Here is a 55206-nt window from a genome sequence, read left to right as displayed (position 1 = left end):
GGTAGCGGACCACGAACTTGTAGCCGGCCGACGTCATCGCACCGGTGGAGGGATGCGGGGTCCAGGCGTAGTCCAGTCCGGTCGCGATCGGGACCGGGACCTGGACGGGCAGGTCCTGAGCACGACGCGCCAGCGGTACGACAGCCCCAGCCCCAGTCGCCGCCGACGCCGGCCGCACCCCCGCCACGCCCGCCAACGTCACCGCGCCGGCGGAGGTCAGCAGCCGACGCCGTGACACAGGGCTCGAGCTCGAGTTCATCACGGAGACTATTTCATCCCCATGACCCCCGATAACCGATGATTTCGTCGCGCGTCGTCAGATCTCCAACGCCTTCATGAACGCCTCCGCGATCAGCGCGTGCCCCGCCAGGTTCGGGTGGATCCGGTCGTCCGCCCAGTCCCGCGACGTGGTGCTGAGCAGCGCGCTGTCGAACACCTGCTGGGTCGGGATGTGCACCGCGTCGAACTCCTCGGCCAGCCCGGCGACCACGGTCACGAACTTGTCGCTGGCCGCGCGCTGCGGCTCGTCGCGGTCCGGCTCGATGATGTACGGGTCGGCCAGGATCAGCCGGCAGCCGGTCTCCTCCACGGCCCGGCGCAGCAGCGTGCGCAGGGTGTCGGTGTACTCGTCGAGCGGGACGGCGTTCTCCGGGTCGCCGTCGAAGGCCCGCCAGACGTCGTTGATCCCGATCATCACCGACAACCAGTCCGGCCGCGGCGCCAGCGCGTCGGCCTCCCAGCGCCCGGCCAGGTGGCGCGTGGTGTTGCCGCTGATACCGCGGTTTGTCCAGGTCAGCCGGGCGTCCGGGTGCCGGGCCGTGGTGAACGCCCGCAGCAGGCTGACATACCCCCGGCCGTAGGGGGCGTCGTCCTCGCGACGCCCGCAGTCGGTGATGCTGTCGCCGATGAGCAGGATGTGCTGGCCGTCCTTGAAATACACGGATCTCGCCTTCCGATGCGCACTGCGGATGGGGAACATCCGATCATGCCCCGGCCGGGCCCGATCAGGCGAGGGTGTCGATCCACTCTTCGAGACGCCGCCCCTGCCGGGTCATCACCTCCGGCTCGCGCAACGCGTTGGCCAGCACCGACATCCCCTGATACGCCGCGACGAGTTCGACCGCGAGGTCCGGCGCGTCGGCCCGGTCCAGCTGCCGGAACTGCCCCTCGGCCCAGTCGATCAGCCCCCGCAGCACCCCGGCGGCCGCCTGGTCCAGACCGTCCTCGCGCTTGTCGAGTTCGGCGGCCAGGGTGCCGAACGGACAGCCGTAGCGGGCCGCGATCTCGCGCTGCTCGACCCAGCCGACGATCAGGGCCTTGAGCCGGGTCGCCGGGTCGGGGAGCTGGTCCAGACGCCCGGTGATGTCGGACAGCCGGTCCCGATGCGCGCCGAGGGCGGCCTCGACCAGCTGGTCCTTGGTCTTGAAGTAGTAGTAGACGTTGCCCAGCGGGACGTCCGCCGCCTGCGCGATGTCGCTGAGCGTGGTGCGCTCCACACCTTGGTGGTGGAACACCTCCGCGGCCGCTGACGCCAGCCGCTCGCGCTTGCCGCCGCCTCGGGGCTTCGCAGCTTCTGAGTCAGTCACCTAACTGAGCATAGACAACCACCTCGGCGATCCGCTAGCGTCGGTCTCAGTTAGCCAACTAACTCATACTCTGAGCTGGGGAGAATCATGATCGTTGTGACCGGAGCGACCGGGAACGTGGGCCGGGCCCTGGTGCGGACGCTGGCCGCCGACGGGCATGCGGTGACCGCCGTGGCCCGACACATCCAGAACTCCGACGTCCCAGCCGGCGTCCCGACCGGCGTCCCGACCGGCGTGCGCGCCGTCGCGGCCGACCTCGGCGTGCCGACCACCCTGGACGCCGCACTGACCGGTGCGAAATCCCTGTTCCTGCTGGTCGCGGGCGACGACCCGGCCGGGGTCCTGGCCCGGGCGAAGGCCGCCGGGGTCACGAAGGTGATGCTGGTCTCCTCGCAAGGCGTCGGCACCCGGCCCGGCGGCGCCTATGCCCACGCCGCGCGCTTCGAGCAAGCGGTCGCCGCCTCAGGACTCGAATACACGATCCTGCGCTCGGGCGGCCTGGACTCCAACGCCTTCGCCTGGGCCGAACCGATCCGCGCGCAGCGGCTGGCCCCGGCGCCGTTCGCCGAGGTCGGGCTCCCGTTCGTGGACCCGGACGACGTGGCCGCCGTGGCCGCGGCGGTGCTCGCCGAGGACGGCCACGACGGCGCGACCTACGTGCTCACCGGCCCGGCGCCGACCACACCCCGGCAGCGGGCGGCGGCCATCGGGAAGGCGATCGGAGCGCCGGTGACCTTCGTCGAGATGACGCGGGAGGAGGCGCGGGCCCAGATGTCCCGGTTCATGCCACCGGAAGTCGTCGAGGGCACGCTGACGATCCTCGGCGAGCCGACGCCCGAGGAGCAGATGGTGAGCCCTGACATCGAGCGGGTGCTGGGCCGGCCGGCACAGCCGTTCAGCGCGTGGGCCCAGCGGAACGCCGCGGCGTTCCGCTGAGCAGGACCGCACCTCGGTTCGCGGTGGGGTGGGCGTGGTGAGCGCTCAGGCGCGCTTGCCGCTCGTGGCCCGGACGATGAACAGGAACGCGACCAGCCCGGTCCCGACCAGTACGAAGCCCGCGCTCGCCAACGATCCGAACGTCCCGAGCACCGCCACGCCGAGCGCCGAGCCGCCCTGCCGCACCCCGTTCAGCGCCCCCTGACCGGTCGCGGCCAGGTCGGCGGGCGCGGCGACGGCCATCTCGGCCGCGGCGCCGGGGATGGCCAGCGTCCCGGTCGCCGCCAGCGCCAACTCCGCGGCGATCAGCAGCGGCAGCGGCACGTGGTGGCCGGCGGTGACGGCCAGCAGCACCCCGGCGAGGACGGACGCCGCCATCCCGGTCAGCAGGACCGGACGCGCGCCGCGCCGGGCGACCAGCCGCCCGGTGAAGAACGGCATGACGCAGACCGGGAACGTCAGCGGCAGCGCCGCCAGACCGGCCGCGAAGGGCGAGAGGTGGTCGGCGTGCTGCAACCAGATGTCCAGCAGGTACATCCCGCCGAAGAAGGCGAAGCAGGACTGCGCGGCGGCCACGAAGGACGCCCGGACCCGCGGCAGCGCGACCAGGCTCGGCGGCAGGACCGGCGCGGCCACCCGGCGTTCGACCGCGGCCAGCGTCCCGAAGGCGGCCACCGCGGCGAGCATCGGCACCAGCGCCACGGCCGAGGTCCAGCCGCGGCTCCCGGCCTCGACCAGTCCGAACGTCAGCAGCCCCAGGCCCGCGGTGGCCAGCACCAGCCCGGACCGGTCCAGCGCGCGCCGGGCCCGCGCCGGCGACGGATTCGGCAGCAGGCGCGCCGCCAGCAGCGTGAGCACGGCGATCGGCGGATTCACCAGGAACACCAGCCGCCACCCGTCGAGCTCGACCAGCGCGCCCCCGAGCACCGGCCCGGCCGCCGCGCCGAGCCCGCTGAGCGCGACCCACGCCCCGACCGCCCGCTGCCGTCGCGCCGGATCCGGATACAGCCCGATCAGCAGCGCCATCGACGCCGGCACCAGCCCGGCCCCGGCCGCGCCGAGCAACGCCCGGCCGCCGATCAGCACACTGACGTCAGGCGCGGCGGCGCAGAGCGCGGACAGCACGGCGAACGACGCCAGCGCGCCGAGGTAGACGCGCCTGGCGCCCCACCGATCGGCGAACACCCCGGCCGCGAGCAGCAGCCCGGCGAAGACGACGGTGTAGGCGTCCACAGCCCAGGGCAGCGCGGCGGCTGAGGGATGGAGCGTGCGCTGGACGTCGGGGACGGCGACGTTGAGGATCGAGGTGTCGAGCAGGACCAGCAGGTTGCCGGTGGCGATCGCGGCGAAGGCCAGGCGCTGGCGGCCGGTGGTGGCGCGCGCCGGCTCGGCGCGGTCGGCCGGGCGATCGGCCGACTGCTCGGCGGGCTGCCCGGCCGGTTGCTCAGTCGACTGCTCAGTCGGCTGGTCGGCCGACTGCTCGGTCGAGCCGGCGATGTCCGCGGCGGGCGGCGCGGCTATCGAGCCGGCCGCGTCCGGGGCGGGAGGCGTGGTCATCAAACCGGCGGCGGCCGGGCCCGCGTCCGGCTCGGGTCGGCATTCAGTGGTGGAAGCCGTGGTCATGGCAGGCTCCTGAGGGGCTAGCAGTGATCAGATCGGTGTGCTTCCACTTCACCGCGATCCGCCTCCGCGACCCAGAGGCATCCTGAGCCGGCAGCGATCACCGATCGAGATCGATCACCGCCCGGCAAGCCGCCACCAACGCCCCCAACCGCTCCCGATCGGCGATCCGCACCGCGAGCGCCGCCGGTATCGACAGCCCGCCGACCACCGGCAGAAACGCCAGCCGCCCGGTGGCCAGCTGCTCCGCCTGTGCCGCGTACACGACCGTCCAGCCGGGCCCGCCCGCGCTCAGCGCCGCCAGCTTGTCCTGCAACGACCCGGCCCCCGGCCCCGGCACCGGCTCGAACCCGGCCTCCCGGCACGCCTGGAGCACCAGGTCCACCAGCGGCGGATTGAGCCGCCGCGCCACCAGCGACAGCGGCGAGCCGGCCAGCCGCGTCATCTCGATCTCCGCCTGGCCGGCCAGCGGGTGCCGCTTCGACACCGCGACCAGCAGCTCGTCCTGCCACACCGGAAGCAGCCGCAGCCCGTCCGGCACGGCGACGTCCCCGCGCACGAACGCCGCGTCCCACTCCCGCTCGGCGACCCGCCGCAGCCGGTCCTCCAGCGGCGCCGAAAAGAGTTCGACCACTGTCTCCGGCGAGCGCGACGCCAACGCCTCGAGCACCCGCTCCAGACGCGTCCCCATCCCGGCGCTCGTCCCGAGCCGCAGCACCGTCCCGCGCTCCACCCGGAACGCGGCGATCGTGTCCAGCGCCCGCTGCTCGGCCGCCACCACGTCCCGCGCCACCGGCACGAACGCCGCCCCGGCCGCGGTCAGCCGCACCCGGCGCGGCGTCCGGTCCAGCAGTTCCACCCGCAGCTCGCGCTCCAGCCGCAGAATCTGCTGGCTGACCGCGGACTGCACGATCGACAGCCGCTCGGCGGCCCGGCCGAAGTGCAGTTCCTCGGCGACCGCGAGGAAGTACTTGAGTTGGCGCAGTTCCACAGTTCCGAGAGCGTACGCGGTGGCCGGCGGTGACCGGTCGACAAGAAACCGGCGGGCCGGTATTTTCCTGACCGCCGCATCGGGCGCACCCGGCGCACCCGACGCGGCACCGTCTTACGAGCAGTGGTCCGCGCTGGTCGCCGACGTGCGGCCGATGCACGACCACGTCCTGGACCTGCTCGGCGCGGTGTTCACTCGACCGGCGGTGCAGATCCGCGAGGACCCGATCATCCGCGCGACCGTGCGGCTCCAGACCGGGCGGTCGCAGATCGCTGAGCCGCTGCACCTGCCCTATGTCGACTGGATCGAGACCTCGACCGGTCTGCTCCACACGGCCGCGGACGGCGGTGAGCTGCGCCCGGGCGCCGATCCCGCGGCCCTGGCCCGGGTCTGCGTCGCCGGGTTCCAGGGCGTCCAGCACGTGTCCGGCAGCTTGTCAGGCCACGCCGACGGCACCGAGCGCGTCGCCGAGTGGTGGGCCGAGTGGTGGGCCGTGACGCGGGCCGGGCTAGCAGCCGGTCCCGGCGATCACGACTCGTGATCGCAGCCAGTCCGATCATCACCTTGCTCAACATCCCATCCCCGAGTGGAGTAGACCCATGTCCGTCATCCCCGAATCCCACACCGATCTGCTCGAGCGGCCGGTCTTCTGCCACCTGGCGACGATCCGCGCCGACGGCACCCCGCACGTGAACCCCATGTGGTTCCTCTGGGACGGTGAGTTCCTGTCCTTCACCACCTCGACGAAGCGCGCGAAGTACAAGGAGCTCAGCGAGCGCCCGAGCGCCGCGGTCTCCATCAACGACCCCGACGCGCCGTACCGGTATCTGGAGTTGCGCGGCACCGTGGAGCGCATCGAACCGGACCCGGAGGGTGACTTCTTCGCCGTCCTCGCCGACCGGTACGCCCTGGCGATGGACGGTCCCGTGGGCGACGCGCCGACCCGCGTGCGGATCTACCTGCGGCCCACGCACGCGACCTTTCAGTAGCCCTCTGACATACAGCATGTTGATTGGGATTTCACGGCCGCCACAAGATATGGTGTCTGACGCAGCTGGTTCGGCCGCCGCCTGAGGCAAGGGCGGGGGCCGAGGCAAGAGGGAACCCGGTGTGATTCCGGGACTGCCCCGCAGCGGTGAGTGGGAACGACAGCCGTCGTGCACACTGGGCCGACGGCGCCTTCGGGCGCCGGCCTGGGAAGTGACGGCCAGTAGGTTCGCGGGGCCCGATCCGGGTTCCGCCGGGCGCCCACGAGTCCGAAGACCTGCCAGCGGTGCCGTGCCCGGACGTGGGGCGCGGCTGGTCCGAGGCCGCGTGGGACGGCTGACGGCGGAGTGCGTCGCGGCCCGGCCGCCCGCCTCGCTGTCTGCTCGCCATCGGTCCGGACCGGACCTACGACTGGCGAGGAGAAGGTTGTGACGGTCACCCAGGTCGATACCGGGACCACGGAGACAACGGGGCGCGCGGGAGCGCACACGCTGTCGGCCGCGGTGCCGGCCGAGACGGTCGTGGCGGCGCCGCGCCCCACGACCGATCAGCACCCGGCCACGACCCCCGAGCAGCAGCTCCTGCTCGACATCGCCGCCTGGTCCGCCGACCTGCCGGACGTCGACCCGTCCCGCGTCGCCCGCAAGACCGTCGCCGGCCTGCCGCCCGCCGCCACCGCGGAGCATATCGCGGAGCTCGCGGTGCAGAGCGCGGCGGAGCTGATCGGCGAGGAGCCGCAGTACTCGAAGCTCGCCGCCCGCCTGCTCTCCGCGGTCATCGCCCGCGAGGCGGCCGGGCAGGGCTCGGCCACGTTCAGCGCGTCCATCGCCGTCGGGCATCGGGAGGGCCTGATCGGCGAGGTGACCCTGGACCTGGTCAGCACGCACGCCGCGCAGTTCGACGCGGCCATCGACCCCGACGGCGACCGGCGCTTCGAGTACTTCGGCCTGCGCACCGTCTACGACCGCTACCTACTCCGGCACCCGGTGACCCGCCGCGTCATCGAGACGCCGCAGCACTTCCTGCTGCGGGTCGCGGCCGGACTGTCGCAGGACCCGCAGGAGGCGATCGGCTTCTACCGCCTGATGTCCTCGCTGGCCTACCTGCCCAGCTCCCCCACGCTGTTCAACTCCGGCACCCGGCACACCCAGATGTCGTCCTGCTACCTCGTGGACTCCCCGCGGGACGAGCTGGACTCCATCTACGCCCGCTACCACCAGGTCGCGCGGCTGTCGAAGTTCGCCGGCGGCATCGGCATCGGCTTCTCCCGCGTCCGCTCGCGCGGCGCCCTGATCCGCAGCACCAACGGCCGCTCCAACGGCATCGTCCCGTTCCTGCGCACGCTCGACTCCTCGGTCGCGGCGGTCAACCAGGGCGGCCGGCGCAAGGGCGCGGCGTGTGTCTACCTGGAGCCGTGGCACCCGGACATCGAGGAGTTCCTGCAACTGCGGGACAACACCGGTGAGGACGCGCGCCGCACCCACAACCTGAACCTGGCCAACTGGATCCCCGACGAGTTCATGCGCCGGGTCGAGGCCGACGGCCCCTGGTCGCTGATGGACCCCGACCAGGTGCCGGAGCTGCCGGACCTGTGGGGCGCGGAGTTCGACGCGGCCTATCGGGCAGCCGAGGCCGAGGGCCGCTTCGTCCGCCAGGTCCCGGCGCGCGACCTCTACGGCAAGATGATGCGCACGCTGGCCCAGACCGGCAACGGCTGGATGACGTTCAAAGACGCCTCCAACAAGCTGTGCAACCAGACCGGCCTGCCCGGCAACACCGTGCACCTGTCGAATCTGTGCACTGAGATCATCGAGGTCTCCTCCGACGCCGAGACCGCGGTGTGCAACCTGGGCTCGATCAACCTGGCCGCGCACCTGACGCCGGCCCGCGACGCCGTGGACTGGGACCGGCTGCGGGCCACGGTCCGCACCGCGGTGGTCTTCCTGGACCGCGTCATCGACATCAACTACTACCCGAGCGAGCAGACCGCGGCGTCGAACCCGCGCTGGCGGCCGGTCGGGCTGGGCCTGATGGGGCTGCAGGACGTGTTCTTCGCGCTGCGGCTGCCGTTCGACGACGCGCGGGCGCGCGAGCTGTCGACCCAGATCTCCGAGGAGATCTACCTGACGGCGCTGGAGACGTCGGCCGGACTGGCCGAGCAGTTCGGCGCGCACCCGGCGTTCGCCGAGACCCGCGCGGCCCGGGGAGCGCTCCAGCCGGACCTGTGGAACGTCGCCACCGCGCCGGAACTGGCCTCGCGGTGGGGTGCGGTGCGCGAGCGGATCACGGCCACCGGCCTGCGCAACTCGCTGCTCGTGGCGATCGCCCCGACCGCGACCATCGCCTCCATCGCCGGCTGCTACGAGTGCATCGAGCCGCAGGTGTCGAACCTGTTCAAGCGCGAGACGCTGTCCGGGGAGTTCCTGCAGATCAACTCGGCGCTGGTCGGCGAGCTGAAGGCGCTGGGGCTGTGGACCCCGGCGGTGCGCGAGGCGATCAAGCGGGCCGAGGGCTCGGTGCAGGGCGTCGAGGCGCTGCCGGCGGAGATCAGGGCCCTGTATCGGACGGCGTGGGAGCTGCCGCAGCGCGCGCTGATCGAGCTGGCCGCCGCCCGCGGGCCGTTCATCGACCAGTCGCAGTCGCTGAACCTGTTCCTGGCCGCGCCGACGATCGGGAAGCTGTCGTCGATGTACATGTACGCCTGGAAGGCCGGCCTGAAGTCCACGTATTACCTGCGCTCGCGGCCCGCGACGCGGATCCAGCAGGCGACGGTCGCCGCGACGACCTCCCCCGCCGACCTGCCGGTGGTCGCCGACGACGAGGCGATCGCCTGCTCGCTGGAGAACCCCGAAGCCTGCGAAGCCTGCCAGTAAAGGAAAGAACCTTCATGCTGCTCGACCCGGGTCTGGATCTGACCCTGCGCCCCATGCGCTACCCGCGTTTCTTCGACCGCTTCCGCGACGCCATCAAGAACACCTGGACCGTGGAGGAGGTGGACCTGCACAGCGACCTGACCGACCTGGACCGGCTCTCGGCCGCCGAGCGCCACCTGGTCTCACGCCTGGTCGCGTTCTTCGCCACCGGCGACACGATCGTCGCCAACAACCTGGTGCTGAACCTGTATCAGCACGTGAACAGCCCCGAGGGCCGGCTCTACCTGTCCCGGCAGCTGTTCGAGGAGGCCGTGCACGTCCAGTTCTACCTGAACCTGCTCGACACCTACGTGCCGGACGAGGACGAGCGCACGGAAGCGTTCGCGGCGGTGGAGAACATCCCCTCGATCCGGCGCAAGGCAGAGTTCTGCTTCCGCTGGATCGACTCGCTCGGCGACCTGAAACAACTGGAAACCCGCGAGGACCGCCGGACCTTCCTGCTGAACCTGATCTGCTTCGCGGCGTGCATCGAGGGCCTGTTCTTCTACGGCGCCTTCGCCTACGTCTACTTCCTGCGCTCGCGCGGCCTCCTGCACGGCCTGGCCTCCGGCACCAACTGGGTGTTCCGCGACGAGTCGATGCACATGGCGTTCGCGTTCGACGTCGTGGAGACGGTCCGCGCCGAGGAGCCGGACCTGTTCGACGACAAGATGGCGCAGCAGGTGCGCGACATGCTGGCCGAGGCGGTGGAGTGCGAGACACAGTTCGCCGAGGACCTGCTCGGCGGCGGCGTGTCGGGACTGCCGGTGGCGGACATGCGGGCGTACCTGGAGCACGTCGCCGACCGGCGACTGGAGCAGCTGGGGCTGGAGCCGGTCTACGGGACCGCGAACCCGTTGGGGTTCATGGAACTCCAGGACGTGCAGGAGCTGTCGAACTTCTTCGAGCGGCGGGTCTCGGCGTACCAGGTGGCGGTCGGCGGTAGCGTCTCCTTCGACGACGAGTTCTGATACCGGAAAGGCTCCCTGATGCAGGTGGTGTCCCTGGTTCCGTCGCTCACCGAGGCGATCGCCGCGACGGCGCCGGGGCTGCTGGTCGGGGCCACCGCCTGGTGCACGCATCCCGCCGGTCTTGACGTCGAACGGATCGGCGGGACGAAGAACCCTGACGTCGCGCGGATCGTCTCGCTGGCACCGGATCTGGTGGTGGCGAACGAGGAGGAGAACCGGGCGGCCGATCTCGACGCTTTGCGTGAGGCCGGGGTGTCTGTGCTGGTCACCGAAGTCCGGACCGTGGACCAGGCCTTCCGGGAACTGGACCGGATGCTGACGGTCGGTTGCGGCCTGGCGCGGCCGGACTGGCTCGATCGGGCGGAGGCGGCTTGGGCGTCGCAGAGTCCTGATTCGGTCGTCCCCGCTGTCGTCCCCATCTGGCGGCGGCCGTGGATGGTGCTGGGCCGCGACACATTCGCAGGGGACGTGCTCGCTCGGCTCGGCGTGCGCAACGTGTACGCCGACCACGCCGAGCGCTACCCGAAGATTCCCCTGCCCGAACTGCTGGACAGCGGCGCCGAGCTCGTCGTGCTGCCCGACGAGCCCTACGCCTTCAGCGCCTCCGACGGCCCCGAGGCGTTCCCCGGCCTGCGGTCCGCGCTGGTCTCCGGGCGTCATCTCACCTGGTACGGGCCCTCGCTCATCGGGGCCCCCGACCTGCTGCGTCGCCAACTTCGCGCGGTTTGACCACGCCATCTGACCAGCGGTTACTGGTCAGGGCGGAAACCCGCCGGATCGCTCCGCCCCCGCGAGCTGTACTGGATCAAGACGTTCTGTCTTCCAGCTCAGTCGGGGAGAACCACCGTGTCCGTATCCGTATCCGCCGCCGACGAAGTAGGCACCGAACCCGTCATCTCTGCCCGCTGGGGCGGCGTGACCTGTCTAGCCCTGGGCATCTTCGTCATCGTCACCAGCGAGATCCTGCCGGTCGGGCTGTTGGACCCGATGGCGTCCGGGTTCCACGTCTCGGCCGGGACCGGCGGGCTGCTGATGACGCTGCCGGGGCTGACCGCCGCGGTGTGCGCGCCGCTGGCGACGGTCGCGACCGCGCGCTTCGACCGCCGGGCCGTGCTCGCGGTGTTCATGGCGGTCTTGGCCCTGGCGAACCTTACGGTCGCGGTGGCGCCCGCTTTCTGGCTCGTGCTGGTCGGACGGACGCTGACCGGGCTGGTGATCGGCGGATACTGGTCCATCGGCGTGGGGCTGTCGCCGCGGCTGGTGCCGGGCGGGTCGCAGTCGAAGGCCACCGCGCTGGTCTTCTCGGCCGTGCCGGTCGGATCGGTGGTCGGGGTGCCGCTGGGGACGGTGCTGGGGCACGCGTTCGGCTGGCGGACACCTTTCGCAGTGCTCTGCGTCTGCTCCGGGCTCGTCTGCCTCGCCCTGCTCCGCACGCTGCCGCCGCTGCCGATGCTGCGGGCCACCAGCGGCGCGATGCTCGCCGGGCTGCTGCGCGGGCGGGGCACCGGGGTCCGCTCGGGGCTGCTGGTCACGACGCTCGTGGTGATCGCGCACTTCGGCGGGTACACGTACCTCGCGCCGTTTCTGCGCGCCACGACCGGAATCAGCGAGTCGAGTGTCAGTGTCTATCTGCTGATTTACGGCGCGGCGGGGATCCTGGGCACCGTCGTCGCCGGGCGCACGCTCAGCCGCAGCCTTCGCGGGACGTTCGCGGTCAGCGCCGCTCTGATCGCCGCCGCCACGCTCCTGCTGCCGCTGCTCGGTGCGAACCCCTTCGGCGCGCTGGCCCTGCTGGTCCTCTGGGGTCTGGCTTACGGCACCATCCCGGCGTGCTCGAAGACCTGGTTCTCGCAGGCGGCCCCGCACCTGCCCGAGGCGGCCGGCGTGCTGTTCACGGCTTCGTTCCAGGCGACCCTCGCGCTCGGCGCGCTGCTCGGCGGCCGGGTCGTCGACGCGTCCTCGCCCCGGGTGGTCATGGTGTGCGCCGGCGCACTCGCGCTGCTAACCGCCGTCGTGGTGGGCGCCGGCCTCGCGCGGACCCCGGACGCTGCTGTCAGCTGATCCGCCCACAGCAGCGTGGCGTTCGCAGCCGCCGTGCCCCGGGGCACGGTGGAGGCATGGCAGAAGAAGAAAAGACGCCCCAGTTCACCTGGCGCACCCGCGACCAGCTGTTCAGCCGGCGCATCGTGGTGCTGGACGGCGTGCTCGACGACGACAACGGCACCCTGCTGGCGACCCAGATCCTGTCCCTGGCCACCGAGGACCCGGACGCCGACATCTCGCTGTGGATCCACTCCCCCGGCGGCTCGGTGCCGGCGATGCTCGCGATCCGCGACGTGATGCGCCTGGTGCCGTGCGAGGTCTCGACGCTCGCCCTGGGCCTGGCCTGTAGCGCCGGGCAGTTCCTGCTCTCGGCCGGCAGCCGCGGCCGCCGCTTCGCCCTCCCGCACGCCAGGATCCTGATGCACCAGGGCTCGGCCGGCATCGGCGGCACCGCGGTGGACGTCGAGGTGCAGGCCGACGACCTGCGGCACACGGTCAACACCATCCTCACCCTGATCTCCGCGGACACCGGCCAGCCCTACGACCGCGTCTTCGAGGACTCGCTGCACGACCGCTGGTTCACCGCGCAGCAAGCGCGGGACTACGGCTTCATCGACCACATCGTGGACTCGTTCGGGCAGGTCGTGCCGGAACGCCGACGGATCGGGATCTCGACATGAGCAGCTACACCATCCCCTACGTGACCACCCAGAGCCCCCGGGGCGAGCGCGTCACCGACATCTACTCGCACCTGCTCACCGAGCGCATCATCTACCTGGGCAGCGCGATCGACGCCGGCGTCGCCAACGCCCTCATCGCCCAACTCCTGCACCTGGAATCCGACGGCCCCGACCGCGAGATCGGCCTCTACATCAACTGCGAAGGCGGCGACCTCTCGGCGATGCTGGCGGTCTACGACACCATGCAGCACATCAAGGCCCCGGTCCGCACCACCTGCGTCGGCCAGGCCATCGCGGTCGGCGCGGTCCTACTGGCCGCCGGCGCACCAGGCCTGCGCTCGGTCCTACCGCACGCCCGCGTGGTCCTGCACCAACCGGCGGCGCGCGGCCAGGGCGCCATCCCCGACCTGATCATCCAGGCCGACGAGCTGGTGCGCATGCGCAGCGAACTGGAGACGATCCTGACCGAGCACACCGGCCAGAGCGCGGAGCGCCTGCGCCAAGACACCGACCGCGACCGGGTGTTCACGGCCGAGGCGGCGGTGGAGTATGGGCTCGCTGATCGGGTGCTGGATCCGCGGGAGTAGGGGCGGGTTAGGTGCGCAGCTCGCTCGCAGCTCGCTCGGCAGCAAGTACGAGCTGCGCACGTAACCCCGGCTCACAACGCGATTGGACGGTAGGCCAACGCCTGGTCGACGACCTCTGGCGCGGTCGGTGCCGCGCCGGTGGGCCCGGTAGGCCCGGTAGGCCAGAAGATCAAATCGCTCAGGTAGCCGGAAGGGCATCCAAGAGCCCGGCCCAAGGCCTCCAGCAAGTCGCTGGCCTCGTCGTCGTCCTCATAATCGTCCGCATAGTCAGCGTCCATGACGCGCTGCACCAGTGCGACGGCCTCATCTCGCGTCACGAACCTCTCCCGTCAGACCGCACGCCCCGATCAGGCCGCCAGGGCCAGCGCCACCGGGCCGCTCGACCGGTACCGCGTCGCCAGGTCGCGGCGCGAGACCAAGTCCCGACGCGAGACCAGATCCTGGCGCACACCGAGCACCGCCGCCTCACGCCGCACCCGCAACTCCCCGGCCACCGATTCGGCCAGGCCGCCAAGCGTCGTCCCAAGCGCACCGGCAACCGCCGCGATCATCTCGCTCGACGGCTCCTTGAGGCCCCGCTCCACCTCCGACAGGTACTGCGGCGAGATCCCGGCGCGCGAAGCCGTCTCAGCCAGACTCTCCCGGTTACGCCGCCGCAGCTCACGCAGCTGGTCACCCAGCACCTCGCGCCACAGCGGCTCGGGCGTCGCCGGACGCGGTTCCGGGGCGTTGCAGCCGGGGATGAGCTGGCGTCTTGGAGCCTCAGTCATAGTTCGAGCGTACGGACAAGTGGCGGGCTCGGCCTCGCTTGTCTGCTGACAGCAGACAGCGCTGCACAGGATGGGTGCCTCGGGTTGCCGAGGCGCGGAGGCTCGCGGGCTGGGCGCGGTGCATAGCCTGGGCACAGCGCGCACGGCCTGGCGCAGCGCATAGCCTGGCTGCGGTGCTCGGGGTTCGGATCTTTTTTGGTGGTCTGGAGTCTGCGGGCCGGGTTGCGGTTGGTGTGTGGGTTTTAGAAGCTTTTTACGGCCTTCGGTCATGGTTGTGCCGGTTCGGGGTTCGGGGCGGCGAGTGTGCTTGTCGGCTGCCAGTTCCCGCGTTCACAACCCCGCCATGCCTCAGGCCTCTTCAACTCCGGCAAGTTGGAACCAGGGTCTAGATCAAGATCAAGAGCCCAAGCGAGATCAACAGCAAGAGCCCAAGCAAGATCAAGATCAAGATCAAGAGCTGTGATGAAGAGCCCGGCGCCTCCGGCGGGGGCTCTCGGCTCCCTCGGGGAACTGGCGCAATTCCATAGGGGGGCCGAGCCAGTCTCAGCGGCGGCGGTCCCTGAGGTGGCTACGGTCCGTTCCCCTCGCTCGCGTCGTCAGCCCCAAGGGGTACAGCGCCGAACCCCGGGAGTAAAGTCCGCGCCCTTGCGGTCAGGCGCGGAAGTGACGGCCGCGTACAGCGCGAACTTGACTCCCGAGAACCGGCACTGTAGGCAAAGCCCTGCCGACGCGACCGAGGGGAACGAACCGAAAACCGGCCGGAGAAGTACAAAACTGGTGGTGCGATACCGGCGACTCGACGAGCTCGGCCGCCGGTCCCGGTACTGGCAACGCGACAGTCCCGAGGGTGCGCACTCTGAGCTGGCGGGTGCGGCCCGCCCCGGCAGCCAAGGCTGATGCTGGCGATAAGCAAGGCCTGCCAGAGGAAGCCGGTAGTCGGCGGGCTGGCTGCTGCGAGCGCAGCCGGTCCGTTGCCGCATACCGGACCCGGGCACGCTGTCGACCAACTGACCACCGGCCCGCTGCCAGAACCTCACCGGCGGCCGCATCACCAGCCCGCGTCTACGGGCCCTTCGATTGCTATTCTTCCGGTCGGTTTTCGGTTCGTTCCCCTCGGTCGCGTCGGCAGGGCTTTGCCTACAGCGCCGGTGGCCGGGAGTCAAGTTCGCGCTATACAAACCGCAGCTTGCAACCCCGACCGCAACCGCGCGGACTTTACTCCCGGACACCGGTGCTGTACCCCTTGGGGCTGACGACGCGACCGAGGGGAACGAACCGCAACCACCTCACAAACCGCCGCCGCAGGGCCCTGACCCGGCCACCCTATGGAACCGCGCCAGTTCCCCGAGGGAGCCAAGAGCCCCCGCCGGAGGCGCCGGGCTCTTCATCACAGTTTTTGATCTTGATCTGGCTCTTGATCTGGCTCTTGATCTGGCTCTTGATCTTGCTGCTGATCTGGCTCTTAACCTGGCCCTTGCTCTGACTTGCCGGTGTCGAAGAGGCCTGAGGTGCGGCGGGGTCGTGAACGCGGGAACCGGCAGCCGACACTCAGACTCGCCGGCCCGAACCCCGAACCGGCACAACCATGACCGAAGGCCGTAAAAAGCATTTAAGACCCACACGCCAACCGCAGCCCGGCCCGTAAACCCCAGCATCCCCCAAAAGCATCCGAATCGCAGTGTCATGAGCGCTGGTCCGTGACCAACATGCCGACCAGGGGTCCGCAGCAACGAGCTGCGGACCGTCCGGCCGAGCAAGTCCAGCAGCAGGTGGCGAAGTGCGAAAGAATCGAGACCCGCCCACACGGCATCAGTATCCTGATCTGCCGACTCGGAGGCCGTGCGGAATGCGGCGACTTGCTGCCGGCTCGGATTCTGCGGGAGAAGTTCGGCGGCTTGGCCGTGTCGTCGAGCCGGAAGCGCCGGCTAACCGAGAGCGGCGAGTGGTGGGCCGGCGGCGCCCTGACCGTCGTCCTTCTGGTGACTTGGCTCTGTGCGGTCCTGGGGTGGTGGCCACTTGAGGATCCGGTCGGTGACCAACTCCGGCTCGTCGGTGGACAGCGCATGTCCGGTTCCGGGGATGACCTCGACGCGGGCCGCGGGAAGCAACCGGCCGATCCGCTCGGCCACCTGGTCCGAGTGGTGGATCGCGCTGCGTGCGGCGAGCAGGAACTGCGCTGGAGCCTGAACCGCTTGCAGGTCCTCGTCGGTGAGGACATCGGTCTTGGGAAGCCTGCGTCGGAAGCCCATCGAGGCGCGCATCAGGGTCATGAGATCGCTGTCCAGGATCGCGCTGTTGTGGACGGCGCGCGCCAGCCGTGGCCGCAGTGGGCTCGGCGCCAGCCCCGCCAGTCCGCCGAGGATCACCCACCGATAGAACCGCCACCCGACCTCGGCGAATCCCGCCGGGTCCACCAGCGTGAGGCCTGCGGCCCGTCCCGGGTGGTGGATCTGGTGCTTCAGGGCGATCCAGCCGCCGTAGGAGCATCCGACGATGTGCGCGTTCGTCACGCCGAGCCCGATCAGCAGCTCCTCCAGCCACGCCGCCGCGTCCCGGCCGTCCGCGATCGGCGCGGACTGCACGCTGCCGCCGGGTTCGCCGACCGTGTCGACCGCGTAGACGGTGTGCTCGCGGCTCAGCGCTTCGACATACCGGTGCCACATCAAAGCGTTCCCGCCGGAGGCCGGCAGCAGCACGATCGGGTCGCCGGACCCGGGGCCGGCGCCGGTGCCAGCTCCAGTTCTGGGTCCGGGTCCGGTGCGGACAACGCGCGTAGTGCCGAACCGGGTCGGCACGTCGAGCATCGTCCGGGACGCCGGCCACAGCTTGGCGAGAAGCTGCTCGTACCCGACGTGGAAGCGGTCGGCGGCCTCGGCGTTCTTGAACTCGCTGACTGTCATGATACATGTGTATCACGACATGATACGGGTGTACCACGAGAGGGGGATCACGCCATGGCCGCGCGGGTCGACCACGAGGAACGCAGAACACAGATCGCCGAGGCGCTGCTCCGGATCGCGGACACACAGGGGCTGCAATCGGCGAGCATGCGCGCGGTCGCGGCCGAGGCCGGCGTGTCCCTGCGCCTGGTGCAGTACTACTTCACGACCAAGGAAGCCCTGCTGCTGGACGCTCTGGCGCGGCTCCAAAGCCAGCTCCAGGGCCGCATGAACGCCTGGATCGCCGCCGCCGGCGCCCCGCCCACGCCGCGTTCAGTGGTCACCGCGATCCTGTCGTGCATCGTCCCCACCGACGCCGAGAGCAGCCGGATCGCCAGAACCTACAACGGCTACTACACGCTCGTCCTGAACGATCCGGACGTCCTGGAGAAGCACGGCGCGGCCCAGCCCGCCGTCCTCGAAGGCTTCCTCGCCAGACAGATCCGGGCGGCGCAGCAAACCGGAGAGGTGGCCGCGGACAAAGACCCGGAGCTGATCACCGCCGGACTGCTGGCCATGGTCAACGGCCTCGGTTCCAGCGTGTTGGGCGGTCAGCGAAGCGGCGAGGACGCCCTGGCGATCCTGCGGTATTACCTGGACACCACGCTCTTCACATAGCTCAGCCCACGGCCCCGCAACCGATCATGCAGCCCGAAGAAGATGTCAGCAGCCTGCGTCCCCCGCCAGTCGTCCGGCAGCAGTTCCGGCGGCAGCCCGGGATCGCGGTAGGGCATGCGGCGCCAGGCGTCCAGCGCGAGCAGGTAGGTCGCGAACGCGTCGGCGTCGTCCGCCGCGTCGGCCTCTGTCGTCAGGAACTGCGCCGAGAACTCCGCGTACCCGGCCTGCACCGCGCCGAGGTCCCACCAGCGCGCCGCCGAGTCCCGGAGGTCGGCGTAGGCGAGGTAGTCGGCGTGGAAGAGGTCGACGTACTCCGCGAGTTCCAGACGCTCCAGTGTGTGGCGTGCCTCCTCGGCGAGGTGCGAGGGGGCGATCCAGACGCCGGGTGCGGTGGTGCCGAAGCCGAGGCGCGAGAGGCGGGAGCGGAGGAGGTGGCGCCGGTGGCGTTCGGTCTCCGGCACCGAGAAGACCGCCAGGACCCAGCCGTCGGACAGCTGCACGTCCTGCCGCAGGTAGATGCGCCGGTCGCCGTCCGCCAGGATCTCCTCGGCCTCCGGCGACAGTGAGTAGCCGGCGACGCCGTCGGCCTGCCGGGCCTGGAGGAAGCCGCGCTGCTTCTGGCGCGATACCGCGGAGCGCACGGCCGGGGCGTCCACGCCGAGCCGGCCCAGCAGCGTCACCAGGTCCGCGACGGCGATCCAGCCGCCGAGTTCGCGGCCGTAGGCGCCGAAGAAGGACACGATCAGTGAACGCGGCGTCGGCGCCTTCATGGCGCCGGAGTCGGCCGCGGGCCCTTCGGTCTTCGACATGGCGCTCACCTCGGCAAGATACCGTGCTGCCCGGCGTGGTTCAGAGCAGGTCTCGGAGCTTGAACCGCTGGAGCTTGCCGGTGTTGGTCCGGGGCAGCGCGTCCACGATGTGCACGGAGCGCGGGTACTTGTAGGGCGCGATCCGCGCCTTGACGAACTCCTGCAGATCCTTGACGGCCGCCTCCCCGGTCGGCGCCTCGGGCCGCAGCACCACGAACGCCGTCACCAGCTGCCCGCGGTCCGGATCCGGCGTGCCGATGACGCCGGCTTCCAGCACCGAGGGGTGCCGCAGCAGCGCGTTCTCCACCTCCGGGCCGGCGATGTTGTAGCCGGAGGAGATGATCATGTCGTCGGAGCGCGCCTGGTACCAGAAGTAGCCGTCCTGGTCGCGGATGTAGGTGTCGCCGGTGTAGTTCCAGCCGTCGCGCACATACGTGGTCTGCCGCTCGTCGGCCAGGTAGCGGCAGCCGACCGGGCCGCGGACGGCCAGCAGGCCGGGTTCGCCGTCCGGGACCGGGTGGCCGGCGGCGTCCAGGATCGCGGCCTCCCAGCCGGGGACCGGGCGGCCGGTGGAGCCGGGGCGGATGTCGTCGTCGGCGGCCGAGATGAAGATGTGCAGCAGTTCGGTGGCGCCGATGCCGTCGATGATCTTGATGCCGGTCGCGGTGTGCCAGGCCCGCCAGGTCTCCGCCGGCATCGCCTCGCCCGCCGACACGCAGCGGCGCAGCGTGCGCAGGCGGGGATCCAGGCGCGGATCCGGGTGGGGGTCGCCGCCGTCCGTGTCCGGCTTGAGCATCGTGAGCATGGCCCGGTAGGCGGTCGGCGCCGTGAACAGCACGCTGACACCGTGCTTGGCGACCGCGCCGAGCAGCGCTTCGGGGCTGCCCCGCTCCAGCAGCACCGTCGCGGCCCCGACCCGCAGCGGGAAGATGACCAGCCCGCCGAGACCGAAGGTGAAGCCCAGGGGCGGGCTGCCGGCGAAGACGTCGTCGGGCTCGGCTTTGAGGACGTGCTTGGCGAAGGTGTCGGCGATCGCCAGCACGTCGCGGTGGAAGTGCAGGCAGCCCTTGGGGCGGCCGGTGGTGCCGGAGGTGAAGGCGATCATCGCGACGTCGTCCTGCGAGGTCTGCACCGCCTCGAACTTGCGGTCCCCGACACGGTCCCCAACACGGTCTCCGACACGGTCGCAGCGCGCGACCAGATCGTCGGGTCCGCTCCCGCCGAAGGTGACGACGCGCATCCCTGCGACGCCGGCCTTATCAGCCTCCTGATCGCAGCCCGGTGCACACAGCGCCACGCTCGCCTGCGCGATCCCGGCGACGGTCGCGATCTCCTCGCTGCGCAGCAACGGGACCACCGTCACCACCACCGCGCCGGCCTTGAGCACCCCGAACCAGCACGCCACCGTCCACGGACTGTTCGGCCCGCACAGCAGCACCCGGTTGCCCGGCACCACCCCGAGCTCGGAAGTCAGAACCCTCGCGATCTGATCGCTACGCCGGTCCAGGTCGCCATATGTCCAGGTCCCGGCCCCGGTGCCGGCTCCGGTGTCAGCCCTGGGGTCAGCCCCGGTGTCAGCCCCGGCCGGCTTCCCGCTCTCGCCGATCAGGCATACGCGGTCGGGACCGAACTCGGCGATCGCGGTGTCGAGCAGGTGCGCGGCGCAGTTCAGCCGCTCGGGGTAGCGCAGATCGCCCAGGCCGCCCAGGTCGAAGCGCAGCTCGGGCCACCGGTCCGCGGCGGGCAGACGGTCGCGGGCGAAGGTGTCGACGTGCGCTGACGGGAGCAGGTCCATCGGGTCCTCCGGGACTCCGTGGTGCTGGCTTGTGCTGGCAAGCGTACGACTTCTGTGACGGCAGTCAAGATTTTGTTACATTGACACGTATGGAATCCGGCACCCAGTTCCGCCTGACCCCGGCCCAGTCAGCTTTCTGCGCCGAGGTCCGCACCCTCGCCGAGACCGACCTGGCCGCGCTGGCCGCCGCCGGCGCCCCCGGGCACGTCAACCGCCCCCTGCTCGCCGCCATGGGCCGGCACGGCCTGCTGGCGCGGCTCTTCCCCGGCGGCCCGGACGGCCGCGCCGAGGCCGCGGCGCTGGACCTGTGCCTGCTGCGGGAATCGCTGGCGCAGGTCTCGACCGAGGCCGAGACCGCCCTGGCGCTGCAAGGCCTCGGCACCTATCCCGTCGTGCAGAACGGCACCGAAGAACAGATCGCACGCTGGCTGCCGAAGGTGGTGGCCGGCGAAGCGGTCGCGGCGTTCGCGCTGTCCGAACCGGGCAGCGGCTCGGACGCGGCCTCGCTGTCGCTGGCCGCGACGCCGGCCATGACCACGACCCCGACCGCCGACGGCTCCGCTGAGGGCTGGACGCTGAGCGGCGAGAAGATCTGGATCTCCAACGCCCCCGAAGCCGACTTCTACAGCGTCTTCGCCCGCACCACCCCGGACGCCGGCGCGCGCGGCGTCACGGCGTTCCTGGTCCCCGCCGACCGCCCCGGCCTGGGCGGCGAGCACCTGGACATGATCTCCCCGCACCCGATCGGCCGCGTCACCTTCGACCGCGTCCCGGTCACCCGCGCGGACCTGCTCGGCGAGGTCGACCAGGGCTTCCGCGTCGCCATGCGCACCCTGGACCTGTTCCGCCCCAGCGTCGGCGCCTTCGCCGTCGGCATGGCACAGGCCGCCCTCAACGCCTCTGTCACCCACGCCGGCCAGCGCGAGGCCTTCGGCGGCGTCCTGAAGGATCTCCAGGCCGTCTCCCACTCCCTCGCCGAGATGGCGACCCGCATCGAGGCGGCCCGGCTGCTCGTCTACAGCGCCGCCGAGGCCTACGACAGCGGCGAGAAGCACATCGCCGGCCGCTCCGCGATGGCGAAGCTGTTCGCGACGGAGACGGCGCAGTTCGTCGTCGACGCGGCGGTGCAGATCCACGGCGCCGCCGCGCTCCAGCACGGGCACCTGCTGGAGCACCTGTATCGCGAGGTGCGCGCGCCGCGGATCTACGAGGGGGCATCCGAGGTGCAGCGGACGATCATCGGACGGGAGTTGTATCGGGGGTAGGGCGGGCTGGTCACAGTTGGAAACAGCATCATCAGCATCCCCGCTCACTGACTCGCAACTGCCGCTGGCACTCGTCGAGCAGATCAGGGTACGTCTTCCCGATCGCCTCCAGCGCGCGCCGGCGCAGCCACTTCTCGGCGGCGGCCCGGCCGACCCGGCCGAACATGCCCTCGATCATCGCGTCGAAGCGGGTGAGCTGGTAGCGCAGGTAGTTGACCTTCCAGCGGTTCAGGGTATTGCTGTCGGGTCGGGCGGCGTCGATCGAGTTCCGGGGTTCGCGGTGCCGGACCGCGCGCTCGGCCAGGACGTCGGGGGCCAGCTTGGGGATCGTCACCTCGTCGGCGGCCATCAGCCGGAGCATCTCCCGGCGGCGGCGGTCGGCCGCCGCTTTGGCCACCGCCGATCTTCGGCGGGCCAGGTCGCGGCGTTGGGTGAATTTCGTGGTGCGCTCGGCCGCCTGGACCCGGGCGAGGGCGAACAGCAGGACCGGGGCCGCGTGCCGGAAGCGTGGGACGAACTCGGTGCGGTCGGGGCGACCCAGGAAGTCGCGGATCATCGCCGGGGTCCAGCCGCGGGCGGCGAGCTGGGTGGCGTTCAGGTAGCTGGTGGTGGTGCGTGGTGCCATAGTGGCGCCCCCTTTCTCCTGTCCCCTCAGGATTGCGAAGACACCAGGATGATTCGGGGCGATCGGGGGATCAAGTCAGAGAACGGATAATTCACCCAGTCGGCCGCAGGACACGGCGTGTCCAGGCATGGAACACCCGGGGTGTTTTGATCGTTACCCCATCATGAGCGTTTTCTTCGACATGTTCGTCCCGAACCGGCGCTTCATCGAGGAGGAGCAGAACCGGCTCGAATGGACCCGTGAGGAGGAGGGCGAGGGCGAACCGCACCGCGGTCCGATCGACCTGGACAGCGGCACGGTGACCATCAAGCCAACAGCTCCGCGAAGCCCCCGCGATGAGCCATAGCCGCGAGCTCGTCCAGCGCCGCCTCGGCCCGCGCGGCGGTCTCCGGCTCACGCTCCCGAAGGCCGCTGTCCTCGAACTCGTCCTCGTCCAGCCGGAGGATCCGGGTGTGGTCGGCGGACAGCCACAGGTCCAGGTCCAGGTCGGCGACCTCCAGCCGCGGGCCTTCCGGGGCGTCGGGGAAAGCTGTCGCCGGGCGCGCGACATCGCAGTACCAGCCCTTGAGCTCACCGGCCGCGGTGCGGACCTCCTTGATCGAGTACCAGCGGCTGCGCCAGTAGTGCTCGGTCCACAGGTCTCCGGGCTCGAACCGGGCGAAGACCTCGCCGGCCAGCACCATGTCACGGGGCTCGTCGCCGAACCACGGCGCGACGACCGCGAGGTGTTCCCCGTCGTCGGACCGGACCACGGCCGGATACTCCACGTCGGGCCGCGGCGCCTTCAGCAGCCGGACCGTGACCTTGCTGCCGGGCTTCAGCGGAATGTTCATTACGCTCACGTTTCCCCTTCTAGCAGATACCGGATCCCCCGGGCCGAGGTGCGTCTCGAGCTCCGAGGAGTGGCGGTAACTTACGGCAGAGTAGGTTAGGGTCCTCCTGTGGCCGAACGCGAATACGTTTATCCCCCGGTGATCCGGGCCATGAAGGTTGCTTTCCGAGCGCTCGACCTGAAGGTCGAAGTCCGCGGAGCCGACCGGATCCCGCGCTCCGGCGGGGCGGTGTTGGCCAGCAACCACATCAGCTACCTGGACTTCATCTTCGCCGGGGCGGCCGCACTGCCGGCCCGCCGCCGAGTGCGGTTCATGGCCAAGAAGGAGGTCTTCGACAACCGGATCTCCGGCCCCCTGATGCGGGGCATGCGGCACATCCCGGTGGACCGCGAGGCCGGTCTGTCGTCGTATCGGCAGGCGCTGGAGTGCCTGAAGTCCGGCGAGATCGTCGGCGTGTTCGGCGAGGCCACGATCAGCCGCTCGTTCATGATCAAGGATCTGAAGAACGGCGCGGTGCGGATGGCCCAGGCCACCGACGTCCCGCTGATCCCGGTGGTGCTGTGGGGCACGCAGCGGATCTGGACCAAGGGCCGGCCGAAGAAGCTGTTGCAGCGGCACGTGCCGATCACCGTGCTGGTCGGCGAGCCGATGTATCCGAAGAAGGGCCAGAACTCCGCCGAGCTGAGCGCCGAGCTGCACAAGCGGCTGAGCGCGCTGCTCGACGAGGCGCAGTCCACCTACCCGGACAAGCCGGCCGGCCCGGCGGACTCCTGGTGGCTGCCCGCGCACCTCGGCGGCACCGCGCCGACGCTGGAGGAGGCGGCCGAGTTGGACGCCCGCGACAAGGCCGATAAGGCTGACAGCACTGCGAAGGCCGAGGATCCGGCGAAGTCCGAGAACGCCGCGAAGCCTGAGAGCGCCGCGAAGTCCGAGCAGGACAAGGACGACAAGCCCGCGACTGCCACCGCCGCCTCTGCCCCGACCACTGCCTCCGCCACGGCCGCTCCCGCGACCACCGCAGCCACGGCTACTCCGGCCCCTTCGGCCGCCCCGGCTACTACGGAGACCGGTGGCGACAAGGAGCCGGACCCGGAGCCGGCCGACGCGCCCGACAAGGCCCCGGCGACCGCGGCCGCGACTGTGACCACGGCCGCGGCCAAGGAATCGGCCGAGGGCCCGGCCGAAAACAGCTGAAACCGGCCCATCAGGTGCCGGCGGAACCGGTCATTCCGGCTACCGTCGGCACCTGTCCCGTCACCCAGTAAAGTTCCCTTTGACGCGCCATGACCTGGCACTTTACCGTCAATGCATGGACTTCCCGCCGCATGACGACGCGCCGCCGCTGGCGTCCCCGCTGGCCGGTGTCGTGGCCGCGTTCATGCCGCGCATGGCTGAGTTCGCCTTCGAACCCGGTCTGCTCGCCGCGATCGACCAACACGCGGCGGCGGTCTGCGACACCCTGAGCTGCGAACCGCTCGAACCGCTAGCACCGAATGAAGCGCTCGAAGTGCTCGAAGCGCGGATTCCGGTGCAGCGCACCGTCGGCCGCGAGGAGCTGACCGACTACGTGTTGGGCTTCAACGACGTGCTGGCCGAGAAGGGCTGGGAGGAGCCGGTCGGCTACGACTTCGCGACCCTGCGCCTGACCGCCATCTGCTGGCTGGTGCGCGAGCAGGACCTGTTGGCGTTCTGAATCCGACGGCGTGCCCGACTGCGTGCCGACGGTGCCCGAAACGCCCGGCGTGCCCCCTAGCCGAGCGCCGGTCCGATCAGACAGGATCAAGCATGCGATCCCGACGTGCAGGAATGTGGTGGGGCACAGCGATCGAGGCCCCGGACCCGGCCGGTCTGGCCCGGTTCTACTCCGAGCTGCTGGACTGGCCGATCGGCCACGAGGAGCCCGGCACGGCGATCGTCGCCGCCGCGCCTGAAGGCCCGTACTTCGTCTTCCAGCAGGCCGACGGCTTCCGCCCGCCGACGTGGCCGCCGGTCGAGGGCGAACAGCGGCCGATGCTGCACTTCGACTTCCAGGTCGGGGACCTGGACGAAGCGGTCGCCGAGGCCGTCGCGCTGGGCGCCGTGCTCGCCGAAGACCAGCCGCGGGAGAACGTGCGGGTGCTCTTCGACCCGGCGGGCCATCCGTTCTGCCTCTGCTGCGACGACTGAGAGCCGCCGACCGGCAACCCGGTAGCCGGGCAACGGGGTAAGCAGGCAACCGGTAGGCGAAATGGCAAGAAGCGAAACGGAGGGCGCGGGCCCCGAAACCGGAACCCGCGCCCTCCCGTCACTCACCAGCACACCAGCGCGCCGGCACCGACCTCACACCGCCGTGCCGGCCCCGGCCTCGCCGCCGTAGGGCCCGGACCGCTGCGTGTCCGTGGCCGGCTGCCCGGCCTGCGCGTCGGAGCGGCCCTTCTGGTAGGCCAGCGCGTTCTGCTGCACCGACCCCGAGACCCGCGTGGTCTCCTGCTCGGCCTTGGTCAGCATGCGCTCCCAGCGGGATCGCATCGGCTGGATCAGGCCACCGCCGATACCGACGATCGCGATGCCGGCCAGCGAGAACAGGACCGCGTTCAGGATCGGGCCCAGGACGAAGGTGGCGACGCCGATCTGGGCCAGCGCCGCGATGGCGCCGAAGAAGGCGATGAAGCCCCACGCCACCCAGCCCAGCGCCTTGCCGTAGGAGGCGGCGGACAGGATGTTGGAGATGAACTCCTTGGCGACGTTCGCCAGCCACATCGCGACGACGACGATCACCAGGGCCACGATCGCCTTGGGGATCCAGGCCACCACGCTGTGGATCATGGTACTGATCGGGTTGTCGCCGAAGACACCCAACGCCAACTGCAGGAACACCAGCAGCAGACCGTAGTAGACGACCTTCACCAGGATCGCGGTGGTGTCCCACTTGGACCCGGACAGGAACCGGCCCGCCCCGGCCTTCTCGGCCATCCGCTCCACGCCGATCTTGCGGAGCACGGCGTCCAGCACCTTGGCGATCGCCTTGCAGATCAGCCAGCCGACGAACATGATCACGGCGAACGCGATCAGCTTCGGGATGATCCTGGTCACCGAGGTCCAGGCGTTTGTGATGCCCGAGCCCCAGTCGACCGATATTGCGAGTCTCGGTCCCATGCGGGTTCCTCCATCGATGCGGTGACGGGGCAGATCCCCACATCGTTGGTAACACCCGTATTCCGGCGTCGCACTTCAGGAGGCTGGTGCTGGTACTCCGGTCAGGTGGCGGGACCGCCCAGCCGAACATTTGCGCTATCGCTGGAAGGTATGAACGCCGTTAAGAGTTCTGCGACGCGCCGATCCCGTGCAGCAGCGTGTCGATGACCCGGGTGGCCAGGGCGTCGATCGCGGCGTCGCCCTCCGGGGCTTCGAGGGCGGCCTCGTGGATGAGGGCGTAGTAGACGCGGCGCAGCCAGTCCAGGTCGGCGTTCGTCGGGATCTCGCCGGCGTCCTGTAGTCGGACGAACAGGCGCTCGCACTGGGCCCGCACGTCGTCGTGCACCCGCGCCACTTCGGGGGCGTCGCTGGGCAGGGCGCCCATGGCGAAGCCCCAGCCGATCTTCACGCGGAGGACGTTCACCGTGGCCTGATACAGGGCGACGGTCGGCGGCGCGGTGTCCGGCCGGGCGGCTTCCACGGCCTCGTGGAAGCGCTGGGCCGCCCAAGCGCCGAGCGCCGAGATCAGCGCCTCGCGCGAGGCGAAGCGGCGGTGGACGGTCGTCCGTGCGACCCCGGCCGCCTCGGCGATCTGCTCCATCGGCGCCGCCGGGTTCGCGGACAGGACGCGCTCGGCGGCTTCGAGGATCGCTCGGACCGTTCGCTCGGTGTCGGCGCGTAGCGGCTTTGGGTTCACCCCTGCATGATACGCCAGTGCCGCATCTCGTCGATGACTTGCAACATGAATGACGCAAGTTATAGCTTTAACGCATCAGAGATGATGCTTCTAGCACCGGAGAACGCCATGGACCTGCACCTGAACGGCAAGACCGCCCTGGTCACCGGAGCGAGCCGGGGAATCGGACTGGCCATCGTCCGTTCCCTCACCGCCGAAGGGGTGCGGGTCGCGGCCGCCGCCCGCACCATCACCCCGGAGCTGACGGCGACCGGCGCGACCCCGATCACCGCGGACCTGTCCGCCCCCGACGCCGCCGACCGGCTGGTCGCCGCGGCCGGGGCCGAACTCGGCGGCATCGACATCCTGGTCAACAACGTCGGCGGCGGCGACGGCGGCCTGAACGGCGGCCTCCTCGACCTCACCGACGCGCAATGGGCCCAGGTCATAGACCTGAACTTCCTGGCCACGGTCCGTGTCACCCGCGCCGCGATGCCCGCCCTGGAAGCCGCCCGCGGCGCGGTCGTCAACGTGTCGTCGGTCAGCGCCCGCGTCCCGCACAGCGGCCCCATTCCCTACTCGGCGGCCAAGGCGGCGCTCACCGCGTTCGGAAAGGCACTGGCCGAGGAGTTCGGGCCGCGCGGCGTGCGGGTGAACACCGTCTCGCCGGGCCCGGTGCGCACCGCGATGTGGGAGAGCCCGAGCGGCTACGGCGCCGGGCTGGCCGGGGCGATGGGGGTCCCGCACGCCGACCTGCTGGCCGGGCTGCCGGCCGCGACCGGCATGCTCATCGGCCGGATGGTTGAGCCCGCCGAGGTCGCGACGCTCGTCACCTACCTCGTATCGCCGCTGGCCGCCGCGACCACCGGCGCCGATCACCTCATCGACGGCGGCCAGGTCAAAACCGCCTAGCGACCGCCCGCAGCGGCGCCCCGAGCGCTAATCGACGAGCGGGCTCCGCCGCTCCAGCAGCACCACGTCCCGCCACACCCCGGCGGCGCTCCTGCCGATCCGCTCCTGGCGTCCGAGCACGCGGAAGCCGTGGCGCTCGTGGAGGGCCAGGCTGGCGGTGTTCTCCGGGAAGATCCCGGCGTTGATGGTCCACACCCCGGCCGCCTCGGTGGAGGTGATCAGCGTACTGAGTAGGCGGTTGCCGAAGCCGCGGCCGCGTGCTTCGGGGGCGACATAGACGGACAGGGAGACGACGCCGGTGTAGCAGGGACGCTTCGAGACGGCGGAGACGACGATGAAGCCCAGGACCTTCGCCTCTGGTGTCGTTGCCGCGAAGCGGTGGCCGGGGAGCTTTTCGGCGTCGAAGACGTCCCAGGTCGGGGCTGCCGTCTCGAAGGTGGCGTCGCCCTCGTCGATGCCCTGCTGGTAGATGCGCAGGACGTCCTCGGCGTGGGCGGCCGTCAGCGGGACGATGGCTGTCTCGGACATGATCGCCAGGGTAGGGCTGAGTGGTTTCCCCGGTGTTTCGGCGACTATCAGCGCGGTCTGAATCAGTCGTCGAAGACGTTCCAGCAGATCGGGCTGCGCAGCCGCTGATCGTCCAGGACCAGCGCGCGGAGCTCGGCGGGGATCCGCTCCCGCTGCCAGTCGCGCTCCGCCAAGCGTGCCGACTCCGCTTCGTCGGCTGCGGCTGCGGCTGCGGCAACTGCGGCGGCCGCGGCAGCCGCGGCAGCCGCGCGGATCCCGTACGCCGCGGCCCCGAGGTCGTGCGCCGCGACGTGCGCGACGGCCACCGCCTGTCCGGCTGCCAGGGCGGCGAACTTCGCCGGGTCCGGTCGGCCCTTGGCGGCGGCGTTGGCCACGAAGGCGGTGTTGTGCGCGTCGGTCATGCGTACCTCGCCGCGGATCCAGGCGCGGCCGACGGCGATGGCGTCCCGGGGCCGGGAGTCGTCCGGCTGGTCCTGTTCGAACAGGGGCAGCACGTGTTCGGCGCATCGCGCTGCCCACTCGGCGAGCAGGCGGTGGTGCTCGTCCGTCAACGTTCCGCCGCGCCGGATCGTGATCAGTCGGGGGTCGCGCTCGGGAGGCAGGATCATGGCTTCATCTTCGCGCTCCGGGGACGCACTGCGCCTACCAACCCCTGCGCCTATGAACGCAGTGCCCGCTCCAAATCCGCGTACAGATCCTCCGGATCCTCCAGTCCCACCGAGATCCGCAGCACCGAGGCGTGCGGCTTGGCGGCGGCGGCGACCGGCCGGTGGGTCAGCGAGGCCGGGTGCTGGATCAGGGTGTCGACGCCGCCGAGCGAGACGGCGTGGGTGATCAGGCGGACCGAGTCCGCGACCCGGGCTGCCGCCTCGTAGCCGCCCCGCACCTCCATCGCGAAGACGGCACCGGGGCCGGTCATCTGGCGGCCGAGGAGGTGCTGCGGGTCGCAGTCCGGCAGGCCCGGGTAGTAGACGCGCCCGACCGCCGGGTTGGCCAGCACGCGGTCGACCAGCTTCTGCGCGTTCTGCGACTGGTGCCGGACGCGGAGCGGGAGCGTCTGGAGGCCGCGGTGCAGCAGGTAGGAGGACAGCGGGTGCAGCACCGAGCCGGTGATGGCGCGGATCGGCCGCAGCCGGCCGGCCCACTCCTCGGTGGTGGCGACCGCGCCGGCCAGGACGTCGCCGTGGCCGCCGAGATACTTGGTGGCGCTGTGCACGACCAAGGTGGCGCCGAAGTCGGCCGGCCGTTGCAGGACCGGGGTGGCGAAGGTGTTGTCGACCAGCAGCGGGACCTCGCCGCACTGCTCGGCGACGCGCGCCAGGTCCAGCAGTTCCAGCGTCGGGTTCCCCGGGGTCTCCAGGATCACCAGCCCGGTGTCCGGGCGCCGGGCGGCGGCGATGCCGTCGGCGGCGGCCCAGGTCACCTCGGTGCCGAGCAGGCCGCTGGCGAGCAGGTGGTCGCTGCCGCCGTAGAGCGGGCGGACGGCGACGACGTGCCGCTTGCCCTCGGCGGCCACGGCCAGCAGGCAGGCGGTGATCGCGGCCATGCCGGAGGCGAACGCGACGGCGGCCTGCGTGTTCTCCATCCGCGCCAGCGCTTCTTCGAACCGCGCGGTCGTCGGGTTCCACAGCCGCTGGTAGACATTGCTGCCGCCGCTGATCGGGGTGCCGCCGCCGGCCAGCGTCTCGTAGCTGTCGCCGCCCAGGCCGACGCTCGGCAGCGGGTTGGTGGTCGACAGGTCGATCGGCGGGACGTGGACGCCGAGGGCGTTCAGGTCGTCCCGGCCGGCGTGGACGGCGATGGTGTCGGGCAGTGCGGAAGCGGGCAGCATGCGGTCATTGTCGAAGATACATCGGTGAGATGGAAAGTATTGCGAAGAAGATTCTGTCCCTCATGACTGATCCATTGAAATATTCGTCAGCGCCGACGATACTGGCCGCCATGCCGAACGATGTGCGAGCCCCGAGGCCGGTCCTGGACGACACCGACCGCGCGATCCTGGCCGTGCTGTCCGCCGACGCCCGCACGCCGAACAACGCGATCGCCGAAGCCGTGGGGATCGCGCCCTCGACGTGCCTGGCGCGGATCCGGACGCTGCGCGAGCGCGGCGTGATCCGCGGGTTCCACGCCGACATCGACCCGGCGGCGCTGGGGCGCGGGCTCCAGGCGATGATCGCGGTGCGGCTGCGGGCGCACACGCGGGAGCGGGTGAAGGAGTTCATCCGGGACGTGCCGGGGCTGCCGGACGTGGTCGGGGTGTGGCACGTCGCCGGGGCCGACGATTATCTGCTGCACATCGCCGTCGCCGACTCCGACGCGCTGCGGGACTTCGTCCTGGAGCACCTGACGACGCACCCGGCGGTCGGCCACACCGAGACCAGTCTGATCTTCGGGCATCTGCGCGGGGCGGTCGGCGCGGTCGCCCCGAGCGGACCGGCCGCCTCGAACAGCCCGGCCACCTCAAGTGGCCCGGCCGGTTCGGCGGGTCCGAGCGGCCCGGCGGGCGCCGGAGCAGCGGTAACCGACTAAACCGCTGCACGCCCACTACCGATCGGCGGCTAGAGTCGAAGGCGTGACGACTGAGAACCCGTTCTTCCCCGACAGCACGCTGCCCTACGAATTGCCGCCGTTCGCCGACATCCGCCTGGAGCACTACGCGCCGGCGTTCGACGCCGGCTTCACCGAGCACCTGGCCGAGATCAAGGCGATCGCCGAGAATCCGGAGCCGGCGACGTTCGAGAACACGATCGTCGCCATGGAACGGGCCGGCACGCTGCTGAACCGGGTCGCGCTGGTGTTCTTCGCGCAGACCTCCTCCGACACCTCCGAGGCCCTGCAGGCGCTGGAGCAGGACATCAACCCGCGCTGGGCCGCGCACATGGACGCGATCAACCTGGACGCGGCGCTGTTCGCGCGGATCGACGACCTGCACGAGCGGCGCGGACAGCTGGGTCTCGGCGAGGTCGAGCAGCGGCTCCTGGAGAAGCACCACCTGAACTTCGTGCGCGGCGGGGCGAAGCTCTCGCCGGCCGACAAGGACCGCTTCAAGCAGCTCAACGAGCAGCTGGCGGCGCTGTCCACGGACTTCGACCGGAACCTGCTGGCCGCGAACAAGGCCGGACAGCAGGTCTTCGACTCGGCCGAGCAGCTGGCCGGGATGTCGGCGGACGCGGTCGCGGCGGCGAAGGAGAACGGCGAGGCGGTCGGGCTGCCCGGCAAGTACGTCATCTCGCTGAAGAACTTCTCGAACCAGACACAGCTGGCCGTGCTGGACGACCGCGAGGCCCGACACCGGCTGCTGACCGCGTCGCTGGAGCGGGCCTGGGAGACCAACGGCCCGATCGCCGTGCAGATGGCCGAGCTCCGGGCCGAGCGCGCCGCGATGCTCGGCTTCGGCTCCTACTCCGAGTACGCGGTGCAGGACCGCACGGCCAAGACCACCGCGGCCGTCGAGGACCTGATGACCCGGCTGATCCCGGCGGCCGTGGCGAACGCCGCCAAGGAGGCCGAGGCGCTGCGGGCGCATCTGCCGGCCGGGCAGAGCCTTGAGGCCTGGGACTGGACGTACTACTCGGAGAAGGTGCGCCTGGCCGAGTACGACGTCGACTCCGAGGCCCTGCGGCCGTATCTGGAGCTGGACAGCGTGCTGGTCAACGGCGTCTTCCACGCCGCGGAGCTGGTCTACGGCATCACCTTCGAGGCCCGGCCGGACCTGGTCGCCTACCACCCGGACGTCCGGGTCTGGGAGGTGTTCGACGCCGACGGCACCGGCATCGGCCTGTTCCTCGGCGACTTCTACGCCCGCGGCTCCAAGCGCGGCGGCGCCTGGATGACCAACTACGTGGACCAGTCCCGCCTGCTCGGCCAGGCCCCGGTGGTGGTCAACAACCTGAACGTGGCCAAGCCCCCGGCGGGCGAGCCCACCCTGCTGACCTGGGACGAGGTCCGCACCCTGTTCCACGAGTTCGGCCACACCCTGCACGGCCTGTTCTCCGACGTGGAGTACCCGACCTTCTCCGGCACCAACACCCCGCGCGACTTCGTCGAGTACCCCTCGCAGGTCAACGAGATGTGGGCGGAATGGCCGGACGTCCTGGCCACCTACGCCAAGCACTACCGCACCGGCGAGCCGGTCCCGGCCGACCTGCTGGAGCGCATGGCCGAGGCCGAGAAGTTCGGCCAGGGCTTCGCCACCGTGGAGATCCTCTGCGCGGTGATGCTGGACTGGGCCTGGCACACCCTGCCGGCCGGCACCGACCCCGGCGACCCCAAGGAGTTCGAGGCCGCCGCCCTCAAGCGCTACGGCCTGCTGGTCCCGGAGATCCCCTCCCGCTACCGCAGCAGCTATTTCTCGCACATCTGGGGCAACGACTACTGCGCGGGCTACTACTCGTACTTGTGGAGCGAGGTCCTGGACAAGGACACGGTCGACTGGTTCAAGGAGGGCGTGGCGCAGGGCCGGTCCGTCCGCGAGAGCGGCGAGGCTTTCCGGCGCGCGGTGCTTTCGCGTGGCGGGAGCGTGGACCTGATGGCCGCGTTCGCCGAGTTCCGGGGGCGCGCGCCTGAGGTGCGGGCCATGCTGCGGGCCCGGGGGCTCGCCGACTGAGGACCGGTCCTCAATACACGTAGTTACCCTCTGCCGCACGGCACGTTGGCGCGGCAGAGGGGGTTCCCCGTGGAAGAACGCAAGATCTCGAAACCTGACCTGGTCATCGCGGTGACCGGCCTGCTCGCCTTCTTCTCGATGTTCCTGCCCTGGTGGCAGGCCTACTACGACATCTCGTACGACAACGTCAACAACACGAAGTGGCAGGACTCAGTCAACGGCTGGAATATGTCGTCGGGGAGCGGGAACGTGGACAAGATCGTCACCGGGCCGCTCGTCTGGATCCCGATGCTGGCACTGACGGTGCTCGGCCTCTACGCGCTGGCCCGCGTTGCCGCCGCACCGCGAGGGCTGCCAGACAGGAACCTCTACAAGGTGGCCTCGGTCGTCGGAGTCCTGACCGTGGTGCTGGTGGCGTGGCGCTGGCACACCTACTACTTTCCGCCGATGCCCGACAATGCCTCCGCCTTCATCTCCGCGGGCGTGGACTATGGCACGTTCATCGGTCTGGGCTGCGGCTTCGTCGTCGCGGTCGTCAGCCTTCTGGCGCTCACCCCGATCGTGGATCTGACACCGGCTCAGCAGCCCTCGGAGGAAGAGGACTAGGACTAGGACTTGGGCCGCGCCGGGTGCGAAACGCGCATCAGCCCAGCTTCAACTTGAACCCGACGTGCGTGGGCGCGAACCCCAGCCGCTCGTAGAACCGGTGCGCGTCGGGCCGCTCGGCGTTCGACGTCAGCTGCACCTGGCGGCAGCCGGCCCGGCGCGCCTCCTCGATGGCCCAGCGCATCATCTGGGTGCCCAGGCCGCTGCCGCGCTCGGTGGCCGCGACGCGGACGGCCTCGATCATGGCGCGCTTCAATCCCTGCTGGGCCACGCCCGGGATGATGCTCAGCTGGAAGGTGCCGACGGTCTCGCCGTCCCGCTCGGCGACGATCAGGCGCTGGTTCGGGTCGGCCTGGACCTCGGCGAACGCCGCCTGGTAGGGCGCCAGGTCCGCGGCGTCCTCGCGGGTCGAGCCCAGCTTGTCGTCGGCGAGCAGGGCGACGATCGCGGGCAGGTCGGCGCCGGTGGCGTCGCGCATGATCAAGGAATCGGTCATAGCTCGGCACTGTAGCTGGCAGACTTGCGGCAGCGGCCAACGGGAGGGGATCACATGTCGGCCACCGGTTCGATGTTCGGGCTCGCGTTCGGGGACTGCATGGGCAAGCCCACGGAGTTCCAACGCTTCGAGGAGATCGTGCAGTTGTATGGCCCGGCGGGGCCGTCGGACCTGTCGCGGGGCGGCTATGTCACCGACGACACGCAGATGGCGCTGGCGGTCGCCGACGCGCTGCTGGAGCAGCCCGCCGCCCTGCCGATCGAGCCCTTCACCGGCTCGGTGATCAAGCACTTCCTGGCCTGGGCGATCTCCCCGGACAACAACCGCGCGCCGGGCATGACCTGCCTGCGCGCCTGCGGCAACCTGGCGGACGGCCAGCCCTGGCCGCAGGCGACGCAGCGCGGCTCGAAGGGGTGCGGGGCGAACATGCGCGTCACGCCGATCGGCCTGGTCCCGCAGCTGCCGGAGCCGACCGTCGCCGGGGCGTCGCAGCTCCAGGCGGCCCTGACCCACGGCCACGCGACCGCGCTCGCCGCCTCGGACCTGACCGCGTTCGCGACCCGCTGGCTGCTGGCCGGGACGGCACCGACGGACCTGGTCCCGGCGCTGCGGGAACGCTGCCGGGAGCAGCGCCACGTCTACCACGGCGACTGGCTCGGGGACGACCTGTGGCGCATCCCGCACCGCGACTCCCCCGAGGAATTCATCGAGTACGGCTGGGACGAGTGCGCGGCGGTCCTGGACCGGCTCGCGGAAGCGGCGAAGCAGCCCGATCCGGCCGCGGACCCGTGCCTGGCCACCGGCGAGGGCTGGATCGCCGAGGAGGCGCTGGCGACCGCGCTTCTCTGCTTCCTGATGTACCCGGACGAGCCGGTCCGCGCCCTGGGCCGGGCGGCGGCGACCGGCGGCGACTCGGACTCGATCGCCGCGCTGGCCGGGGCGTTCCTGGGGGCGCGGCACGGCATCGAGGCGTTCCCGGCCGACTGGCCGGAGCGCATCGAGTACCGGGACCGCCTGGCACGCGCCGGCGCCGCATGGGACGCCGGCCGATCGTGAACCGCACGGTGTTCGAGGTCTGGCGCCAGGACGACAACGGCAACCGCTATCTGTTGTCCACCCACGCCGATCGCGCGGCGGCCGAGGCCGTGGTGGCCGAGATGGAGTCCGGCGTGCAGCACAAGCAGCTGTACTCCGTCGTGGAGCGGCCCGCGCCCGGTCAGCCCACGTAGACCTTCGTCGGCTCGATCACCAGCCCGGCCGTGAACAGCTCGCCGAAGTTCTCGGGCGTGTCGAACATGGCGCCCATCCGCTCCACGTACTTGGCGAGGAACGCGGGGTGCTCGTGCGCCCGCGGCAGGCTGGGGTCGTGCCGCGCCACACCCTCCAGCCGCACGATGTTGCGGCCGATGTCGGTGACGTCGAGCCCGAGGCTCACCTTCGGGTTGGCCGCGATATTGGCCAGCTTCGCCTTGTTGGCCCGGCTGTAGACGACGATCGTGCCGTCCTCCCGGGCCAGGAACCACACCGGAACGGTGACCGGCTGCCCGTCCGGCCGCACGGTGGTCAGCCAGACCATCAGGTTGCTGTTCAGCCGGGCCAGGACGCGCTGCCGGTCGGTCTCGGAGAGGTGATCCAGAAGTTCCATGGCGTAGTTCTATCCGGAAGATCGCCGATGCGCCGCTTATTCGGGGTGGGCCGAATCCTCAGCCCCGTCCGCGTGCGGATTCAGCCGGCCTTCTGCGCGTTCGCGACAATCGTGTCCACATACGTCTGCCACAGCGCCTCGGGCAGGTCGTGCCCGGCCCCGGGGATGATCAGCGGCGTGACGCCGAGCGCGGCGGCGGTCGCCTTCCCGCCGCTGACGTCGACCAGCTTGTCCGAGTCACCGTGGATGACCGCCGCCGGCACGGTGACCGCGCCCAACGCCGCGGTACGGTCCGGCGAGGCGACGATGCAGGCGATCTGCCGCCCGGTGCCCTCGGGGGTGTAGGAGCGGTCGTAGGCCTCGCCGATGCGGGCCCGCAGTTCCTCGGTGGGCATCGGATACGCCGGGGAGCCGACGGTCTCGAACATCTTCTGCCCGCGGTCGACCGCCTCGTCCCGGTTGGCGGCCGCCGGGCTCAGCAGCAGCATGATGACCTCGGGCGCGGGCTGGCCGACGTCGGGCGCGCCGGTGGTGGACATGATCGAGCACAGCGAGCGGACCCGCGGCGCGTGGTCGATCGCGAACTGCTGCGCGATCATGCCGCCCATCGACAGGCCGACGATGTGCGCGCTGTCGATGCCCAGCACGTCCAGCAGCCCGCCGACGTCGGAGGCGAGATCGGACATCAGGTAGGGGACGCCGGAGGTGTCGCCGGCCAGCAGGTCCCCGAAGCCGGGGACCGGGGCGTCCACGATCGTGGACAGCCCGCAGTCGCGGTTGTCGAACCGGATGACGTGGTACCCGGCGTCCGCGATGGCCTGGCAGAACGGCAGCGGCCACGCGGTCATCTGGGTCCCCAGCCCCATGATCAGCACCAGCGGCGGGGCGGCCGGGTCTCCGAAGGTGTCGTACTCGAGCTCGACGCCGTTCGCCGGGGCCTTGGGCATTGCCGTCCTCCTGGGGGTTCGCACGGCGGGTTGTCGGCCCCGCTTGGCACAATGGAATCATGCAGACCGCGTTGCTGGACACCCCGATCGGAACCCTCAACATCGGGGCCACCGCCCGCGGCCTGCGCCTGGTCCAGTTCCCCCGGGAGCACGAGCGCGACCAGCCCTTCGCCGCCGGGGACCAGGGCGCCAAGCCCGACCGCATCGCGCAGGCCCAGCTCGACGAGGCGGTGCTCCAGCTGACGGAGTACTTCGGCGGCACCCGCACCCGGTTCGACATCGCGCTGGACTGGTACGGCGTGAACGGCCTGCGGCTGACCGTGCTCAAGCTGCTGGCCGAGGTGCCCTTCGGCGGCACGGTGACCTACGGCGACCTGGCGAAGGACTCCGGCGCCGGGGTCACGGCCTCGCAGGCGGTCGGCGGGATCATGGGGAGCAACCCGCTGCCGATCGTCGTGCCGTGCCACCGGGTGCTGGCCGCCGACGGCCTGGGCGGGTTCGGCGGCGGATTGCGGACCAAGGAGTGGCTGCTGGCCTGGGAAGGCGTCATGCCCCCGGCGCTGGACTGGGAGGACTAGCTTTACAAGCTGCACAACTGGCCGGGAAAGTCCGAAGTCAGCTGCTCAGCGCCCCGAAGTCAGCCCCCTCAGCGCCCCGGCACCGGATCGGTGGCGAGCCGGCCGTGCAGGTGCTCGGAGTGCCGCTTGCCGTCGCCGTAGACGTAGGAGCTGCGCGTCGTGCCCTCCAGCAGGAAGCCGCATTTCTCGGCGACCCGGCACGACCCCACGTTCTCCACAGCGTGCATCAGCTGCAAGCGCACCAGCCCGAGCGCGCCGAAGGCCCAGTCGCTGACCGTCCCCACCGCCAGGCTCGCGACGCCCCTGCCACGGGCCCAGGGCGCGGTGCGGTAGCCGAGTTCGCCGTAGGAGTGGTGCAGGTCGATCTTGTGCAGCGACACCAGCCCGAGCAGCCGGCCCTCGGTCGCCTCGTAGACCCCGAACAGCGCGCTGCGGCCACCGTCCCAATCCGCGTACTTCTCGGCCCAGGCCCGGGCAGTCTCCTCGTCGGCACCGGAGGCCAGGCCGTTCCACAGCGCGATATCCGGGTCGCGGGACATCTCCATCATGTCGGGGACGTCGCGCAGCGAGGGCGGACGCAGCTGGTAGCGACCGGCGACGATCTCGGTCGGTTCCACGACACGATCAAGTATCTCCATGCCGCGTATTGTGCCGGACTCCGGTGAACACCTCGCCGGAGGTGTGGGCCGCCGCGGGCCACGCGCACACGGTGTTCGCGATCACGTTCGCGGAGTTGGTGCGGGTGACCGGCGGCGACGTCGTGGACGTGAACTGACGGCTCGGCGTCGGCTGAGGGCTCGGCGTCGGCTGGCGACTCGGCCTGAACCGACGGCTCGGCGTGAACCGACGGCTCGGCGTGAACCGACGGCCGTCAGCGAAGCGCTTCGTAAGCAGCGGCCACGACGTTCAAACCCCGGATGTCCTCCCGCTCACGCGGATCGAGCATCTGGTTCATGGCATAGGCGACCGTCATCCCGGTCGAGTGGTCGTTCATCACCAACGACCCGCCCCAGCCGCCCCAGCCGAAGGTGTTGCCGAAGACGCCGAATCCCATGCCGTAGGTCGCCGGCTGCCCCATCACCCGGTCCTCCCCCGCGTACTCCACATGCCAGGCCGGCTCGCATCCTTCCTTCGAGAGCAGCCGCACTCCCCCGGCCACTCCACCGTTGCTCAGGACCGACTGGGCCAGGGCGATCCCGCGGGCGTTGCCGAAGCCGTTGGCCGCCGGGATCTCGGCCCGCCGCCAGCCCTCGGTGTTCGCGTCCTTGACGCGGATCCCGCCTGCCGCATCGGAGTCGGGGCCGCCGGAGGAGAAGTCGTCGCTGTGCGACGGCGGCGGGTACAGCCGCGCGACGCGGGGGTCGTCCTGAGCATCGAGCCCGATGTGGAAGTCAGCGCCGAGCGGCCCGGCGACCTCCTCGGCGAAGAAGCGGCCGAGGCTGCGTCCGGTGACGCGGCGGACGACCTCGCCGACGAGGAATCCGAAGGTCATGGAGTGGTATCCGGCCGCCGTCCCCGGTTCCCACTGCGTCGGCGTGGCGGCCAGCCGTTCGGTGACCGCGGCCCAGTCGTAGAGGTCCTCGGCGACGAGCTTGCCCGGCCAGTCGGCGAGGCCGGCGGTGTGCGAGAGCAGATGCCGGACCAGGACGTTCTCCTTGCCGGCGGCGGCGAACTCGGGCCAGTAGGTCGAGACAGGGGCGGAAAGGTCGAGCTCACCGCGATCGGCGAGGATCAACGCGCACAACGCCGTCATCGGTTTGGTCGTGGACATGACGTTGACGATCGTGTCGCGTTCCCAGGCGACGGTGCGCTCGGCGTCGACATGACCGCCCCAGACGTCGACCACCGGTTCGCCGTTCACGAACACCGCCGCCGAGGCGCCGATGTCGTCCGCGTCGAGCAGCTCGGACAGCGCGTCGGCGACCGCGGCGAACTCATTCGTATACGTGCCCTGAACTTGAGCCATGGCCGGACGTTACCGCGCCACCGGCTCAGCGACGCTGTCATTTCCCGCCGGGCGCGCCCCCAGCTGCCGCACCGCGGGCACGCACAGCATCCCGAGCAGCACGGTCACCAAAACCGCGGCGGACGTATACAGCGCCGGCCCGGTCCCGACCGCGTCGCTGACCGGACCGGCCAGCGACTGTCCGATCGGGAAGGCTATGAGCGAGCCGGCGAGCTCGTAGGCGGAGATGCGGTTCAGGACGGCGGCCGGGATGTGCGTCTGCACGCTGGTCGACCACATCACGCCCCAGAAGGCGATGGTCGCCCCGCCGACGGCCGCGCCGCCGCAGACCTGGGCCAACGGCAGCCCGGCGGCCAGCGTCAGCGGCCACACCGACCACGCCACCAGCACGGAGGCGCCGACCCGCAACGGATGCCGGGGCCGGAACCGCACCCCGGCCAGCCCGCCGACCACGCCGCCCGCGCCGAAGGCCGTCCACATCAGTCCCAGCCCCGAAGCGCCGTGCCGGTCGGTCACCAGGATCGTGGCCAGCGGCCGGATCGGGCCCCACACGGCGATGCCCAGCACGATCCACGCCAGGATCACCGACCACATCCACGTCCGGTTGCGGAACTCGTGCCAGCCCTCGACCAGATTGCGCCACGTGGACTCCTGGGTCACGGCCCTGGCCACCGGCGCCAGCCGCAGCATCAGCAGGCACACGCCGCTGACCGCGAACGTCGCGGAGTCCGCGGCCAGCACCACCGGCACCCCGGACACGGCGATCAGCAGGCCGGCGACGGCCGGCCCGCCGAGCGTGGCCATGGCCTCGGCGACGCGGGTGACCGCGTTGGCCCGCTGCAAGTCGCCCGACACCTGGGTGATGACGCTGGCCAGCCCGGGCTGGAACGCGGCGGTCGCCACGCCGGACAGCCCCGACAGCGTCATCAGCAGCCACAGCGCCGGGTGCCCGGTGGCGAACGCGGTCGCGGCGAGGGCTTGCAGCACGAAGCGGGCGGCGTCGGCGCCGACCATCATCCGCTGCGGGGTGAACCGGTCGGCGAGCACGCCGCCGAAGAGCACGAACGCCGCGAACGGCAGCACCTGCGCGGCCAGCACCAGGCCGACGCCGGTGGTGCCGTAGCCGAGGCTGACGACGCCGAAGAGCAGGGCGACCGGCAGCATCGAGTCCCCGAGCAGCGACACCAGCCGCGCGGTGAAGTACAGCCGGAAGTCCCGGTTCCACAGCCGCGGCGGCGCGGGCAGCCGGATGTCACACGTCGCCGTCGTCACGGCGCCCCCTCTGCTGTTCGGGTTGTCTAGGTCTAGACCAATGGCGAGAACGTAGGGAGAACGCGAGCAGCCCCGCAAGGTATTTCGAAGTATGAAAACGATCTCGCGATCCATCTCGCGATCCATCTCGCCATCGATCCGCCATCGATCTCGCGATCGATCCCCCGCAGACGCCGGCACCGCGAAACAATGGGCTGCCCGAGCCCGCCCGTATGGAAGGCAGCCGCATGCCAGTGCCCCTCCCCGACGACGCTTCCGTCCTGTTGCAGCCGCCGGACGCCGACGAAGTCGCGTGTGTGGCCCGCGGCGTCATCTCCGCCGTCGCGCCGCAGGGCGGACTGACCGGGCTCCAGCAGACCCTGGTGGCGGCCATGTTCCATTCGATGACCGGCCACGACGTCGACCCGCTCGCGCTCCAGGCCGAGCTGGCCGTGAAGCCTTACGGCGCCAGGGAATTCGCCGAGGACATGCACCGGCGGAACCTGGCGTTCCGGGGGCGGGTCGTGCAGATGATGGTCACCGTGGAGCTGGTGTTGAACCCGCTGCCGCCGGACGTGGCCGGGCGGGTCGCGGAGTTCGCCGCGGAGCTGTCAGTGCACGACGACCTGGAAGACGTGCTGCACGGCTTCGCCGACTCCGGCCGCCGGCTGGCCGCGATCGACTTCGACCGCAACGGTTATCTGCACGACTTCGACGTGCACCACCTCCAGCACCTGCACGTCGGCGACGGCGCGCTGACCGGCCCGTGGACCCCGGTCGAGGACGACCCGGCACTGGCGGCGCGCTGGGCCTCGCTCGGGGACCTGCCGGCCGAGACGCTCGGGCGGGGCGTATACGACTTCTACAAAACCCGCGGCTTCTCCTTCCCCGGCGCCCCGGGCTCGGCCCCGCCGCTGCTGGCCCAGCACGACTGGGTCCACATCCTGGCCGACTACGGCACCCGGGTCGAATCAGAGATCGAAGTCTTCGCCTTCATCGCCCGCGCCAACGACGACCTGCATGCCTTCTCCCTGCTGGCGATGGTGGTGAGCCTTTTCGAGACCGGCGCCCTGGCCGCCGGCGCGGGCCTGTTCGAGGCCGACCGCGGCCACCTGTCGCAGCCCGGGATGGCCGTCCGCTTCGGCGACGCCCAACGCCGCGCGGCGCTGTGCACCGGCAGCAACGACTTCATGGCCGCCGACTGGTTCGCGGTCGCCGACAAGCCGGTCGCGGTGCTCCGCAAGGAGCTGCTGCTGCCGCCCAAGAGTGAGCAAGCACTCACAGCGGGCAGCGTCGGCCCGTGGGATGCTGAGGGGATAAGCCCGTTCCAGCTCAACGCCGGGCGCAAGCTCGCCGCGGCCGAAGGGCGGGAATATACGGGCCCGTAGACCGAATGAGGGGTTTGCGATGGCCAGTGAAATCGACGGCATAGACGACCGGCTGCGCGCGTTCATCGCCGCGCAGCCCATGTACTTCGTGGCCTCGGCGCCACTGGACGGCGGACACGTCAACGTCTCCCCCAAGGGGTACGCGGACACGTTCGCCGTCCTGGACGAGCACACGGTGGCCTACCTCGACCTGTTCGGCAGCGGCATCGAGACCGTCGCGCACCTGCGCCAGCAGGGCAACCGCCGGATCACGGTGATGTTCTGCTCGTTCACCCGCAACTCCAAGATCGTGCGGCTGTTCGGCACCGGCCGCATGGTCCGCCCGGACACCCCGGAGTTCGAGACGCTGAAGGGCCACTTCAACACCGCCCACATCGGCATCCGCGCGATCATCGTCATCGACGTGGAGCGCATCCGCGACTCCTGCGGCTTCGCGGTGCCCTACATGACCCTGGTCGACGAGCGCCCGGTCCTGGACAAGCGCGCCGCCCGCCGCGACGACGAGCAGTGGGCCGACCGCATCACCCACGACAACGCCGCCAGCATCGACGGCCTGCCCGGACTGGACGCGGACCATCCGCTGCCGTCCGCGGTGACGCGGTAGCGCTTTTCCGTGCGGTAGCGGTTTGCGCAGCCCCTGGCGGAACAAGGGCGAGGCCCAGGGCTTTGCCCGGCCCTGGGCCTCTCCACACTGTTGAGGTGTGGTGCCGTCATAGTGCGCACGCCGATGGCGTTTAAGAAAGCAGGTAAGCCTGAGGCACCGCGCTCTTCCTATTGAGCTATCCCCGCATGAAGAGCGGGGAACGGGGCTCGAACCCGCACCCTCGGTGTATGACCCGCTTCCGGTCGATCCGGCGATGGACGGCGAGGACTGAACTTAGAGCGAGAGTCTGAAGCTGCTCACCGCTGCCTCTACCAATTGGGCTACCTCCGCACGGGATGCGGAGAGAGGGATTCGAACCCCCACTTGTCACAGTGTTCGTCAATATCAGGCGTCACATTAAGCTTGGTCGCTCGCCGCCGATCCTAGCGAACCTCTCAGGCGAACAGGTAACCGAATACCGCCTCGCCGACCCGCTGGTCGCTCACCTCGAAGGTGTTCGCCTCCTCGCGGGCGAACTTCACCGCCTGGCTGAGCTTGTCCACCCGCTCCACCAGTTCGTTGACCCGCTGCGCGGGCAGCGCGCCGGAGAACTTGGTCTGGGTCCAGTAGCCGATGGCGATGTCCTCGTAGTAGACCTCGACCTGCGCCGGGTGCTTCTCCGTGGCCTCGGCCTTGACGTGGTTGCGCGGCACCTTCTTGGTGCGCAGCGTGCGCACGGGCTCGGTCCGGTACCAGTCCGTGGAGGGGTCGGCGGTCCAGGACTCGGCGGCGTCCAGCACCGGCAGCTTCTTGACGAAGGTGTGCAGGTCGGCGAGCTGCTTCTCCAGGAACAGCAGGTAGGACACCGGCACGTCGCGCAGCAGCGTACGGCCCTCGACCACGACGTCGGCGCGGGCCACGCAGTTCGCCCAGTCCTTGGTGGCCGTGACATCGAACAGCCGGGTCAGCCCGGTGCCGATCTGGCGCAGCACGTCCTCGGCCTTGACCTGCACCCGGGTCGACTCCGGCGGCAGCTGCTCGCCGTCCTCGTCCTTCGGCTGGTAGCTGCGGCTCAGCCCGGTGAGCAGCGGCTGCTTCTGGACGTCGTGGTGCGCCTGCGTGAGTTCGGCGTAGGACTTGCTCTTGACGCCTTTCTCGATCGCGATGATCTGGCTGAGTTTCGTGGCCATGATGGTCCCCCCATGCACTGGGCATGTCGTGAATTTGATGTGTTCTCAAGGCAAAGCCTATGGACCGGGGCCGACAATCCGTGGGGCGGGTCGGCCGGTTCCACGGCGGTGTCCTCGATGATGACAGACCCCTGGCCCGGGCTTGTAGGCAATTTCGCCGTCGCGCGATCAGGGTTATGCGATCAGGGCTGGGCGAGCGAGGCGAAACCGTTGACCAGAACACCGATGCCCAGGGCGATAATGAGCACCGAGGCGGCGACCCCGATCATGCGGGTCGCGCCGGCCCCCACCGACCGGCCGAACAGCGCCCCGATCGCGGCCAGGACGAGCTGCCACGCGAGCGAGGCCGGCCCGGCCGCCGCGACGAAGGCCGCAGATCCGGCCCACGAGCCGCCGCGGGTGGGCTCTTCAGGGATTCAGCGCCTCAGCGCTCAGCCCACTCAGCGTTCCTCCCCCACCTTCAAAGCGCTCAGCACCGCCGAGACCTGAGCGACGATCCCGGCCAGCGAGCCGGCGTCCGCGCCCCCGACCGTCACCGCCTTGTACTCCGAGGGCGTCGGCAGGTTCTCCACGATCTCCGGCAGCCGCCCGATCAGCTCGGACTGCAAGGCCGCGGCGGACCGCGCGTTGGCGATCTCGGCGCGCACCCGCTCGCGTTCCAGCTCCAGCAGCTGCCGATCGTGGTCTGCGGCATGCCGGGCCCGGACCGCGGCCAGTTCGGCCTCCAACCGCAGCCGGCTGAGTTCCTGCTCCTCGGCCAGCCGAAGGCGCGCCATCGCGCTCTCCTGCTCGTGCCGCTCGCGCTCCAGCGCCAGGGCTGCGAGCCGGGTGCGGTGGGCTTCCTCGGCGGCCTTGCGGGCGTTGCCCTGCGACTGCTCGTCGCGCCGCGCCTGCTCGCCGGCTTCGCGGTCGAAGTCGCGCGCCGCGTTCTGGGCCCGCAGTTCGGACAGCCCGCGTTCGTCGGACAGCCGGCGCGTCTCCTGCTTGCGGGCCTCGCCCATCCGGCTGTCGGTGACCACGCTCTCGGCGGCCAGTTCCGCCAACGCCGCCAGGCGCCCCTGCTCGGAACGGAACGGCTTTTGCAGGTTCTCCCACAGCGTCTTGGAGCTGACGACCGCCTCCTTGATCTGGACGGTGACGATCCGCAGCCCCAGCCCGGCCTCCGCCTCGCCGGAGCCCTCGGCGACGGCGCGCAGCCGCGCCGTCAGCTCCTCGATGATCGGCTGCCGGTCGGACAGCACCTCGTGCACGCTCATCGTGGCGACCTTGTCCTTGATCGCCGCCTCGGCCTGCTCCCGGAGTTGCAGGTTCACCAGCCGCATCGGGTCCTCCGGATCGGAGAAGTCCAGTTTGCGGTAAGCCGTGCCGAAGTCCTCGATCGCCCATTGCACGATCGCTTGCACGAGAATGCCCTGGAGCTCGCTACAGATGCAGAACGCGTTCATCAGGATGGTCTGCATCGCGCCCGGCACCACCAGGAACGAGTCGGTCGCCGGCCGGTACCGGAACGACATTCCGAGGCCGATGTGCCGGGGCCTGCTCTCGCCGCGCCGGGTGTGGACGACGAAGGCGTTCGGCGGCACCAGCACGGTCTTCCAGCGTCCGACGCCGGTGATGCGGACCTCGACGCCGTTGGCCGGGGCCGCGCCGGGCGGCTGGAAGCCTCGGCTGGCATCGGTGTCGGCGGCGAAACGTTCCAACCGTCCGGTGCGGCCCCGGCTCGGAGCGGCAGACCCGCCGACCGCGCTCCTGGCGACCGACGGAGCCGGCGCCGGGGGCGGCATCGAAGGTGCCGGCGCCGCCGGGGCGGCGGCAGCCATCCGCCCGGAGCCGCCCCCGCCCGCGTCGGATCCCGAGGATCCCGAATTGGATCCCGCGTTGGATCCGGAGTTCGACCCCGCGAATCCCCTGGAACGCAGGTCCGACTCCAGCCGCTCCTGATTGGCCAGAACATCGTCGAGATAAGTGTTACGGCCTTGGTCCGACACGATGTCACCCCCTGGATAGCCCGATGGTGTCGGAACCGTAGCAGGGCTCGACGACACCCAGGGCCCGACGACACCCGGCGCCGATTCCGCCAGGGCCAACAGCGCGGAAATGGCCCTTGGGTCCGCCGGTCCCGGCCGATTAGTCTCGGCGGGCGTGGACACCTTAGAGAACCCCCTGTGGGGCGACGACTGGACCGAGATCCGTGCCCTGTTCGACACGCTCCAGCCCGGGCACGCCTATCTGAACCACGGCGGCTTCGGCAATCCGCCGCGCACCGTCGTGGCCGCCCAACAACAGTGGCGGGCCCGGGTGGACGCCAACGCCACGCGCTTCTTCCGGCGGGAACTGGCTCCGGGCCTGGCCACCGCGAGCCGGGCGGTCGCGGAGTTCCTGGGTGCCCCGGCCGGCGACCTGGTCGCCCTGGTCACCAACGTCACTGCGGCCACGACGATCGCGGTCGACTCGGTGCCGCTGGCCGCCGGCGAGGAGCTCCTGGTCACCGACCACGGCTACCTGACCGCGACCTGGGCGGCCGAGCGGCGCGCCCGGGAGGTCGGGGCGAGCGTGGTGACCGCGCGGATCCCGTTGGAGGCGGACGCCGCCGGGATCACCGAGGCGGTGCTGGCCGCGGTCACGCCGCGCACCAAGGTCGCGCTGATCGACCACGTCACCTCCTCCACCGCGCGCCTGTTCCCGATCGAGGAACTGGTCCCGGCGTTGCAGGAGCGCGGCGTGATCGTCATCGTCGACGCCGCGCACGCCCCCGGCATGCTGCCGATCGACCTGGCCGCGCTGAGCCCGGACTACTGGGGCGGGAACCTGCACAAGTGGGGCTACGCGCCCCGGTCGGCGGCGGCGTTCTGGGCGGCGCCCAAGTGGCGGTCGACGCTGCGGAACCCGATCGTGTCCTGGGGACAGGACGACGGATTCCCCTCGCACCTGCAAGAGATCGGCACCAGCGACCCCACGCCCCGGCTGGCCGCGCCGAACGGGATCGCGTTCCTGCGCGCGCTGGGTCCGCAGCGGGTGCGGGAGCACAACGTGAAGCTCGCCGAGTACGGCCAGGCGGCGCTGGCCTCGGCGCTGGACGTGGACCCGGCGAGGCTGCCGGGCGACCCGGGGGTGCCGATGCGCGTGGTGCCGTTGCCGGTGGCCTTCGACGACCCGCGCGACCTCCAGGCCGAGATCTCCGACCGGCTCGGCGTCGAGGTGGCGGTGCCGAAGTGGAACGGCCGGACGCTGCTGCGGGTCAGCGCGAACATCTACAACGCCCCGGCGGAGTACGACAGGCTGGCCGCGGGTATCAAGTCCCTGCTTTAGCGGCACTAATGCAGGTACAGATGCCGCGAAAGAGATTCCCCTGCGCTGCCCGGTCGGCGATGCTGATGGGATGCAACGTGCTGGGGGCGGCAGCTGGCGGATCGTGATGGACGACAGCCAAGTCATGGCGCTCGTCCTGTGGTTGCGGGACGCCGCCGGGATGACGCCGGACCTCGACCCGGCGATCCCGCCGCTGGAGCCGGCGGTCCCGGTGGTCCCGGAACTGGCCGCGCTCGCCGATCCGCACGCCGCCGCGCAGTGGACCGGCCTGTGGCTGGGACTGTGGGAGGGACGCCTGGAGGAGTGGTTCGCGCTGCGGATGCTCACCCCGCCCGGCTTCGAGCTGCTGGACCGCTCCCCGGAGCTGCGCGGGCTGGTCGCGGCCGGCTACCGGGAGGCCTCGCACTGGACGTCGGCGCACCGCCCGATCGGCCGGGGCGGGTCCTCCGGCCGGGCCCTGTCCATGTCGAAGGAGCCGGGGGCGGCGGTCAAGCAGCTGGAGGGCGAGCTGGGCCGCCGGGCCAACGACTTCGAGTTCGCCATCAAGGTGCTGCCGGTGGCCGGCCGGGTGTTCTGGCTGGGCCCGGACGGCGGGTTGGTGGTGAGCGAGACGCTGATGCGGGACGGGCGGGCGTTCCGGGCGCTGCTTCATGATGTGCTGTCCGGGGTGGTGTAGCGCTACGGGCAGGTTCTTTCAGCGCTACGGGCTGCGTCATTTGGCGCTACGTCCTGGGTCATTCGGCGCTACGGTCTGAGGCCGTGGCCGGGATCGAGTGGAACGAGGTGCCCGCGGACGTCCGCGCGCGGGTCGATGAGCTGGTCATCGCCGACGAGTGGTTCGGCGCCGTTCGCGAGCTGTGGGAAAACGGCCGCGAACCGCGGATCGGGCTGAACGACTGCCAGGACCTGGTCTATCGGCGACAGGTCGAGCTGGCCGACCGGATCCGCCACAAGCCAGAACCGCCCCGCGACCTGCCGACGCTGATCGCGGCCGTCGAGGCGCTGCCGCGCCGCCCGGACGCGATCGAAGCCCTCTGGGACGGCGACTCGAGGGGCTGGATGACGCTCCTGCTGGCCGTGACGTGCGCCCCGCGCACCGAGGCGGGCCTGGCCCAGATCCGGCACGGCGGCGATCTCAGGCTGTTCAACGGCCAGGTGCCGCCGTGGCCCGAGGCGCAGGAGGCCACGGAGCTCGGTACGGCGCTGGCCCGGCACTTCGACCTGCCGTTCTTCTTCCACAGCCCTGATACCCCGGAACTGCCCGACGTCCGGTGGTGGGACACGCTCTGACCCGGCACGGCCCGCTCCGGCCCGGCACACCACCGACCGGCGGCTAGGGTGTGAATCATGACCGCCCCCGCCAAGCGCCCGGGCCGCCGGCCCGGTTCGGCCGACACCCGCGGCGAGATCCTGGACGCGGCGCGCGCCGAGTTCGCCTCGCGGGGCTATGAGAAGGCGACCGTGCGGGGCATCGCGCGGGCGGCCGGGGTGGATTCGGCGCTGGTGCACCACTACTTCGGGTCGAAGGATCGGGTGTTCCTGGCCGCGCTGGAGTTCCCGGTGGACCCGGCTACGCTGCTGGAGCTGGTGGCCGGTGATCCGGCGGGCGTCGGCGAGCGGCTGGCCCGTGGCGTGGTCGAGGTGTGGGAGGAGCCGCAGGCCCGCGAGCGGCTGCTGGCGGTGGTGCGGACGGTCGCCTCGAACGAGGAGATGGCGGCGCTGCTGCGCGGGTTCGCCAGGCCCCGGCTGATCGCGCCGCTGGCCGCGCGGATCGGCGGTCCGGACGCCGAGGTGCGGGTGGAGATGGCGGTGGCGCAGATCGTCGGGCTGACGATGGCGCGGTATGTGATCGCCGTGGAGCCGATCGCTTCGCTGAGTCCTGAGAAGTTGGTGGATTTGTTGGCGCCGGCTTTACAGCGGCTGCTGGCAGGTTGATCCGGACCGAGAAGACGGGTCGAAAAGACGGGTCGAATGACGGCGCGGCCCGGACTCGTCTCCGAGTCCGAACCGCGCCGCGCTGCACCGGGTCGGGTTCCCTGTCCTACTGGATGAGTTGTTCCGAAGTCGGGGCCCGAAAACGAGGTGAGGGCCTCCATGCTCTGGTTGTGACGTCAGACATAGAGACCCTCATCACCGCACTGCACGTGAAGATCGACAACGAGTATGGAGGTGTTAAGCGCTTCGGTCGTCCGCCCAAGCTCAGCGCCTCCGAACTGCTGTGCCTTGCCCCTGATCGCGATCACACCGCCAACATCATGACGGCGACATCATGACGGCAACGTCCACATCTGCCTCGGCGCGTTGCCGCACGTGGAGATCTGCAACTGCGTCCCGTCCGTCGTGGTGCCGTTCGGATCGTCCAGACACTTGCCGGACGGCAGGTTCAGCAACTCCCCGTCGGGCAGCGGCAGCCATACCTGCGATCCCGTTCGGCTGCAGGCGTTCCGCTGCACCAGCGTCCCGTCCGCGGTGCCACCCTGGGCGACGTCCAGGCAGCCGCCCATGATCTCCAGACCGCCGTCGGAGTTCGGGGTGAACTTCTGCGCGAACGAGCCATCGCAGGTGCTGAGCTGAATCTTGGTCCCGTCGGTGGTGCCGAAGTCGCTGTCCTCCGCGCACTTGCCGGCGATGCCCGACGTGAGCGGGCCGGTGCCGGGCACGGTGCTGGTGTCGTACGACGGCGGCGCGTCGCCGGCCCCGGTGCCCCAGTTCGACGGCGTGGAGCCCAGGGTGAAGTTCAGCGTGACGCCGGACTTCCAGGTCGCGGCCGGCAGCCAGGTGTGGGTGCTGGCCGTGCCGTTGACGGTGAGCGACTGCACGTAGTAGTTGCTCGCCGAGGCGGCCGGGGCGTTGATGGCGATGGTCTTGCCGGAGTCCAGGTGGATGGCGATCTGCGTGAACAGCGGGCTGTTGAACGCCAGGTCCGCGCTGCCGGGGGTCACCGGGTACATGCCCAGCGCGCCCCAGACGTACTGCGCGGACTCCGCGCCCAGGTCGTCGTTGTTCGGGAAGCCGCCGGGAGAGTCCTGATACAGCAGGTTCTCGATCCGGTTCACCACCGACTGGGTGTGCGAGGGCTCGCCGGTCCAGTCGTAGAACCAGGGCGTGCCCAGGTCCACCTCATTGGACAGGCTCGCCTGGTCGGGCTTGGCGTTGGCGGCGGTCGGGAAGTAGTAGTCCAGGTCGGCGTTGATCACGCTGTTCCCGCCGTAGAGGGCGGCCAGCGCCGGCTGGTCGAAGCCGACGTCGAAGCGGTTCTGCGCGGCCGTGGCCTCGGTGAAGCCGGTCGTGGTGTCGGGGGTGATGGGGTCGAAGGTCCCGTTGCTCTCCCTGGGGTTGAGCAGGTTGTCGGCCGGGTTGAAGATGTTCTTCCAGTTGTTGGCCTGGGCGGTGAACTTGGTGGCGTCGGACCGGTCGCCCATGGACTTGGCGAACCGGGACAGCGCGAAGTCGGCGTTGTCGTACTCGATCAGGCTGGAGGCCGAGTCCCGGACGTGGCAGCAGCCCAGCGCGCTGGTGTAGAGGTCGGACGGCAGGTAGCCGTAGGTGTCCTCCAGCGCGTTGCCGGGGCGCACGTGGTTGGTCGTCGAGGCCTCGGTGACCATGTCCGACAACGCGGTCGAGGTGTCGAAGTCCGTGCCGCCGAAGGCGTAGTAGTTGGCGATCGCGGCGACGGCCGGGTCGCCGTCCATGGTCCAGTTGTAGGAGTTCATGAAGCCCCACTGTGGGAAGAGCCCGCCCTGGGTGTAGTCGTTGACCAGGGACTGCGCGTGGTCCGAGGCGACTGACGGGTCGAGCATCGCCTCGAGTTGGGTCTGCCCCTTGTAGACGTCCCAGCCCGAGAACTGGTCGTACTGCGCGTGGCCCGGTGGCGCGGTGTGCACGGCGTTGTCGAAGCCCATGTACTGGCCGTTGACGTCGGTCACCGTGTTCGGGTGCAGCATCACGTGGTAGAGCGTGGAGTAGAACAACTGCTGTTGCGCGGTCGTGCCGCCGGCTATCTGGACCTTGCCCAGCAGGGCGTTCCACGCGTTGTGCGCAGCGGCGTGGGTGGCGTCGAAGTCGAAGCCCGGGTTCTCGGCCGCCAGGTTCGCCGAGGCGTTCGCGGCGCTGACGAAGGAGATCCCGACCTTGGCCTGCACCACCTGGTGGGCGCTCGCGTCGAACTGCAGGAACACCGAGTTCGGGCCGGGCTGGCCGGACTCGGTGACGATCTGCGAGGCCGCGGTGAAGGGCTGGTCGAAGACCATGTCGAAGTGCAGCGTGTAGGGGCCGGGCTGGGTGCAGAACCCGCCGGAGTCCACGGTGCCGACCACTTCGTTGTTCCCGACCAGCTGCACGCTGGAGCCGGTGGTGCCGTTCTCGCTGTCCAGCAGCTTCATCAGCAGGTCGGCCTGGTTGGTGGCCGGGAAGGTGAAGCGGGCCATACCGGTGTGCGCGGTGGTGGTCAGCTCGGTCTGCACCGGGGTGGTGCCGGTCTTCACCGTGTAGTAGCCGGCCTGGCCGACCTCGCTGCTGTGGTCGAGGGGCTCGTAGACCGTCTCCGGGTTGCCGGAGGGCAGGGCGCCGGTCAGCGGCAGCACCGGCAGGTCGCCCATGGCGTTGCAGCCGGGGCCGGACATGTGGGTCAGCGAGAAGCCCCGGGTCTGGGTGTCGGTGTAGTCGTAGCCGCCGCCGGGGGCGCGGTCGGTCGCCGAGTCCGGGCTCCACTGAACCATGCCGAACGGCGTGTCCGCACCCGGGAAGTCGTTGCCGCCGGCGGAGGTCATCAGCAGTGTGCTGACCGTCGAGGCCGGATCGGCGACGAAGGCGGGGTGCGAGCCGGCGTGTGCGGCGCCCGCTGACAGCCCGGTGGTGCCCAGGGTGGCCGCGGCCACCAGGGCACCGCTGGATATCAGGGAGCTGAGGCGTAGTTTCCTGCGCCTGGAGTGGGATGGATCGGTCACGGTGTCTCTTCTCTCGAGGTGTTGGCGTATTCGAGGATTGACGCGGATTGTGAACGTTCACAGAAGGCCGGAACTCTCCGACCCCTGACAAAGCCTGTCGGCGGCGCACATCACCGAGGCATGGATGGTAACGTTAACTAGTTGAACTAGGAGATATGGGATGGCAGCCAGGCCCACGATGAAGGACGTGGCCAAGGCCGCGGGCGTGTCGCTGATGACGGTCTCGCGGGTGGTGGCCGGCGAGGCAGGCGTGGCCCCGCAGACCGCGGCTCGGGTCGAAGAAGCAATCAGGGGACTGGGATATCAGCGCAACGACATCGCCCGCAACCTTCGGCGCAAGGCCCAGGACTCACGCACCATCGGCTTGGTCGTCGACGACCTGGCCAACCCCTTCTTTTCCGCACTTGCACGCTCGGTGGAGGACGAAGCGTACCGCCGCGGCTTCCTGGTTCTGGTAGGAAGTACCAACGATGACCCCCGCCGGGAACGCGACGTGGTCTCGGCCTTCAGCGCCCGCCAAGTCGACGGTCTGGTCCTGGTCCCCACCGGCGGGAACCGGGCCTTCTTCCGCGCGCAGATGGCGCGGGGGGTGAAGGTGGTCTGCGTCGACCGCCCGGCCACCGGCCTGGACGTGGACTGCATCGCCGTCGACAACCGGGCCGGCACCGCGACCGCCATCGGGCACCTGCTGGACCGCGGCCACACCCGCATCGCCTACCTTGGCGACCGTCAGGAGATCTGGACGCAGAACGAACGCTTCGTCGGCTACACCGAAGCGATCACGGAGGCCGGCCTGGAAGTCGATCCCGTTCTGATCCGCCACGGCCTGCGCGGCCATCGCCAGGCCGCCGCCGCAATCGGCGAGATGATGGCCGGTCCCAACCCGCCGACCGCGTTCTTCAGCGGCAACGACCTGATCACCCTCGGCGCGGTGGAAGCCGGGGCCTGCCGCCGCTTCGGTTTGGTCGGCTTCGACGACTTCGTGCTGGCGGACAAACTGGATCCGCCGATTTCGGTAGTGAGTCAGGACCCTGCGGCCCTCGGCCGCACCGCCGCTCAGCTCCTCTTCGGCCGGATCGACGGCGACAACGCGGCTCCGCGCTCGGTGGTGCTGGCGACCCGGTTCATCGATCGGGGATCGGGCGCGATGGCGGCCGGGTCGACGCCGGTGCGCGGCGGTTGAGCGCCCGGCCCGGTCGGGCTTGACCCGGCCGGGCTGGTCGGCTTGGCTGTCGGGTACTGGTTGCTGCCCGGCAGCCTTGTCCCCTCAACCTAGTGTGCTGCTGTCTAGCCCTACTGCCTTACCCCTGCGCCGGCTCGCTCGCCCGGCCCGGCAGCAGCGCCGCCACGATCCCGGCGGCGGCCAGCGCGATCGCCGCGCCGATCATCGCGCCGCTGAAGCCGGCGGCCATCGCGACCTTGGGGCCGCCGCCGTGGGTGGCGGCGATGTGCGCGGAGATCGTGGACAGCGCCGCGAGTCCGATGGCGCCGCCGACCTGGCGTGAGGTGTTGATCAGGCCGGAGGCCAGGCCCGCCTCGTGCCGGGGCATCCCGGCGGTGCCGGCGACCGCCAGCGGCGTCATGGCCAGGCCCATGCCGAAGGTGAGCAGCATCAGCGGGCCCAGGACGTCGGCGGTGTAAGAGCCGTCGGCCGGGAAGCGCGCCAGCCAGGCCAGGCCGACCGCCGCGACCAGCGGACCGACCAGCAGCAGCGGCCGCGGGCCGATCCTGGGCAGGATGCGGGTCGCCAGCACGGTGCCCAGCACGATCATCGCCGAGCCCGGCACGAACGCGAACCCGGCCTGCAAAGCGTCGAAGCCGAGCACCTGCTGGAGGTAGAGGCTGACGTAGAACCACATCGCGAACATGCCCGCGCCGATCAGCAGCGCGGCCAGGTCGGCCACGGCCAGCGACTGGTTCCGGAACACCCGCAGCGGCACCAGGGCGTGCTTGCTGCGCGCCTCCAGCAGGACGAACAGCGCCAGCAGCACCGCACCGGCCACGATCGGGACCAGCACCGCCGAGGAGCCCCAGGTGTGGGTGTCGGTGGTGACGACCCCGTACACGATGCCGGTCAGACCGAGGGTGACGGTGATCGCGCCGGGCAGGTCCAGGGTGCGCAGCGTGGCGCCGCGGCCCCGGGTCCTGGCGATCAGCGGCACCGCCGCCAGGAGCAGCACCACGCCGATCGGCACGTTGACGAACAGCACCCAGCGCCAGCTCACCCACTGCGTGAGCATGCCGCCGACGACCGCGCCCATCGCGCCGCCGGCCGCCATCGTGGCGCTCCAGGCGCCGAGCGCCTTGGTCCGCTCGCGCGGGTCGGTGAAGGTGGTCATGATCAGCGTCATCGTCGCCGGGGCCAGCACCGCGCCGGCCAGGCCCTGCACCGAGCGGGCCGCGATCAGCAGGGCGCCGGTGTCGGCCATGCCGCCGGCCAGGCTGGCGGCGGTGAAGCCGACCAGCCCGGTCAGGAACACCGGCTTGGCGCCGAACAGGTCGGCGGCGCGTCCGCCGAACAGCAACAGGCCCGCGAAGCCGAGCGCGTAGGCGTTGACCACCCACTGCACGCCGGTCGGCGACAGGTCCAGCGCGCCGCGCATGGCCGGCAGGGCCACGTTCACGATGCTGACGTCCACCAGCAGCATGAACGTGCCCTGACACACCGCAATCAGCGCCAACCACTTGCGCATGGAGCGCTCCTTCCTCTGAGCCTGCCCGGCGCCGAGATCACCTGCGCGGTCCGGTCCCGATCGCCGCAGGAACGCGAGGATCTGCTCGGCCGCAGGCTCCCCCGCGCGGCAGCAGTGCTCGACATCTACGCATCCGTGATGCTCCGCAAGTTCCTCGGCGGGCGAAGCCGCTACTGGGCCGCGCTGACCGGTGTACTGACACCAGAGCAGGAGGTACAGCTCGGCTCGACCGGCAGCCTTTTCACCGAATCGGGCATGGTCGTCAACCGATCGCCGGACCTTCAGCAGCACGACGCGAAGTTGCTGGCGGCCCTCGCCGCCGACGGACGCGCCAGCCTCGTCGACCTCGCGACCGCAGCCGGCCGGGGGCCACACATATCGTGGTCCCCGACAGCCGTATACACCGCGAACTTGGGCGGGCCACAGCCGCGGCGACCGCTCCTCCTCGGCATCGACACCATGCGATTCCGCATCCGATACCGCGACCGCGCTGGCGTCGAGTCTTTCGGCAGAGACGAGGCCGAATTCTTGTGCATCCTCAGCTCTCCGCCCTGACGACGTTCCAGGTTAGCCGCCTAGGCGCGCCGTGAGGCTCAGGTGTTCTTCAAGAAGCCTTAACCTCCGTCTTTCACCAAGAGCATGATCGGGTCGTCTGATTCAGGGTGCTGATGGTTTCCGGGTGCGGCTGGCGTGTGGGCATGCCGAAGTTCCGGCGCTCGGGCCGGGGTCTCCAGGGTTCCTTCGG

General features: G+C 70.6%; 58 protein-coding genes, 2 pseudogenes and 1 riboswitch (1 of these 61 only partly in view). Of the genes and pseudogenes, 33 read left to right on the top strand and 27 right to left on the bottom strand.

Translation table 11 applies throughout. The annotated features are described in order from the left end of the window. The 3 genes from IZR01_RS14210 to IZR01_RS14200 all read right to left on the bottom strand — a co-directional run. On the bottom strand, positions 1-259 hold the 5' portion of the coding sequence (locus IZR01_RS14210) for a DUF8189 domain-containing protein (protein WP_194924084.1). It extends 1514 nt beyond the left edge of the window; the window shows 259 of its 1773 coding nt (coding positions 1-259); it begins with the start codon at positions 257-259; its stop codon lies off the left edge, out of view. A gap of 57 nt (positions 260-316) precedes the next feature. Continuing rightward, complete coding sequence (locus IZR01_RS14205; RefSeq protein ID WP_194924083.1) at positions 317-940, bottom strand: SGNH/GDSL hydrolase family protein; 624 nt, start codon at positions 938-940, stop codon at positions 317-319. A 64-nt stretch (positions 941-1004) separates the two neighbouring features. Continuing rightward, positions 1005-1586 carry a TetR/AcrR family transcriptional regulator gene (locus IZR01_RS14200; protein WP_194924082.1) on the bottom strand — a complete coding sequence of 194 codons (582 nt, stop codon included), beginning with the start codon at positions 1584-1586 and terminating at the stop codon, positions 1005-1007. Between the two features lie 87 nt (positions 1587-1673). Here IZR01_RS14200 and IZR01_RS14195 point away from each other — a divergent pair, with 87 nt between their 5' ends. Beyond that, positions 1674-2522, top strand: a complete 849-nt coding sequence (locus tag IZR01_RS14195; RefSeq protein WP_194924081.1) for an SDR family oxidoreductase — start codon at positions 1674-1676, stop codon at positions 2520-2522. Between the two features lie 45 nt (positions 2523-2567). Here the strand turns inward: IZR01_RS14195 and IZR01_RS14190 are convergent, their stop codons facing one another. Then, positions 2568-4145, bottom strand: a complete 1578-nt coding sequence (locus IZR01_RS14190; RefSeq protein ID WP_228559425.1) for an MFS transporter — start codon at positions 4143-4145, stop codon at positions 2568-2570. Positions 4146-4242: 97 nt separating this feature from the next. Next, positions 4243-5133 carry a LysR family transcriptional regulator gene (locus IZR01_RS14185; protein ID WP_194924080.1) on the bottom strand — a complete coding sequence of 297 codons (891 nt, stop codon included), beginning with the start codon at positions 5131-5133 and terminating at the stop codon, positions 4243-4245. 154 nt (positions 5134-5287) lie between these two features. Here IZR01_RS14185 and IZR01_RS14180 point away from each other — a divergent pair, with 154 nt between their 5' ends. The 8 genes from IZR01_RS14180 to IZR01_RS14145 all read left to right on the top strand — a co-directional run bounded on the left by IZR01_RS14180 (position 5288) and on the right by IZR01_RS14145 (position 13313). Then, on the top strand, positions 5288-5674 hold the full coding sequence (locus tag IZR01_RS14180) for a TetR/AcrR family transcriptional regulator (RefSeq protein WP_194924079.1): 387 nt from the start codon (positions 5288-5290) through the stop codon (positions 5672-5674). A gap of 58 nt (positions 5675-5732) precedes the next feature. Then, positions 5733-6122, top strand: coding sequence for a PPOX class F420-dependent oxidoreductase (locus tag IZR01_RS14175; protein WP_194897858.1), 390 nt, complete (start codon positions 5733-5735; stop codon positions 6120-6122). Between the two features lie 49 nt (positions 6123-6171). After that, a riboswitch (cobalamin riboswitch) is annotated at positions 6172-6419 on the top strand. A 282-nt stretch (positions 6420-6701) separates the two neighbouring features. After that, positions 6702-8993, top strand: coding sequence for a ribonucleoside-diphosphate reductase subunit alpha (locus tag IZR01_RS14170; RefSeq protein ID WP_369125480.1), 2292 nt, complete (start codon positions 6702-6704; stop codon positions 8991-8993). A gap of 14 nt (positions 8994-9007) precedes the next feature. Continuing rightward, positions 9008-10003 carry a ribonucleotide-diphosphate reductase subunit beta gene (locus tag IZR01_RS14165; RefSeq protein ID WP_194897857.1) on the top strand — a complete coding sequence of 332 codons (996 nt, stop codon included), beginning with the start codon at positions 9008-9010 and terminating at the stop codon, positions 10001-10003. An 18-nt stretch (positions 10004-10021) separates the two neighbouring features. Further along, positions 10022-10732 carry a helical backbone metal receptor gene (locus tag IZR01_RS14160; RefSeq protein WP_194924078.1) on the top strand — a complete coding sequence of 237 codons (711 nt, stop codon included), beginning with the start codon at positions 10022-10024 and terminating at the stop codon, positions 10730-10732. Positions 10733-10849: 117 nt separating this feature from the next. Beyond that, the gene (locus tag IZR01_RS14155; protein ID WP_194924077.1) at positions 10850-12064 is read left to right on the top strand and encodes an MFS transporter; all 1215 of its coding nucleotides are present in this window, start codon (positions 10850-10852) and stop codon (positions 12062-12064) included. A gap of 56 nt (positions 12065-12120) precedes the next feature. Next, positions 12121-12726, top strand: a complete 606-nt coding sequence (locus IZR01_RS14150) for a ClpP family protease (RefSeq protein ID WP_194924076.1) — start codon at positions 12121-12123, stop codon at positions 12724-12726. After that, positions 12723-13313 (top strand): ClpP family protease, encoded by a 591-nt coding sequence (locus tag IZR01_RS14145; protein ID WP_194897853.1) that lies wholly within the window; start codon positions 12723-12725, stop codon positions 13311-13313. Before IZR01_RS14150 ends, IZR01_RS14145 begins: the two co-directional genes overlap by 4 nt. A 71-nt stretch (positions 13314-13384) precedes the next feature. On the opposite strand, the gene IZR01_RS14140 is transcribed toward IZR01_RS14145, so the two are convergent. The 3 genes from IZR01_RS14140 to IZR01_RS14130 all read right to left on the bottom strand — a co-directional run bounded on the left by IZR01_RS14140 (position 13385) and on the right by IZR01_RS14130 (position 16983). Then, positions 13385-13591 (bottom strand): e9imm peptide, encoded by a 207-nt coding sequence (locus tag IZR01_RS14140; RefSeq protein ID WP_194924088.1) that lies wholly within the window; start codon positions 13589-13591, stop codon positions 13385-13387. A 69-nt stretch (positions 13592-13660) separates the two neighbouring features. Continuing rightward, entirely contained in the window at positions 13661-14083 is a 423-nt protein-coding gene (locus tag IZR01_RS14135; protein WP_194900059.1) for a helix-turn-helix domain-containing protein, read from the bottom strand. Positions 14084-16008: 1925 nt separating this feature from the next. Continuing rightward, entirely contained in the window at positions 16009-16983 is a 975-nt protein-coding gene (locus IZR01_RS14130) for an alpha/beta fold hydrolase (protein WP_194924075.1), read from the bottom strand. Between the two features lie 54 nt (positions 16984-17037). Between IZR01_RS14130 and IZR01_RS14125 the strand changes: the two genes are divergently transcribed. Then, positions 17038-17640, top strand: coding sequence for a TetR/AcrR family transcriptional regulator (locus IZR01_RS14125; RefSeq protein ID WP_194893458.1), 603 nt, complete (start codon positions 17038-17040; stop codon positions 17638-17640). Here the strand turns inward: IZR01_RS14125 and IZR01_RS14120 are convergent. Together IZR01_RS14120 and IZR01_RS14115 are read right to left on the bottom strand one after the other, a co-directional pair. Then, positions 17613-18449 carry a PaaX family transcriptional regulator gene (locus IZR01_RS14120; protein WP_228559422.1) on the bottom strand — a complete coding sequence of 279 codons (837 nt, stop codon included), beginning with the start codon at positions 18447-18449 and terminating at the stop codon, positions 17613-17615. The genes IZR01_RS14125 and IZR01_RS14120 overlap by 28 nt on opposite strands. A gap of 40 nt (positions 18450-18489) precedes the next feature. Then, positions 18490-20244 carry an AMP-binding protein gene (locus IZR01_RS14115; protein ID WP_194924074.1) on the bottom strand — a complete coding sequence of 585 codons (1755 nt, stop codon included), beginning with the start codon at positions 20242-20244 and terminating at the stop codon, positions 18490-18492. Positions 20245-20333: 89 nt separating this feature from the next. Here IZR01_RS14115 and IZR01_RS14110 point away from each other — a divergent pair, with 89 nt between their 5' ends. Continuing rightward, positions 20334-21509 (top strand): acyl-CoA dehydrogenase family protein, encoded by a 1176-nt coding sequence (locus IZR01_RS14110; RefSeq protein WP_194924073.1) that lies wholly within the window; start codon positions 20334-20336, stop codon positions 21507-21509. Between the two features lie 31 nt (positions 21510-21540). On the opposite strand, the gene IZR01_RS14105 is transcribed toward IZR01_RS14110, so the two are convergent. Continuing rightward, on the bottom strand, positions 21541-22134 hold the full coding sequence (locus IZR01_RS14105; RefSeq protein ID WP_194893455.1) for a hypothetical protein: 594 nt from the start codon (positions 22132-22134) through the stop codon (positions 21541-21543). 163 nt (positions 22135-22297) lie between these two features. On the opposite strand from IZR01_RS14105, the gene IZR01_RS14100 reads away from it, so the two are divergent. Continuing rightward, on the top strand, positions 22298-22480 hold the full coding sequence (locus IZR01_RS14100) for a DUF6191 domain-containing protein (RefSeq protein ID WP_228559419.1): 183 nt from the start codon (positions 22298-22300) through the stop codon (positions 22478-22480). On the opposite strand, the gene IZR01_RS14095 is transcribed toward IZR01_RS14100, so the two are convergent. Further along, complete coding sequence (locus IZR01_RS14095; protein ID WP_194893454.1) at positions 22440-22967, bottom strand: ribonuclease FAU-1 family protein; 528 nt, start codon at positions 22965-22967, stop codon at positions 22440-22442. The genes IZR01_RS14100 and IZR01_RS14095 overlap by 41 nt on opposite strands. A gap of 150 nt (positions 22968-23117) precedes the next feature. Here IZR01_RS14095 and IZR01_RS54205 point away from each other — a divergent pair. From IZR01_RS54205 to IZR01_RS14080, 3 genes and pseudogenes are all read left to right on the top strand, one after another. Next, positions 23118-23807 (top strand): annotated as a pseudogene (locus IZR01_RS54205) (lysophospholipid acyltransferase family protein); the annotation flags it as partial. A 469-nt stretch (positions 23808-24276) separates the two neighbouring features. Then, a complete protein-coding gene (locus tag IZR01_RS14085; RefSeq protein ID WP_194893453.1) occupies positions 24277-24660 on the top strand; it encodes a DUF6401 family natural product biosynthesis protein in 384 nt (127 codons plus the stop codon). A 92-nt stretch (positions 24661-24752) separates the two neighbouring features. Next, positions 24753-25133, top strand: coding sequence for a VOC family protein (locus tag IZR01_RS14080; protein WP_228554352.1), 381 nt, complete (start codon positions 24753-24755; stop codon positions 25131-25133). 153 nt (positions 25134-25286) lie between these two features. Here IZR01_RS14080 and IZR01_RS14075 read toward each other — a convergent pair whose 3' ends face one another. Both IZR01_RS14075 and IZR01_RS14070 read right to left on the bottom strand, forming a co-directional pair. Further along, positions 25287-26102 carry a mechanosensitive ion channel family protein gene (locus IZR01_RS14075; protein WP_194893452.1) on the bottom strand — a complete coding sequence of 272 codons (816 nt, stop codon included), beginning with the start codon at positions 26100-26102 and terminating at the stop codon, positions 25287-25289. Positions 26103-26262: 160 nt separating this feature from the next. After that, the gene (locus IZR01_RS14070; RefSeq protein ID WP_323746252.1) at positions 26263-26838 is read right to left on the bottom strand and encodes a TetR/AcrR family transcriptional regulator; all 576 of its coding nucleotides are present in this window, start codon (positions 26836-26838) and stop codon (positions 26263-26265) included. Positions 26839-26946: 108 nt separating this feature from the next. On the opposite strand from IZR01_RS14070, the gene IZR01_RS14065 reads away from it, so the two are divergent. Continuing rightward, positions 26947-27729: an SDR family oxidoreductase gene (locus IZR01_RS14065; protein ID WP_194924085.1), complete on the top strand. Its 783-nt coding sequence runs from the start codon at positions 26947-26949 to the stop codon at positions 27727-27729. Positions 27730-27756: 27 nt separating this feature from the next. On the opposite strand, the gene IZR01_RS14060 is transcribed toward IZR01_RS14065, so the two are convergent. The 3 genes from IZR01_RS14060 to IZR01_RS14050 form a co-directional block, all read right to left on the bottom strand. Then, entirely contained in the window at positions 27757-28257 is a 501-nt protein-coding gene (locus IZR01_RS14060; protein ID WP_194893450.1) for a GNAT family N-acetyltransferase, read from the bottom strand. Between the two features lie 62 nt (positions 28258-28319). Next, a complete protein-coding gene (locus IZR01_RS14055) occupies positions 28320-28865 on the bottom strand; it encodes a putative immunity protein (RefSeq protein WP_194924072.1) in 546 nt (181 codons plus the stop codon). 50 nt (positions 28866-28915) lie between these two features. Beyond that, positions 28916-30088 carry a trans-sulfuration enzyme family protein gene (locus IZR01_RS14050; protein WP_194924071.1) on the bottom strand — a complete coding sequence of 391 codons (1173 nt, stop codon included), beginning with the start codon at positions 30086-30088 and terminating at the stop codon, positions 28916-28918. Positions 30089-30150: 62 nt separating this feature from the next. Between IZR01_RS14050 and IZR01_RS14045 the strand changes: the two genes are divergently transcribed. The 3 genes from IZR01_RS14045 (at position 30151) to IZR01_RS14035 (ending at position 33469) form a co-directional block, all read left to right on the top strand. After that, positions 30151-30786: an Lrp/AsnC family transcriptional regulator gene (locus tag IZR01_RS14045; RefSeq protein WP_438939625.1), complete on the top strand. Its 636-nt coding sequence runs from the start codon at positions 30151-30153 to the stop codon at positions 30784-30786. Between the two features lie 43 nt (positions 30787-30829). Beyond that, complete coding sequence (locus IZR01_RS14040; RefSeq protein ID WP_194893446.1) at positions 30830-32863, top strand: M3 family metallopeptidase; 2034 nt, start codon at positions 30830-30832, stop codon at positions 32861-32863. A 69-nt stretch (positions 32864-32932) separates the two neighbouring features. Beyond that, the gene (locus IZR01_RS14035; RefSeq protein ID WP_194893445.1) at positions 32933-33469 is read left to right on the top strand and encodes a hypothetical protein; all 537 of its coding nucleotides are present in this window, start codon (positions 32933-32935) and stop codon (positions 33467-33469) included. Between the two features lie 37 nt (positions 33470-33506). Here IZR01_RS14035 and IZR01_RS14030 read toward each other — a convergent pair whose 3' ends face one another. Further along, positions 33507-33965 (bottom strand): GNAT family N-acetyltransferase, encoded by a 459-nt coding sequence (locus IZR01_RS14030; RefSeq protein ID WP_194893444.1) that lies wholly within the window; start codon positions 33963-33965, stop codon positions 33507-33509. 54 nt (positions 33966-34019) lie between these two features. Here IZR01_RS14030 and IZR01_RS14025 point away from each other — a divergent pair, with 54 nt between their 5' ends. After that, entirely contained in the window at positions 34020-35021 is a 1002-nt protein-coding gene (locus IZR01_RS14025) for an ADP-ribosylglycohydrolase family protein (protein WP_194893443.1), read from the top strand. Further along, positions 35018-35194 (top strand): hypothetical protein, encoded by a 177-nt coding sequence (locus tag IZR01_RS14020; protein WP_228559415.1) that lies wholly within the window; start codon positions 35018-35020, stop codon positions 35192-35194. The genes IZR01_RS14025 and IZR01_RS14020 overlap by 4 nt, the downstream gene beginning before the upstream one ends. Here the strand turns inward: IZR01_RS14020 and IZR01_RS14015 are convergent. Then, positions 35182-35610, bottom strand: a complete 429-nt coding sequence (locus tag IZR01_RS14015; RefSeq protein ID WP_194893441.1) for a pyridoxamine 5'-phosphate oxidase family protein — start codon at positions 35608-35610, stop codon at positions 35182-35184. The genes IZR01_RS14020 and IZR01_RS14015 overlap by 13 nt on opposite strands. Before the next feature lie 80 nt (positions 35611-35690). Further along, entirely contained in the window at positions 35691-36557 is an 867-nt protein-coding gene (locus tag IZR01_RS14010; RefSeq protein ID WP_194893440.1) for an alpha/beta fold hydrolase, read from the bottom strand. 59 nt (positions 36558-36616) lie between these two features. Here IZR01_RS14010 and IZR01_RS14005 point away from each other — a divergent pair, with 59 nt between their 5' ends. Then, positions 36617-37135: a methylated-DNA--[protein]-cysteine S-methyltransferase gene (locus IZR01_RS14005; RefSeq protein WP_194893439.1), complete on the top strand. Its 519-nt coding sequence runs from the start codon at positions 36617-36619 to the stop codon at positions 37133-37135. Between the two features lie 68 nt (positions 37136-37203). Here IZR01_RS14005 and IZR01_RS14000 read toward each other — a convergent pair whose 3' ends face one another. The 3 genes from IZR01_RS14000 to IZR01_RS13985 form a co-directional block, all read right to left on the bottom strand. Continuing rightward, the gene (locus tag IZR01_RS14000; RefSeq protein ID WP_194924069.1) at positions 37204-37773 is read right to left on the bottom strand and encodes a GNAT family N-acetyltransferase; all 570 of its coding nucleotides are present in this window, start codon (positions 37771-37773) and stop codon (positions 37204-37206) included. 233 nt (positions 37774-38006) lie between these two features. Next, complete coding sequence (locus IZR01_RS13990) at positions 38007-39101, bottom strand: serine hydrolase domain-containing protein (RefSeq protein ID WP_194924068.1); 1095 nt, start codon at positions 39099-39101, stop codon at positions 38007-38009. 9 nt (positions 39102-39110) lie between these two features. Further along, positions 39111-40373 carry an MFS transporter gene (locus tag IZR01_RS13985; protein ID WP_194924067.1) on the bottom strand — a complete coding sequence of 421 codons (1263 nt, stop codon included), beginning with the start codon at positions 40371-40373 and terminating at the stop codon, positions 39111-39113. 227 nt (positions 40374-40600) lie between these two features. Here IZR01_RS13985 and IZR01_RS13980 point away from each other — a divergent pair, with 227 nt between their 5' ends. Together IZR01_RS13980 and IZR01_RS13975 are read left to right on the top strand one after the other, a co-directional pair. Continuing rightward, the gene (locus tag IZR01_RS13980; RefSeq protein ID WP_194924066.1) at positions 40601-41740 is read left to right on the top strand and encodes a hypothetical protein; all 1140 of its coding nucleotides are present in this window, start codon (positions 40601-40603) and stop codon (positions 41738-41740) included. A gap of 19 nt (positions 41741-41759) precedes the next feature. Beyond that, positions 41760-42344 carry a pyridoxamine 5'-phosphate oxidase family protein gene (locus IZR01_RS13975; RefSeq protein ID WP_194924065.1) on the top strand — a complete coding sequence of 195 codons (585 nt, stop codon included), beginning with the start codon at positions 41760-41762 and terminating at the stop codon, positions 42342-42344. 434 nt (positions 42345-42778) lie between these two features. On the opposite strand, the gene IZR01_RS13970 is transcribed toward IZR01_RS13975, so the two are convergent. Continuing rightward, on the bottom strand, positions 42779-43513 hold the full coding sequence (locus IZR01_RS13970) for a DUF7873 family protein (RefSeq protein ID WP_194893433.1): 735 nt from the start codon (positions 43511-43513) through the stop codon (positions 42779-42781). Positions 43514-43738: 225 nt separating this feature from the next. Here IZR01_RS13970 and IZR01_RS13965 point away from each other — a divergent pair, with 225 nt between their 5' ends. Beyond that, a complete protein-coding gene (locus tag IZR01_RS13965) occupies positions 43739-44002 on the top strand; it encodes a hypothetical protein (protein ID WP_194924064.1) in 264 nt (87 codons plus the stop codon). On the opposite strand, the gene IZR01_RS13960 is transcribed toward IZR01_RS13965, so the two are convergent. Next, on the bottom strand, positions 43954-45213 hold the full coding sequence (locus IZR01_RS13960) for an SPFH domain-containing protein (protein WP_228559413.1): 1260 nt from the start codon (positions 45211-45213) through the stop codon (positions 43954-43956). The two genes, IZR01_RS13965 and IZR01_RS13960, sit on opposite strands and share 49 nt — an antisense overlap. Before the next feature lie 7 nt (positions 45214-45220). Here IZR01_RS13960 and IZR01_RS50485 point away from each other — a divergent pair, with 7 nt between their 5' ends. The 6 genes and pseudogenes from IZR01_RS50485 to IZR01_RS13935 form a co-directional block, all read left to right on the top strand. Further along, positions 45221-45454: a hypothetical protein gene (locus tag IZR01_RS50485; protein WP_228559411.1), complete on the top strand. Its 234-nt coding sequence runs from the start codon at positions 45221-45223 to the stop codon at positions 45452-45454. A 201-nt stretch (positions 45455-45655) separates the two neighbouring features. Next, on the top strand, positions 45656-46822 hold the full coding sequence (locus IZR01_RS13955) for an aminotransferase class V-fold PLP-dependent enzyme (protein WP_194893431.1): 1167 nt from the start codon (positions 45656-45658) through the stop codon (positions 46820-46822). 70 nt (positions 46823-46892) lie between these two features. Next, complete coding sequence (locus IZR01_RS13950) at positions 46893-47498, top strand: hypothetical protein (protein ID WP_194924062.1); 606 nt, start codon at positions 46893-46895, stop codon at positions 47496-47498. A gap of 83 nt (positions 47499-47581) precedes the next feature. After that, positions 47582-48112, top strand: a complete 531-nt coding sequence (locus IZR01_RS13945) for a hypothetical protein (protein ID WP_194924061.1) — start codon at positions 47582-47584, stop codon at positions 48110-48112. 57 nt (positions 48113-48169) lie between these two features. After that, entirely contained in the window at positions 48170-48757 is a 588-nt protein-coding gene (locus IZR01_RS13940; RefSeq protein ID WP_194924060.1) for a TetR/AcrR family transcriptional regulator, read from the top strand. A 170-nt stretch (positions 48758-48927) separates the two neighbouring features. Beyond that, positions 48928-49050 (top strand): annotated as a pseudogene (locus tag IZR01_RS13935) (IS982 family transposase); the annotation flags it as partial. A 39-nt stretch (positions 49051-49089) separates the two neighbouring features. Here the strand turns inward: IZR01_RS13935 and IZR01_RS13930 are convergent. Beyond that, positions 49090-51768, bottom strand: a complete 2679-nt coding sequence (locus IZR01_RS13930; RefSeq protein ID WP_194924059.1) for a GH92 family glycosyl hydrolase — start codon at positions 51766-51768, stop codon at positions 49090-49092. A gap of 160 nt (positions 51769-51928) precedes the next feature. Between IZR01_RS13930 and IZR01_RS13925 the strand changes: the two genes are divergently transcribed. After that, on the top strand, positions 51929-52951 hold the full coding sequence (locus IZR01_RS13925; protein WP_194924058.1) for a LacI family DNA-binding transcriptional regulator: 1023 nt from the start codon (positions 51929-51931) through the stop codon (positions 52949-52951). 118 nt (positions 52952-53069) lie between these two features. On the opposite strand, the gene IZR01_RS13920 is transcribed toward IZR01_RS13925, so the two are convergent. Further along, on the bottom strand, positions 53070-54461 hold the full coding sequence (locus IZR01_RS13920) for an MFS transporter (protein ID WP_228559410.1): 1392 nt from the start codon (positions 54459-54461) through the stop codon (positions 53070-53072). A gap of 114 nt (positions 54462-54575) precedes the next feature. Between IZR01_RS13920 and IZR01_RS13915 the strand changes: the two genes are divergently transcribed. Beyond that, positions 54576-55016 carry a hypothetical protein gene (locus IZR01_RS13915; protein WP_194924057.1) on the top strand — a complete coding sequence of 147 codons (441 nt, stop codon included), beginning with the start codon at positions 54576-54578 and terminating at the stop codon, positions 55014-55016. Positions 55017-55206: the final 190 nt, after the last annotated feature.

Source organism: Catenulispora pinisilvae (assembly GCF_015356865.1).
Classification (GTDB): domain Bacteria; phylum Actinomycetota; class Actinomycetes; order Streptomycetales; family Catenulisporaceae; genus Catenulispora; species Catenulispora pinisilvae.
This window is presented reverse-complemented; position numbering and strand designations above follow the sequence as displayed.

Coding starts and splice junctions, on each gene's coding strand:
- IZR01_RS14195 (WP_194924081.1), top strand. CDS start 1,674: ATGATCGTTGTGACCGGAGCGACCGGGAACGTGGGCCGGGCCCTGGTG.
- IZR01_RS14190 (WP_228559425.1), bottom strand. CDS start 4,145: ATGACCACGGCTTCCACCACTGAATGCCGACCCGAGCCGGACGCGGGC.
- IZR01_RS14180 (WP_194924079.1), top strand. CDS start 5,288: ATGCACGACCACGTCCTGGACCTGCTCGGCGCGGTGTTCACTCGACCG.
- IZR01_RS14175 (WP_194897858.1), top strand. CDS start 5,733: ATGTCCGTCATCCCCGAATCCCACACCGATCTGCTCGAGCGGCCGGTC.
- IZR01_RS14165 (WP_194897857.1), top strand. CDS start 9,008: ATGCTGCTCGACCCGGGTCTGGATCTGACCCTGCGCCCCATGCGCTAC.
- IZR01_RS14160 (WP_194924078.1), top strand. CDS start 10,022: ATGCAGGTGGTGTCCCTGGTTCCGTCGCTCACCGAGGCGATCGCCGCG.
- IZR01_RS14150 (WP_194924076.1), top strand. CDS start 12,121: ATGGCAGAAGAAGAAAAGACGCCCCAGTTCACCTGGCGCACCCGCGAC.
- IZR01_RS14145 (WP_194897853.1), top strand. CDS start 12,723: ATGAGCAGCTACACCATCCCCTACGTGACCACCCAGAGCCCCCGGGGC.
- IZR01_RS14140 (WP_194924088.1), bottom strand. CDS start 13,591: ATGGACGCTGACTATGCGGACGATTATGAGGACGACGACGAGGCCAGC.
- IZR01_RS14135 (WP_194900059.1), bottom strand. CDS start 14,083: ATGACTGAGGCTCCAAGACGCCAGCTCATCCCCGGCTGCAACGCCCCG.
- IZR01_RS14130 (WP_194924075.1), bottom strand. CDS start 16,983: ATGACAGTCAGCGAGTTCAAGAACGCCGAGGCCGCCGACCGCTTCCAC.
- IZR01_RS14125 (WP_194893458.1), top strand. CDS start 17,038: ATGGCCGCGCGGGTCGACCACGAGGAACGCAGAACACAGATCGCCGAG.
- IZR01_RS14120 (WP_228559422.1), bottom strand. CDS start 18,449: ATGTCGAAGACCGAAGGGCCCGCGGCCGACTCCGGCGCCATGAAGGCG.
- IZR01_RS14115 (WP_194924074.1), bottom strand. CDS start 20,244: ATGGACCTGCTCCCGTCAGCGCACGTCGACACCTTCGCCCGCGACCGT.
- IZR01_RS14110 (WP_194924073.1), top strand. CDS start 20,334: ATGGAATCCGGCACCCAGTTCCGCCTGACCCCGGCCCAGTCAGCTTTC.
- IZR01_RS14105 (WP_194893455.1), bottom strand. CDS start 22,134: ATGGCACCACGCACCACCACCAGCTACCTGAACGCCACCCAGCTCGCC.
- IZR01_RS14100 (WP_228559419.1), top strand. CDS start 22,298: ATGAGCGTTTTCTTCGACATGTTCGTCCCGAACCGGCGCTTCATCGAG.
- IZR01_RS14095 (WP_194893454.1), bottom strand. CDS start 22,967: ATGAACATTCCGCTGAAGCCCGGCAGCAAGGTCACGGTCCGGCTGCTG.
- IZR01_RS14085 (WP_194893453.1), top strand. CDS start 24,277: ATGGACTTCCCGCCGCATGACGACGCGCCGCCGCTGGCGTCCCCGCTG.
- IZR01_RS14080 (WP_228554352.1), top strand. CDS start 24,753: ATGCGATCCCGACGTGCAGGAATGTGGTGGGGCACAGCGATCGAGGCC.
- IZR01_RS14075 (WP_194893452.1), bottom strand. CDS start 26,102: ATGGGACCGAGACTCGCAATATCGGTCGACTGGGGCTCGGGCATCACA.
- IZR01_RS14065 (WP_194924085.1), top strand. CDS start 26,947: ATGGACCTGCACCTGAACGGCAAGACCGCCCTGGTCACCGGAGCGAGC.
- IZR01_RS14060 (WP_194893450.1), bottom strand. CDS start 28,257: ATGTCCGAGACAGCCATCGTCCCGCTGACGGCCGCCCACGCCGAGGAC.
- IZR01_RS14055 (WP_194924072.1), bottom strand. CDS start 28,865: ATGATCCTGCCTCCCGAGCGCGACCCCCGACTGATCACGATCCGGCGC.
- IZR01_RS14050 (WP_194924071.1), bottom strand. CDS start 30,088: ATGCTGCCCGCTTCCGCACTGCCCGACACCATCGCCGTCCACGCCGGC.
- IZR01_RS14045 (WP_438939625.1), top strand. CDS start 30,151: ATGACTGATCCATTGAAATATTCGTCAGCGCCGACGATACTGGCCGCC.
- IZR01_RS14030 (WP_194893444.1), bottom strand. CDS start 33,965: ATGACCGATTCCTTGATCATGCGCGACGCCACCGGCGCCGACCTGCCC.
- IZR01_RS14025 (WP_194893443.1), top strand. CDS start 34,020: ATGTCGGCCACCGGTTCGATGTTCGGGCTCGCGTTCGGGGACTGCATG.
- IZR01_RS14015 (WP_194893441.1), bottom strand. CDS start 35,610: ATGGAACTTCTGGATCACCTCTCCGAGACCGACCGGCAGCGCGTCCTG.
- IZR01_RS14010 (WP_194893440.1), bottom strand. CDS start 36,557: ATGCCCAAGGCCCCGGCGAACGGCGTCGAGCTCGAGTACGACACCTTC.
- IZR01_RS14005 (WP_194893439.1), top strand. CDS start 36,617: ATGCAGACCGCGTTGCTGGACACCCCGATCGGAACCCTCAACATCGGG.
- IZR01_RS14000 (WP_194924069.1), bottom strand. CDS start 37,773: ATGGAGATACTTGATCGTGTCGTGGAACCGACCGAGATCGTCGCCGGT.
- IZR01_RS13990 (WP_194924068.1), bottom strand. CDS start 39,101: ATGGCTCAAGTTCAGGGCACGTATACGAATGAGTTCGCCGCGGTCGCC.
- IZR01_RS13980 (WP_194924066.1), top strand. CDS start 40,601: ATGCCAGTGCCCCTCCCCGACGACGCTTCCGTCCTGTTGCAGCCGCCG.
- IZR01_RS13975 (WP_194924065.1), top strand. CDS start 41,760: ATGGCCAGTGAAATCGACGGCATAGACGACCGGCTGCGCGCGTTCATC.
- IZR01_RS13970 (WP_194893433.1), bottom strand. CDS start 43,513: ATGGCCACGAAACTCAGCCAGATCATCGCGATCGAGAAAGGCGTCAAG.
- IZR01_RS13965 (WP_194924064.1), top strand. CDS start 43,739: ATGCCCAGGGCGATAATGAGCACCGAGGCGGCGACCCCGATCATGCGG.
- IZR01_RS13950 (WP_194924062.1), top strand. CDS start 46,893: ATGCAACGTGCTGGGGGCGGCAGCTGGCGGATCGTGATGGACGACAGC.
- IZR01_RS13940 (WP_194924060.1), top strand. CDS start 48,170: ATGACCGCCCCCGCCAAGCGCCCGGGCCGCCGGCCCGGTTCGGCCGAC.
- IZR01_RS13925 (WP_194924058.1), top strand. CDS start 51,929: ATGGCAGCCAGGCCCACGATGAAGGACGTGGCCAAGGCCGCGGGCGTG.
- IZR01_RS13920 (WP_228559410.1), bottom strand. CDS start 54,461: ATGCGCAAGTGGTTGGCGCTGATTGCGGTGTGTCAGGGCACGTTCATG.